A 57671-nucleotide genomic window follows, 5' to 3' on the forward strand; every position below is an offset into this window, starting at 1 on the left:
GCCGAGATCGGCACTGTCGTCGGCAATGCGCGCATGCTGCCAGGCGAAGGAGCCGGTGGCGGTAAGGGTCGAACTCGGCCTTGCGGTCAAAGTCAGCTCGGCGCCGGTGACATGCGCCCCACCGGCGTTGGCGATCACCGAGACGCCGCCTGCCGCCGTGGCGATCTGGATGTCGTTCCAGTCGATGTAGTAGCCGGCAAGGTCGATGCTGAAGCTGCGGTCGGCGGTTTCCGCCTTGAAGCCCGCCTCGAAGCTCTGAAGCGAATCCGACTTGAATGTCGCAGGCGCCAGAGGCTCGCCGGTCAGCGGATCGTCGACGACGTAGTTCGGGCCTCCGGGGCGATAGCCGGTCGCGTAGCGGACGTAGAACGTCGCCTTGTCGCTGAAACGATACCGCGCGTTGGCGAGGTAGGTGACCACGTCGTCGCTGGAACGCGCCTGCGGCTGGGAGCCGATCAGCAGGCCCGATCCGATCTGCTCGAAGCGCTGCGTGTTGCGGGCATAGCGAAGACCGCCGGAAACGTCGAAGCGCTCGGTAATGTGCCAGGTCAGGTTGCCGAACGCGGCGAGTTCGCGGTAGCGGCTGGGAATGGCAATCGTCGCGAGATCGACCGGCGCGATCGAACCATTCGCGTCGTAGGGCACGATGAGCTGCCCGTTCCTGCTGTTCTCGTTGGTGAAGAAGCCTCCCACCAGCCAGTCGATCGTGCCAGTGCCGTTCGAAGCGAGGCGCAGTTCCTGCGTGAACTTCTTAGTGCTGCGCAACTGGCCCACCGCGACGGCGTCGAAGTTCAGGCCGAACTGGCCCAGCATCGGCACGTAGACGGCCGAAGCATCCTGACGGAAGGCGACGCGCGTGGTCTGGTAGCTGGTGATCGAGGTCAGCGTCGCAGGGCCAAGATCGTAATCGATCGTCCCGCTGACCAGGCGAAAGCGCTGTTCGAACCCTTCCGCCAGGAGCCGGCGCTGGTCGAAGCTGCCATCGACCGGCTCGCCCGCCAGCGTATAGTCCGCCGCCGCCGTGCCGCCGCGATGAATGTTCTGGAGATAGCCGCCGATGCGGATCGACAGCGCATCGCTCGGCTTGAGCAGCAGGTCGGCACGCCCGCCGTAGACGCGCGAACGATTCACGTCCTTGCGCCCCAAGGCAAGATTATCGATGAAGCCGCCGTCGCGCGAATAGAAACCGTTGGCGCGCAGGGCGACCTTGTCCGTCACGACCGGCACGTTGAACGCCGCGCCGCCGTTATAGCTGATACCGCCATGCCGGGTATCAGACACGCCCGCCTGCGCCGATCCGCTCACGCCATCCAACTGCGGAGCGGCGGTCACGTACTTGATGAGCCCGCCCATCGTGCTGGCACCGTAAAGCGTGCCCTGCGGTCCGCGCAGTACCTCGATGCGGTCCATGTCGAACAGTCCCGCGTCGAGCGACAGCGACGAGGCGTTGGTGAATGCGGTGCTTGAACCGTAAGGCACGTCGTTGACGTAGACGCCCACGGTCGGCCCGATGTCGTTCCCGGCCGTGACCCCGCGCAGCGTCAGCTGCGTCTGCCCCGGCCCGGCCGTGGTGAACGACAGCGCCGGCACCGAATTGGCGAAGTCGCGGAACTGCATGGCATTGATGCGCGCCAGATCCTCGCCCGAGATCGCGGTGACGGACTGCGGTGTTTCCAGCAGGCGTTCCGCCCGTTTCTGCGCCGTGACCACGATATCGCCGCCTGCGACCTCACTATCGAGCGACTGGGCGAACACAGCTCCCGGCGCCAGCGCCAATGCCGCCACACCCGCAGCCAAGAGCGATTTCATCGATGCCATGCCATTCCCCTTGATCAGCGGTTCTTCCCTCATGGAAACCGAACGTTCATTCTTTTAAAGAGGCTGTCAAGAGGTTGTAACTTCCCGCAAGACGAAATAACGAACGATTGTACTTTTTGAGGATGCCATGCCCAAACGCGACCCTGAGCACATGAACGCGCAGCGCGAGCGAATCCTGCGCGCCACGATCGAGTGCATCGCCCGCAAGGGCGTGGAAGGCATGTCGATGGCGGATATCCGCCAGCAGGCGGGGCTGAGCACCGGCGCGATCTACGTTCATTTCGCGAACAAGGAGGACATCGTCGCCGAAGCGCTGCGTTACGGTATCGTCGATGCCCTCGAATTTCCGGACGACTGGCCTTCATTCAGGGCGTTGATCGCCAACCTCGACGACCAGTTGGGGTTCGATATCGAGACGATCGTCCGCACCCGGCTTCACTTGCGCGCCGAGGCGGCGCGGCCGGGCAACCTGCACGACGTGTTCAAGCCGATACTGGAAGAGGCGCTGGCGATCCTGAGCGATCACCTGCAGGCGATGGCGGATCGTGGCGCAATCGGGCTCAAGATGAGCCCCCGGGAGACGGCCCAAGGCATGAGCGCCTTCGTCGATGGCTCGCTATGGCTGGCGCTGGCGATCGACCGGCCACTGGAAGACCTCAAGCCCGAATTGGCGCTGGGTCTCGATCAATTCGTTGAGGTGCCGGGCATGTAACAATAGGTTCGCCGATATGGCAACGATCTGAGGCAAAGGTCAGTAAACGTCTCGGACATACCGCTTCTCGCTCTGCATCTGGGCCACGTAGTCGACCGCATCTTCGTGGCTCATCCCGCCATGCCTCGCCACCACCTGCTTGAGTGCGGCATCGACATCCTTGGCCATTCGGCTCGCATCTCCGCACACATAGAAGTGCGCGCCGCTGTCCAGCCAGCGCCAGAGTTCCGCGCCTTCCTCCAGCATGCGGTGCTGGACGTAGATCTTGTCCGCTTGATCGCGCGAGAAGGCGAGGCTTAGACGGTCGAGGTGGCCAATACGGCGCCAATCGGCGATCTCTTCACGATAATAGAAGTCGGTTGCTTCGTGCTGCTCTCCAAAAACAGCCAGTTCGGGCCCTTGGCTCCCGTAGCCTGCCGATCATGCAGAAACCCGCGAAACGGTGCGATCCCCGTGCCGGGTCCGACCATGATCATCCCCCGATCCGGCTCCTTGGGGGATGGAAATGTGCGGCAGGCTGAAGAAAGATTCCGACGTCGCCGCTCGCCGCCCGGTCGGCCATGAACGCCGAGCAGACGCCGTGACGACGCCTCCCATCACAAGTATATCTTACGGTCGAGATCGTCAGTTGCACCTCGTCCCTTTGCGCATGCGGGCTCGAGGCGATCGAATAAAAGCGCGGTTGCAGAGGCCGCATCACGGAGCTCAGATCAGCCGGCGTCAGGCGGACCGCACTCTCGTGCAGGACATCGGCGATCTGGCGTCCCCACATCCACCGATCGAGTTCGGGCTTACGATCCGGGTCTATCAGCGGCGCGAACGCCGCGTCAGGCCGCCGTTCCACGATCAGTTCGAGGATGCTGCGGTTGAGGCGCGCAATATCCCAGTGCCGCAATAGAGCTTCGGACAGCGCCGTTTCGCCGACCTGCTTGACGACGACAGGCGTTTCGGGGGCAAGCCCGAGGACGTCCTGGATTTCCGAAGCAAGTGCAGGGCAATTGGCGGGCCACACACCCAGGGCATCCCCTGCACGGTAAGCAAAGTCGCAGCCGGTCAGGTCGAAGCCGATCTGCCGCACTTCTTTCTGCGCACCGACAGCGCTCAACAAGTCGTTTCTGGAAAGCGAGGTGAGCAGCGGCGCCTTTCGGGAGTACGGCGGGCTTCCGGCAGGACTTTGCATTTGGGAAGATCGAGGCGTGTCCAGTTTCCCCTCGGAAGGCGAAGCTGCCGCAGCTGCTACCGGCACTGCTGGCTCGCTGGCTTTCAGCGTGGCGATGACCTGTGACAACCAGGACGATGCCGGCTCCTCGTAATCGGGCTCGCAGTCTGTGCGGGGAGCGAGCCGGGCTGCCCCCAGTTCCTCCAGTCTTGCGTCGAGCTTTCGTCCGAAGCCGCAGAACTGATCGTAGCTGGAATCGCCGAACGCGAGGACCGAATATTGCAGCCCCTCCAGCCGCGGTGCGGCCGCATTGGCAAGAGCGGACCAGAACTGGCCGCCATTGTCGGGTGCGTCACCGTCGCCAAACGTGCTGGCGATCAACAGGACTTCGCTCGCATCCGCCAATTCCGAAAGCGCCAGTGCATCCATCGACAACACCCGGGTGGGATGATTGCTTCCCTTCAGTCGCGCTGCGCATGTCTCGGCGAAGCCTTCGGCGTTGCCTGTCTGAGAGGCCCAGAGCACCAGGATCTCGCGTGCGTCAGACTCTGGCGCCGCAAACACACCCATAGCAGGACCGGCTGCCAGAAGCGGTGTCTCGCCTCCAGGCAACGGAACGCGGGCGAAAAGGCCAGCGAGAAGCCCGTTGACGTAATGTCGCCGCCCCTCGTCAAAGGGGGCACCTGCCGGCACGAAGGGTAATTGCGCTGTTTCCAGTTCGGATGCTCGCAGTCCGGCCGTGAATCCCGAAAGGAATGTCTGTTCCTCATGCGTGAAAGCCGGCGGCGCGCTGACCGGCATGCCTACCAGGCGCTCGAACACGTCCAGTGCAGTGCGCTCGCGCTCGTCACCGCCGGACGGCGCCACGGCCTCTTGGTGCCGCTCGTTTCGAGCTGCCTCACCGGGTTGTACGGTCTCGAGGTCTATCGGGCCAGACACCCGCGACAGCCTTACCGCGGAGAACTTGAACTCGGGCTGCAGCGATATAGGGTCCACCGCATCGCTGGTGACCGTATTGATCGAAAGGTCGTCTCCGAAGACGTCGTTCCAGTGAAACGGCGCGAAGCAATTTCCCGGTCGCACGCGGTCGGTGACGATCGCCGGCAAGACGGCACGCCCGCGACGTGACTGCACTTCGACCTGATCCCGCTCGCCGATCTGCAGCGCTTTCGCATCCTCGGGATTGAGTTCTACGAAAGGACCGGGATTGAGCTTGTTGAGCATCGGCACCTTGGCCGTCTTGGTCAGGGTATGCCACTGATGCTGCAGGCGCCCGGTGTTGAGCACGAGCGGATATTCCTCGTCTGGCATTTCCGCCGGTTCCATGTGGGGACGCGGCAGGAAATGCGCCTTGCCGCTCTCGGTCGGAAAGGCGAGCCGAGGACGGGTTTCGTCCTCCTCGATCCTGAGCGTCTGACTGGTCCCGTCGTTGAGGTAGCGCGTGGGATTGCGGTCCTGCTCGCAATCCGGAGGACAAGGCCACTGCAGGGGAGTGCCACGCAACCGCTCGTGGCTGGCACCGCGAATGTCATAGCCGGTTCGAGGGTTCCAGAACTGGCGGATTTCCTCGAAGACATCCTCGGCGCATGCATAAGTGAACGCATCGCGATATCCCATTTCGCAGGCCACTCGGGCAATGATCTCCCAATCCGCCATCGCCTCGCCCGGAGGATCGACCGCCTTCTGCATGAGCGTCAGGTTACGCTCGGAATTGATCATGACTCCTTCCGCTTCTGCCCATAGCGCCCCCGGAAGGATGATGTGGGCATGGCGATTTGTCTCGGTATCGACATAGACATCCTGGGTGACGACCAGTTCGGCCGCCTCCAGCCCGGCAATGACGGTCTTGCGATTGGAGACGCTGGCGACCGGGTTGGTGCAGATGATCCAGCACGCTTTTATCCGGCCTTTCACCATTTCCTCGAACATCGCCACCGTACCGGCGCCGCTCTCGACCCGCAGAGTGCCATGCGGAACACCCCACGCGTCCTCGACGAAGAGGCGATCGGCCTCGCTGATGGTCGCACGCTGGCCAGGCAGGCCCGGCCCCATGTATCCCATCTCGCGACCACCCATGGCATTGGGCTGGCCCGTAAGCGAGAATGGCCCGCTGCCCGGACGGCAGATGGCCCCGGTCGCGAGGTGCAGGTTGCAGATCGCATTGGTATTCCAGGTGCCATGCGTGCTCTGGTTGAGCCCCATGGTCCAGCAGGTCATCCATTCGCCTGCCTTTGCGATCCATTGCGCGGCCTGCCGCAGATCGGCCTCCGGGATGCCTGTGATCTCGGCAACCCGCGGCGGTGCGTAGTCCGCAAGAAACTGCGGCATCGCATCCCAGCCTTCGGTGAACGCAGATATGAAGTCGCGATCGATGCCGCCCTGCTCGACAAGGAGATGCAGCAGGCCATTGAGCAGTGCGAGGTCCGTGCCCGGTTTTACCTGAAGGAACAGGTCGGCCTTGTCCGCCGTGGTGTTGCGCCGCGGATCGACGACGATCAGCTTTGCGCCCGCCTTCACCCGGTCCATCATTCTGAGAAACAGGATCGGATGGCAGTCCGCCATATTGGCGCCAATCACGAAGAAGAGGTCCGCCTGGTCGAAATCCTGGTAGGATCCCGGAGGGCCATCCGCTCCGATCGAGAGCTTGTAGCCGCTGGCAGCGCTCGCCATGCACAGCCGCGAGTTGCTTTCGATATTGTTGGTGCCGATGAAACCTTTGCATAGCTTGTTGGCAAGGTACTGCGCCTCGAGCGACATCTGCCCCGAGACGTAGAACGAGACCGCGTCCGGCCCGTCACGATCGATAATCGTGCGCAGGCCATTTGCGGTTCGGCTGATCGCCTCGCTCATCGGGATCGCACCCTGGTCGCTGCTGCCGGCGATGCGGGCATAAGCCGCATCTGCGCGCCCCGGAGCCGTCACCGGGACATGGCAACTGCTTCCCTTGGTGCACAGCCTGCCGAAATTCGTCGGATGGTTCTTGTCACCGGTCACCTTGACGATGCGACCGTCCGCAACATCCATGACAATACCGCAGCCAACACCGCAATAGGGGCACACGCTCTTTACCGATTTGCGCTCCACGCCAGCCTTTCCAACACGAAAAAGCGCCATCAGCCGCACCCCGAACCCGGAATGAGCCGATGGCGCCGTTGCCATACAATCATGAAATGAGACGGGCTGCCTGCCGCCACGCTGCGGAAGAAGCCTCAGATGCTCGATATACTGACAGATACAATACGCATCGACAAGCACGATTTTGCAGCGCGGCATTGCCATCAGCAGTCGACTGCTTCCGCTCTAAATTTTGCAACACAATGTGCAAATCATTGCGTTTGATAGAGCAGAGAAGGAGGCGGAAAAGGCGCGGGAAACCTTCAGCGGATGAAAATTCCATGGCTACTGCCGCCGTCATCGCCCCCGTTCGGCCTGCCCTTCCCCTGGGCTGCACTTTCGATCCGGAAGACTGGTACGTCCTCGCCCGTCACTGGTATCCCGTAGCACTCGCTCGCGAAGTGGGCGAGAAGCCGGTCGGCACCAGGCTGCTCGACCAGCCGCTGGTGATCTACAAGTCAGGCGACGAGATTGTCGTCGCGACCAACGTATGCCCGCATCGCGGGGTGCCGCTAAGCCTCGGGACGCAGCAGGGCGATAGCGTGGTGTGCCCCTATCACGGTCTCAGGTTCGGGGGCGGCGGCAAGTGCGTCCACGTCCCTGCGCACCCCGCGCGCGACATTCCGGAGCGGCTGCACCTGCGTACTTTCCCCAGCTTCGAACGCTACGGCCTGATCTGGACCTGCCTCGACGCCGAGGGCGATGCTCCCGCGACGGGCGACATTCCCGACATGCCGCACTGGGAAGAGCCCGAATTCCAGCAGATCACCTGTCCCTGGATCGATATCAACGGTTTCGCTGGACGCCAGTTGGAAGGCTTTCTCGACGTCGCGCACTTCGCCTTCGTGCATACCGAGACTTTCGCCGATCCCGACAATGCCGAAGTCCCGGCCTATGCGCCGAAACGGACCGAATACGGCTTCGAGGCAGAATACTGGAGTTCGGTAGGCAACTATCCGATCGGCGTCTCTCAGCGCGGGGTTCCCGGATTCAACTGGCTGCGCCATTTCCGCTGCCACCTGCCGTTCACGGCGACGCTGGAGATTCATTTCCCGGGCACCGACCGGCTGGTCATCATGAACGCCGCCTCGCCGGTGTCGGCCCGTGTGACGCGCCTGTTTGCGCCGATCGCCCGCAATTTCGACACCGACCTGCCGGTGCAGGACGTCTACGACTTCAACCAGCGCATCTTCGAGGAGGACAAGGCCATCGTCGAGGCGCAGATGCCCGAATGGCTTCCGCTCGATCCTACCGACGAGGCGCATATCCCTGCGGACATGAGTTCGATGACGTATCGCCGCGGCCTCAAGGCCCTCGGGCTCAAGCGCTTCTTCGGGTACTGAAGAAGCGCTTCAGGTCAGAACGTAGGACTGGGAGCCAGGGCAGGCGGCAAGTCCGTCTCGCCCAGCAGCGACAGCATCTCACGCTCGGTCGTCCGGACCATGCCGTCGAGCGGCAGGTCGTTGGGTTCGAGGCCGAAAAAGGTATAGCTCACCAGCAATACCGGCAGGAGCTTCCACCAGCGCAAGGCTCCGGCCAGCACGAAAGTGCAATGTCAGGCACCCTTGATCATGTCGAGCATCTTCGCAGGTTTTCGTGCGGACTCAGGCGCCTTCAACATGACAACGGTCAATCGGGTCTAGGTGGCCATCTCGCCCCCGGGTACTCGAAAGATCGGTATCCAAATAGTATCGAGATCGCGTGCCGAGGATCGACAAAGGGAATTTGGATACAGACAAGCCTTTCCGGACAAGTCCCAAACAGGTGGGTATGCCGCAATCAGTTCAGGGGCGTCTTGCCCTCGTCGGACCGAAGCGCGGCAATCAACTCGCGCATCGTCTCAGTATCGCGAAGGTTGAGATCGCGCTGAGGGAAAGGCACCTTGATGCCGTTCTCGCGCATAAGCCTCCAGAGCCCTTTTAGGACGTCAGAACGCACGTTTCCGGTGCCTTCCTCGGGATCGGTGATCCAGACGTGGATCACGAAGGCGACTCCATTCTCCGCGAAGCTGTCGAGCCAGACGGTCGGCGGCGGGGCCTTGAGGACACGTTTTACGGCACCCGCTGCCTCCAGCATCAGCTTCTCGGCAAGCTCGATATCGGAGGCATAGGGGACCACGACCGGGACTTGGATACGCACATTCTTCGACGAATATGACCAGTTCTCGACCTGATTGATCATCAGGTTCTCGTTCGGGATCAGGTATTCCTTCTGGTCGCGCGTGGTGAGCGAGACGGCGCGGATGCCAATGCGGCGGATCTGGCCGAAGGTGTACTGCCCGCTCTGGTCGGCAATGGCGATGACGTCGCCCGGCTTGATCGACTTGTCCATCAGCAGGATGATACCGGCGATCAGGTTGCCGAAGGTCTTCTGCAGGCCGAAGCCGATGGCGAGGCCGAAGGCGCCGGAGAACACCGTCAGCGCCGTCAGATCGATCCCCAGCACGTCGATGCCGACGAGGATGGCCACGGTCCAGATAAACAGGCTGACCATCTTCTCGGTCAGCAGCCGCTGCGTCATGTCGAGGCGCGTCGCGCGGGCCAGCAGCCGGCTCGACATGCGGCTGGTGATCCAGGCGACCGAGATCACCAGCGCGAGCACAGCGACGATGACGGTCAAGTCCCACAGCGAAATGCGGCTGGAGCCGACCTGCACGGCCAGCTTGTCGAGCGTGTCGACGATGTTGCCGATCGTGTCGCTGCGGGCGGAGACGACGTTCTTGATGCCTTCCGCGCCCGCGACCGGCTCGGCGTGCTTGACCACGACGGCGGTGGCTGTCGCGGTCGGCGTCGGGCTCGCCGTGGCGGCCGCGACAAGGGGCGCGGTCACTGCCCCCGCCATGCTTCCAGTGCCTGCTCGATGTCGGCGATGAGGTCCTCGGGCGCCTCCAGGCCGATGGCAAGGCGTACGCCGTGGCGGTCGCCTTCCGCGGCAGGAGCGGGCGGCCAGGCCATGGTGTTGCGGTAGGCGGAAGGCTCGATGGGGATCGCCAGGCTTTCGAACCCGCCCCACGAATAGCCGATGCCGAACAACGTCAGCGCATCGATGAAGCGGTTGCGCGCGGCTGCATCGCCGCCCCTGAAAGTGAAGCTGAAGAGGCCGCAGCCGCCTGTGAAATCGCGCTTCCACAAGTCATGGCCCGGTGCGCCGGGCAGCATCGGGCAGAGCACTTGCGCCACTTCCGGCCGCTTCGAGAGCCACGTTGCGATTTCCAGCGCGCTCTGCGTCTCGTGGGCAAGGCGCAAGTGCAAGGTACGTAGGCCGCGAAGCGCAAGCGCCGCGTCGTCGGGAGAGACGACATTGCCCAGTTGCTGCGCGCGGCCGCGCAGCTTTGCGTAGAGTTCCGGCCCGGCGCTGGCGCTGCCCATCATCAGGTCCGAGTGGCCGCCGACATGCTTGGTCAGCGCCATCAGCACCACGTCGATCCCGTGGCTCAGCCCCGCGAAGCCGAGCGGGCTGGCCCAGGTGTTGTCGAGCACCGAAACCGCGCCCTTCTCCCGCGCGATGCGGGCCAGCGCGGGCAGGTCGCACATTTCCATCGAGAGGCTGCCCGGTGCTTCCAGCAGCACTGCCCGTGTGCGGTCGCAGAAGGCGGCTTCGTAGGCCTTCAGATCCAGCGGATCGAAGAAGCGCGGCTCGATGCCCATGTCGGTCAGCAGGCCCTTGCCCATCGAACGGGTCGGGTCGTAGGCATTGTCGGTGATCAGCACGACGTCGCCCGGCCGCAGCAGGGTCAGCATGACCCCGGCAATGGCGGCGACGCCGGAAGGATAGAGCACGGTGCCTGCGGCGCCGGGCTCCAGCGCGGTCAGCGCGTCGGCCAGCGCCCACTGCGTCGGCGCGCCCCGGCGGCCGTAGAAGAAACGCCCGTCCTCGTTGGTACGCGGACCCTGCGCCAGCGCGGCGGTGTTCTCGTAGAGGTGGGTGCTCGCGCGCCAGACCGGGGGTTGACGACCGGCCCGGTCCATTCGCTACGCCTCCCCGCGCCGACGATTACCGTGGCGTTGGAGAGGGTTCCGGGGGCATTCGTGCTGCTCAATGTCGTCTCCGCGAGTGGGGAGCGCTGACCCTAGAGCACTATGACATTTGATTAAACCGACCTTTCGTCATTGCGAGCGCAGCGAAGCAATCCAGAGCGGCGCGAAACTGCCCTGGATTGCTTCGCTGCGCTCGCAATGACGATGCAAGGCAAAGTCATCGATCTCGATCAGTGAAGTCCGACCCGTTAGCCTAACCGGCCGCGCGGCGGCGGTCGTCCGGCAGCACCGGATAGGCGCGCGCCTCCGCCACCTCGCGCGCGCCGAGATCGCGGTGCTCCATCGGGCCGGTGTCGAGCCGTAGCGGCGCCAGCGCGGGGCCTCCGGCGATGCCCAGCGTGAAGACGCGGCGTACGGGCGCGACGGTCTCGGCGAAGACTGCGCCCACACGCAGCAGCGGCACGAAGAACGACGCATTCGTGCGCTGCAGCGGCCTAATGGCGCTGAGCGGCAGTTGCACTTCGCCGGTGAGGGTAACGCTCTCCCCCGCCGCAAGCGCAGGCACCGGCTTGAGCGGCGTCAGCGTCTCCAGCGGCGGGGCAAGCTGCTGCTCGGAGGTCAGCGAGCCATGTGCGCCGATCATGTCGCCGATCAGGTGCCCGGCCGGGAGGTCGGTGCCCGCCGTCAGCGTCACCCGGTACTGCAGCGTCGCGAAGACCAGCGAGAGGCGCAGGCCGACCGGCTCGAAGGCGATATCGACAGCTTCCGGCGCAGCGGCTGGCGGCGGGGTCGGAGCGGGACGCGGCGACACCTGCGGGCTGGCGAATTCCGGCTGCGGAACGGGGGCAGGCTTCGGAACAGGAGGCGCGACGGGTTCGGCGACCTCCTGCACTTCGGGCCAATCTTCCGCTTCCTCGGCCGGGCGCTTGCGCCGCAGAAAGAACGCAAGGGCGCCCAGGACGACCAGCACTGCCGGGATTGCCCATACCCATATGGGCAAGCCCTGCTGCGCAACCGGAACGAGAGGCGCAGGCGCAGGTGCTGTCGTGGGCTTTTCGACCGCCGAGGGCGCAGGGATCGGCGTCGGTAACGGTTCGGGCGCGACCGGCGCGGAAGCCGAGGGAGTGCCCTGCGGCTCGGGCGTCGCCGAAGCGCGCGGTTCGGGCGCGCTGGGGCTGGCTGCCGGGTTCGGCGTTCTCGTCGGCGTGGAGCGCGGGGTCACGGAGGGTTGCGCGGTGGGCTGGACGCGCGGAGGCTGAGCGGATGGCTGGACCTGCGGCGGGGGTGCGGCAATGGTCGGCACCGGTTCGGGCGCGGCATTGCGCGGCCGCAGGATAGGGTTCTGCGCGTCGACCGGACCTTGTGCCCGCGAACTCGGGGTCGCGGTCGGCTCGGGAAGGCTCCAGGTGGTGCCGCTCGACTGGGCACCGACAGGCCCCGCGAGAATTGCGGCCAGCGCGGTCGAGATCGCCGCGCGCGCTATGATTGAATTCGTGCCCCTCATGGTATCTTCGGTCTTCGCCAAACTTCGTGTGAACCCTCAGTTAATGCCTCCTGTCCGCACGACAAGACGTGGCCTGCCATCGTCCATCGCCGGTGTGACATATGGGCCACCTGCGACATACTTGCGTTCGCGCGTCCTTGGCGGCATTGCCGGGTCATGACTGACACCTCTTTCCCCCTCCACCTCGGCCAGCAGAGCGGACTTCCTGCTTCGCCCGAGGAAGCCCAGCTCGATTACGTCCCGAACCCGCGCGTCGGCAGCCTCTATCTCGCCCGCTTCGCCGCGCCGGAATTCACCTCGCTCTGCCCGGTGACCGGACAGCCCGACTTCGCGCATCTCGTGATCGACTACGCGCCCGGCGAAACCATCGTCGAATCGAAGAGCCTCAAGCTGTTCCTGGGCTCATTCCGCAATCACGGCGCCTTCCACGAGGACGTGACCGTCGGCATCGGCCAACGCCTGTTCGACGAAATGAAGCCGCTGTGGCTGCGCATCGGCGGCTACTGGTATCCGCGCGGTGGCATTCCGATCGACGTGTTCTGGCAATCGGACGCACCGCCCACCGGGCTCTGGGTGCCCGATCAGGGTGTACCGGGTTATCGCGGCCGGGGGTGATCCTCAGTTTCGTCATTGCGAGCGAAGCGAAGCAATCCAGGGCGGTCTACGCGGCCCTGGATTGCTTCGCTTCGCTCGCAATGACGAGTTGGGAAAAGAACCGGCCTTAGAACCCTGCGCTGGCAAATCGCGCGCCATTAACCCGCGTGAGGTCGATGGTGCCTTTGCCGATCGAAGCCATCTGCCGGCTCGTCAGGCACTGCGCGTAGACGGTCGGCGCCTCGGCCTTGCGGGCGGCCTCCGTATCCAGCGCACTGTCGATACCGGCATCGCAGGAACCGCGCGTCTCGTAAGTCCGCACCGGCGTCTCCAGCCGCTGGCAGGCGGTGCCGTCGTCCGAACAGGCGAACAGGGCGAGAGCGTAAAGGGTTGCACTCATGGGGGCAGTCTCCTTTCAGGGAAGACAACGGCCCGGGCGCCCCATGTATCCCGCGTCGCCTGAGAAAAAATGAATCCGCTCAAGAGGATTACGGACTGGAACCTTCCGCGCCGCAATGCGTAGAACAGCGCTCATGGACCAGACCAAAGCCAAGCTCATCATCCGCGAAGCGACCGTCGCGGACGCCGCCGCGATCGCCCGTCTCTCCGTCAAGGTCTACGGCAAGGCCGATGCCTTCACCCGCGCCGAGATACGCGGGCAGGTCATCAATTTCCCCGAAGGCCAGTTCGTGGCCGAGTACGAAGGCAAGGTCGTCGGCCACTGCGCGACGATGATCGTCACCTCCGACCTCGCCTTCAAGCCGCACACCTGGGAAGAGATCAGCAACGGCGGCTACGGCCGTCCGCCTGCGCCCGAAGGCGACGTGCTCTACGGCTTCGAGGTCTGCGTCGATCCCGACTACCGCCGCCTGCGCATCGGCCAGCGCCTCTACCGCAAGCGCCGCGAGGTCTGCCAGTATTTCGAGCTGAAGGGCATCGCCTTCGCGGGCCGCATGCCCGGCTACTACCGCCGCAAGCGCGCCTATCCCGATCCGGCCGACTACGTGCAGGCGGTGCGCGACAAGAAGATCCGCGACCAGGTCATCAACTTCCAGATGAACGAGGGCTACGAGCCGCGCGGCATTCTGCCCGACTACATCCCCACCGACCGCGAGAGCGGCGGCAACGCGGTGCTGATGTACTGGACCAACCCGCTCGCCCCGCTGGACACCGGCAAGGCGATTCCCGGCCTCAAGGAGCGCGTGCCCTCCAGCGTGCGCGTCGCCACCGTGCAGTTCCAGATGCGCAAGATCGACACGATCGACGAGTTCGAGGCCCAGGTCGAATACTGGATCGACGTCGCCGCCGACTACGAAAGCGACTTCGTGGCCTTCCCCGAGCTGTTCACGCTCGAACTGCTCTCGATCGAGGAGAAGAAGCTGCAGCCGGTCGAGGCGATCGAGAAGATCGCCGAATACACCGAGCGCTTCGTCGAGTTCATGGCGCGCATGGCGGTCAGCTACAACATCAACATCATCGGCGGCTCGCACCCCACCCGCGTGAAGCTGAAGGGCGGCAAGAGCGAGATCCGCAACATCGCCTATACCTTCCTGCGCGACGGCGCGGTGCACGAGACACAGAAGCTGCACCCGACGCCGTCGGAACGGCGCTGGTGGAACATCAAGGGCGGCTACGGCGCCAACGTCATCCCCACCGACTGCGGGCCGATCGGGGTGATGATCTGCTACGACAGCGAGTTCCCCGAACTGGCCCGCCATCTCGTCAACCAGGGCGCGCTGATGCTGTTCGTGCCGTTCTGCACCGACGAGCGGCGCGGCTACCTGCGCGTGCGCTACTGCGCGCAGGCCCGCGCGGTGGAGAACCAATGCTACGTCGTCACCTCGGGCGTCGTCGGCAACCTGCCGAACGTCGAGAACATGGACGTCCACTACGCCGAAAGCGCGATCCTGACGCCCAGCGACTTTCCCTTCGCCCGCGACGGCGTGGCGGCGGACACCGCGCCCAATACCGAGACGATCGCGATCTCAGACCTCAGCCTCGACGCGCTGCTGACCGCGCGCCAGTCGGGCGCGGTGCAGAACCTCAAGGACCGCCGCTTCGACCTCTACCGCGTGGAGTGGGCACAACACTGAGGGCACTTCGACAGGGCGGAGAACGCATTCACGTATGCCCCCGCCCTTTCGTTCATCAGTCCAGCATCGTCTTGCGCAGCTTCGCGAAGTCCGCATCGGTGAAGCCGAGCGTGCGCAGGTAGGCTTCCGAACCGCCGTACTGCTTGTCGAGGTAGGTGAAGAACTGCGCCAGGTGCGAGGCACCGGAGGGCGTATAGAGCAGCTCCGCCTTGCGCGGCTTGCCGTCCTCGCCCGCGACGTAATACTTCAGGATCGGGTTGTTCGGATAGTCCTTGGGGTCCACCTTGGGCATCTCGAACTGCGTGCGACGCAGCTCGGTGGAGAGGTGGTAGTCCTTCAGGATCGTCTCGCGATCGACGCCGAGCACATCGTAGAGCAGCGCCGTCGCCATGCCGGTGCGGTCCTGCCCGGCCGAGCAATGGTAGACCACCGCGCCCTCGTCCGCGATCAGGCGGCGGAACAGCGAGCGGAACTGCGGCGCCAGCATCTTCTCCATGCCCGCATACATGTTCTCGCCGCCGCCCTGGCCCATCTTCGCCATCAGCGGCTTGAGGGAATAGTCGTTGGCGATGAACAGCGCGCCCACCTTGTCGTCGAGCAGGTCGGGCGCAACCTCGCGCTCCTCGATCGAGCGCAAGTCGACGATGTTGCCGATGCCCAGCTGGCCGAGCAGCGCATAGTCCGCGTCGGTCAGCAGCGGCATCGCGCCCGAGCGGAACGCCTTGTCCCACTTCACCGTATGCCCGTCCTTCGTGACGTAGCCGCCGACATCGCGGAAGTTGCTGCCCTGCTCCAACGGCAGCACGCGCTCGGCGACGACGGTGCGGCCCTTGCCGCCTTTCCCTTCGAGGATCACATAGCGCCGGTCCGACGCCGCGATCGGCAGCTTTAGCACGCCGTCCTTGCTGGCTGCGGCAAAGCGCTGGTCGCCCTTGTCCAGCACGGTGTCGGCGCTGATCCACACCGCTACGGGAGCGGTATCGTCGCGCTTCAGTTCCACGCTCGAGGCATCGAGGCGGGTCAGCGTCGCCAATTCCCGCGCCATCACGGGCGATCCCGCCAGCACCAGCGCGGTCACCAAAGTGGTCGTAGCGATCTTTCGCATCATCATTCTCCCTGTCAGTAGCTGAAGCGGACGCCGAACAGGTAGCGCGCGCCGATCTGCTCAACCTCGGTCGGCATTGCGGTCGTGCCCTGGTAGGCGATGTACTTTTCGTTGGTGAGGTTCGCGAGGTCGGCGAACAGCGTGAAGTTGTCGGTCAGGGCATAGCGCAGCGAGACGTCGAGGTTCTCGTAGCCCTTGCGGTATTCGCCGCTGCCGAAGCCGCCGAGCGAGATCCAGCCAGTCCGACCGCCACTGGTAGCTGACGCGCGCCGAAAGCCCGTACTTCTCGTAGAACAGCGAGGCGTTGGCGATCTTGTCCGACATGCCCTGGAAGGCGATGTTCTTCTCGGTCGGCGTGTCGAAATCGCCGTCGAGCAGCGTCAGGTTGCCCTGGAAGCCGAACCCGTCGAGCGCGCCCGGCAGGAAGTCGAACTGCTTGAGGACGTTGAACTCGACGCCGTAGAGCTTGCCCTTGTCGCCGTTGTAGGTGCCGGTCAGCAGGTAGCCCGAACGGTCGACCCCGCCGAAGTTGTAGAAGTCCGAACCCACCGGATTCTGCGCCTGATACAGCACGTTGTCTACCGAGCGGTAGAAGCCCGCGATCGAGATCATGCCGTTGCCGGGCAGGTAGTATTCGATGCTGGCGTCCGCGCCCCAGGTGTACTCGGGCTTCAGCGCCGGGTTGCCGCCGCCGATGGTGCCGGGGCTGTTGGTGTCGTTGATCGACGCGCCGACCCGGATCGCGCCATAGGCCGGGCGCGACACGCCGCGCTGGCCGGCAAGGCGCAGCACGAGGTTGTCGGTCGCCGCATACTTGATGTTGAGGCTGGGGAAGAAGTCGGTCTTGCTCGTGTGACGCGTCAGCGGCGTATAGACGCCGCCCGCCAGCACCGAGCCGCCGTTGTCGAGGACGTAGTTCTCCACGCGCACGCCGCCCACGGCGGTCAGCGGGCCGCTTTCGACCTTGGCCATCACATAGCCCGCCAGCGTCTGCTCGCGCTGGGCGTACTTGTCGGTGGTTGGCACGTCGAGCGAGGGATCGTAGAGCCCCGCCGCCTCCAGCCGCCCGAGCAGGCTGTCGATGTCACGGCGCATCGCCACGTTATCGACGTAGTTGAACGTGACGCCGAGCGGGAAGCCGGTGTCCCAGGCCTTGTCGGTGACATAACTGTTGACGTCGAACGGCTCGCCCGTCGCCGCGCTCAGCGCGCCGATATAGACGATGTTGGACGAGGAGAAGTTGTTACCCGCCACGTCGCGGTCGATGTAGAGGCCGCCCGCCGAGAGCTTCAGGTCGCCCATCTGCTTCGACAGGTCGAGCTTGGCGGTATAGCTGTCCGACACCGTCTTCTGGCGCGCGGTGATCATGTAGGTGCTTGAAGTGCTCAGGCTCTTCTGGTCGAAGTCGCCGATGATCGAGACGATCGGGAAGCGCGGATCGGAATTGTCATAAGTCAGGTCGAGGTTGTTCGCGCCGCTGGTCGAGGACTGGACGAGGGGCAGGTAGCTGGTGTTCTCGGTGCGCGCGTAGTTGAACTTGAACGAGGCGTTGAAACCGTCGTCGCCTTCATAATCGCCGCCAAAAGTGCCGATGTAATTGCGGTTGCGATACTCGCCGAAGTTGAAGCTGCCGCGCAGCGGCACGCCGGTCAGGTTGCCCGATTCCAGCGTGCGGGTGCCGCCGGTCGCGCGGTCGAGGCGAAATTCGTACTGGTTGCGCTGTTCGTTGTCGTTGAATTCGGAGAAGATGGCCTTGGCGTAGATGCGCTTGCCTTCCTCGGGCTGGTATTCGACGCCCGCGAAGAGGCCGTTGTTCCACCGCTCGATCTGGTACTGGCGCACGTCGAACTCGGTCGGCCCGTTGGCATCGTAGGCGCCGACTTCGCGGTTGTCGGTCAATTGCTTGCGGCGATAGTGCGATCCGCCGATGACGAAACCGAACGTGTCGTTCGACCACGACAGGCGCAGCGATCCCTGCCGCTGCTCGCCCTTGCCCAGCCCCATGAAACCGTAGCCCGCGTCGCCGGAGACGTGCAGGCCCTTCTGCTCCATCGGCGAATAGGTCTTGAGGTCGATCGTGGCGACGACGGCGTCGGCCTGCAGGTCCGAGGTCAGAGACTTGTTGACCACCATCTGCGAAAGCAGCACGGCGGGGATCGCGTCGAAGCGGAAGGCGCGGGTGTCGCCGCCCTCGTCCACGCCTGCCATCGGGATTCCGTCGATGCTTACCGAGGTCCAGCGGTTCGGCGCGCCGCGCACCTGGATGTAACGCTCCTGCCCCTGATCGCGCTGCACCGCGACGGCGGGCAGGCGCGAGAGCGCGGCGGCGGCGTTCTGGTCGGGGAAGCGGCCGACCGCATCCGATGCGGCGACGTCGGCAAGGTTGTCCATCACCCGCTTGGCCTCGATCGAGTCCTGCTGCGCCGAGACGATCGAGCCGGTGACGACGATGTCTTCTCCGATAGCGGCATCATCGGCGGCAACGTCCGGGGCCTCCTCGGCATGAGCGACGGCAGCGCCGGCGAAGGCGCAGGCAAGAACGCCGACGATCGCCGTCGAGCGCAGGAATAGACAAGTGTTCAGTTTCACGACGAGCCCCCGAGAAGATTGGATCGACGCGGCAGCTAGAACGACTGTATGTATGTTGGATGACACTTTTCCGGCACTCCCGCAACGACGTGCGTGCGCGGGTATCACTCGATCGCAGGCGCGGTGTCTGCTAGGAGGGTGAAATTGCCAGTCGGACTTCCAATGTCATGAGCGCCATGAGAACCGCAGAATCATCGTCATACGACCGGTTTATCGCCGTGGTTACAGGGCAATGGGAACAGGTCGGGGCAGCAGGAATGTCGGCCCGCCAGATCAGTGGATTGACCGATGCACCGGTTTCCTCAATCTACCATCACTTCGGATCTCTGGAACACTTGTTTCTGGCTTCCCAGCAACAATGCATCGTCGAGGCGAGCCTCTGGTGCGACCGCCAGTGGCAGCAGTTCGATGGACTGCGTGCTTCGCCCGTCGCCTTCGCGGGGTTCTTCGCACAGATCGTCGATGCATGGTGCGAGGAGCAACGCGGGCTGGCCTTCGCCTGGCGCGAATGCCAGCTGCTTGCCCATGAATCGGCGCAATTCGTCGATGCCACGCGGCAGTGGGCCGCGCTGTGGGCGCATTTCTGGAGCGAGGCGGGCCAGCGCTTCGGCCTCGGCGCGGGCAGCATCGTCGCGCAGCGCGTGTTCGAGAACGAGAGCTTCTTCCATATGATCCGCTGGCGGCGTCTGGTCGATCGCGCCGCGCTCGACGAAACCGCCCGCGTGCTCGGCGCATGGCTGACCGGCGGCGCGATACCCCCGCTCCCTGGCGCGAATTCGCGCGCGAAGAGGCGCTGCGCTCGATGCCCACCCTGCCCGACCGGGACGAGACGGCCGCGCGCATCGTCGAGACCGCCGCGCGGATCATCGACGAGGACGGACTCGCCCGCCTCACGCATCGCGCCGTCGCCGAACGCGCCGGACTGACGCTCGGCACGGTGTCGCACAAGTTCCGCACGAAGCCCGCCCTTCTCGAAGCCGCGTTCGAGGGCCTCTACCGCGCCAACGTCGAGCGCCTGCAGGCGGAAGCCCCCGCACGCGACGCGCTTCGCCCCGCCGACCTCGCGGACGACCTTGCCGCGATGGTGCTGCGCGGCGGCAACGCGCGGGGCAGCGACGAACTTTTCGTCGCCACCGCGCGCGATGCTTCTCTGCGCCAGTTCGGCGCCCAGCTGCGCTACTTGCGCGGCCGCACTTCGCGCAGTGCGCTGCAGGATCTTGTCGGCACAGGGCGGGAGGTCGGCGTTACCGAGGCCGCCCTGTTCTCCGGCTTCCTGACCTCGCAGCTGCGCGCCCATGCCGGATTTCCGGACGAGGTCGCACCGCGCATCCGCGACGAGCTGGAAGTCATGGTGGCATTGGCGTGCGGAGTGCCGGGAGATCGCGCCTGAAGGCACGGTATGGGCACGCTAGGGTATCGCTAGGTGCCGTTAAGGCACCGTTGGGTGCCGTATCCGGTCAGGCCGCAATCGCCAGATCGGCGCCGCTTGAGAAGCGATTCCGGTACTCTCCGGGCGACAGGCCCATGACGCGGTTGAACACCCTGCGGAACGCCGTCGCGTCCTCGTAACCCACGGCCCAGGCGATCTGGTCCACCGATCGGCGGGTGAATTCCAGTAGCTCGCGCGCCTTGCCGACCCGCAGATTCTGGACGTATTCCACGGGCTTGAGCCCTGTCGCCGCCTTGAACCGGCGCAGGAATGTGCGCTCCTCCAGCCCCGCCTGCCCGGCCATGTCAGGCACCGCGACCGCCCGCTCCGCCCGCCCCTGAAGCCAGTGCTGGACCTTGAGGATCGCCTCGTCCCCATGCGTCAGGCGCGGCGCGAAACTGCTGTAATGCCGCTGCTCGCGCCCCGAGGGATCGACGAGCAGGAACTTGCCCGTCTCGATCATCACCGTCGGCCCCAGCAGCCGATCGACGATCCGCATCCCAAGGTCGGTCCAGGCCATCAGCCCGCCTGCGGTGATGATGTCGCCATCCTCGATCACCATCTTGTCCGGGTCCAGCCTAACATCCGGAAATCGCGTGCGAAAAGGTTCGGCGAAAAGCCAGTGCGTCGTCGCCGGACGGCCTGACAGCAGCCCCGTCGCGGCCAGCATGAACGTCCCGCCGCACGTGGATGCCAGCGTCGCGCCCGCCGCGTGCCGATCAAGCAGCCAGCGGGCATAAGGCACGGCTTCCTCGGCGCCGACGGGGCCGGTCAGGCGCCCCGGAACGATCAGGATCGCAGGGTCGCCACGCTCGCCGGGATGGGTGTCCGATCCGCGCACGAATCCGCCACCATCTCCTATATTCCAATGACTTACCCGAATCGCAAGCCCCCGCGCTCCGCCGAGAAGTGCGAGGCGATCGCGAACAGGTCGGTAATCCCGTGGACCATTGCCGCCTGACAGCCCGGATAGAGGACGAGGCCGATCTCGGCCTTGATACGCGCGTCTACGGCCATGCCCGAAGCCCCCTTTGTCAGTTTTGGCCTGCCTTATGTCGGAACCGCCGATCCTGCAGGCCGGCGGCGCAGTCTATCCCTCTCCTCACAGGGCGCAACGGCCCGATCGAGAAAGGAGCAAGCGACATGACCACGATCACCACCCGCGACGGAACCCGCATCTTCTACAAGGACTGGGGCGCGAAGGATGCCCAGCCCATCGTCTTCTCCCACGGCTGGCCGCTTTCCGCCGATGCCTGGGACACGCAGATGGTCTTCTTCACGAACGAGGGCTTCCGCACTGTGGCCCACGATCGCCGCAGCCACGGCCGCTCGGACCAGGTCTGGAACGCCAACACCATGGACCAGTACGCCGATGACCTGGCCGAACTGATCGAGGCGCTTAACCTGCGCGACGTGATCCTCGTCGGCCACTCGACCGGCGGTGGCGAAGTCACCCGCTATATCGGCCGCCACGGCACCGACCGCGTCGCCAAAGTGGCGCTGATCGGCGCGGTTCCGCCTCTTATGCTGAAAACCGAGGCCAATCCCGGCGGCCTGCCGATCGAGGCCTTCGACGCCATCCGCAAGGGCACGTACGACAACCGCAGCCAGTTTTTCCGCGACCTCACCAACCCCTTTTACGGCTACAACCGCGAGGGTGCGGCGATCTCGGAAGGCATCCGTGAGGAATTCTGGAGGCAGGGCATGATGGGCGGCCTCAAGGGCCAGCTCGACTCCATCCGCGCCTTTTCCGAAAGCGACTTCCACGCCGATCTCGCCCGTTTCGACGTGCCCACGCTCGTCCTGCATGGCGACGACGACCAGATCGTGCCGATCGGCGCTTCCGCGCTGGAAACGGTGAAGATCGTGTCGGGTGCGGTGCTCAAGGTGTACCATGGCGCGGACCACGGCCTGACCCAGACGCATCAGGACCGCTTCAACGCCGACCTCCTCGACTTCATCCGCGACTGAAGCCTCCCACAGACCGTATCCACGAAAGGACATCCACATGACCAAGGGCACTTTCCTCATCACCGGCGCGTCGGACGGCATCGGCGCGGTCTACGCCGACCGCCTCGCTCGCCGGGGCCACGACCTGATCCTCGTCGCCCGCCGGGCTGACAAACTGGAAGCGCTGGCGACGACGCTCGCCGCCGAAACCGGCGTCAGGGTCGAGACCCTGAGCGCCGATCTCGCCAAGGCCGAAGACCTCGCCCGCATCGAACGGCGGCTGCGCGAAGATGCGGCGATCACCGGCCTCGTCAACAATGCCGGGATCGCCGGGGAGACCACCTTCGTCGGCTCCGACCCCGCCTACCTCACCGGGATGATCGACCTCAACGTGCTGGCCGTCACCCGCCTCGCCGCCGCGATCGCGCCGCGCCTTGCGGACCTCGGCAGCGGGACGATCATCAACATGACTTCGGTGACCGCGCTCATGCCGGACGGGTTCACGGCGGTCTATCCCGCGACGAAAGCCTATGTCCTCGCCTTCACCGAGGCGCTGAACGTCGAGCTTGGTGAGAAAGGCGTGCGCGTGCAGGCGGTGCTGCCGGGGATCACCCGCACACCGATCTGAACCGAGGAGCAACTTGCCGGACTGCCCGCCGAAATGGTGATGGACGTCTATGACATGGTCGATGCCGCGCTCACGGGCCTCGACCTCGGCGAGACGATCACCATCCCGGCGCTGCCCGACAACGCCGACCTCGACGCTTACCTCGACGCCCGCCGCGCGCTGCGCCCCAACCTGTCCCGCAACCGCCCCGCCGACCGCTACGGTGCCTGACGCCGACCCAAGGAGACAAGCCATGAGCAAGACCATCGTTCTCATCCACGGCGCCTGGCTCAATTCCCGCAGCTGGGAGCACGTGAAAGCCCGTTACGAGGCACGCGGCTATACCGTCCTCGCCCCCGATTGGCCCCTCGACGAAGGCGAGCCTGCGGCCTTGCGCGCACGCCCCCACCCGAAGCTCGAAGCGCTGGGACAACGCCAGATCGTCGATCACTACGAGGCGATCATCCGCGCCCTGCCCGAAGCCCCGGTCCTGATCGGGCATTCGCTCGGCGGGGTGGTGGTCCAGCACCTGCTCGACCGGGGACTGGGCGTGGCGGGCGTCGCCATCGACCCCGCCCCCACGCCCGGCGTGCCGATTTTTCCCCATGCGCTCGTCTCGGCTCTACCGGTGTTCCTCGACCCGTTCAGCCGGAGCAAGGTGAAGCACATGTCGCGCCGCTTCTTCGCCAGGCGGTTCGCCCAGACGCTTGGGGCTGCGCAGGCCGAAACGGCCTACGACCGCTACATCGTGCCGACGCCGGGCCGGGTCTACTGGGACGGGATCGTCAAGCCGATGAAGATCGACTGGACCAATCCCAAGCGCCCGCCATTGCTGCTGATCGGCGGCGGCAAGGACCTCATCGCCGATGCTGCGATGACCCGCGCGATCCATGCCCGGCAAAGCCGCGCGCCGTCCCGTACGGACTATGTCGAATTCGCCGAGCGGTCGCACTGGACCATGCTCGACACCGGCTGGGAGCAGGTGGCCGACGCCGCCATCGAATGGGCCGAAAAGCTCTGACCCGGTGGTCCTGCGGGCGATCCGGACATCGACGGCGCAGCGCGCCTGTCGATGTCCGGAGGTTCAATCAGGTCTTGGGCGTGACCCACACTTCGACAGGCGCGATGAACTTGCCCGGCGCCGGCTTGCCGACGTGGACGCGATCGGCAGTGACCTGCTCCCCGTTCGCCAGATGCAGCGTAACCCAGGGCTTGGGCATGCGCTCGAACGTCAATTTCTGGATCGGCTGGCCCGTGGTCGAATTCATGATGGTAGCGATGATACTCATCGCCCGCCGTTAATCGCCCTGGTTCGCAAGCGTCTATGGGTCCGGAGACGTTATACCCGCTTCAGGTGGCGAGCCCGAACCTTGCCCGCAAGGCGTCCTCGGATACGATGACGACCGGCCGACCAGCATCGCGCAATTCCTGCGCGCGGCGATGCAAGGGGCTAGCCTCCACCCACCTCCCGTAAGGCTGCGCTCTGGCAATCACCAGCAAAGTGGTGGTCATACCCACCGATCGGACGACCCGGCCACCCGCCGCCGCGATGACGGTCGCAAGCTTGCCGTCAAGCGGCTCGCCCAGGATCACGACCCGCTCCCCGCTCAGCGGCCCGTCCGGGGCGGGAACTGGCGGCTTGGGCTTGGCGCGCGTCGGTTTGGCCATCCAGCCCTGCAGGTCGATGCCGGTATGTTCGATGGCCTTGATGATCACCATCCCCGCAGCGCGGGCATCGCTCAGGGCATCGTGATGCCGGTGCTCGATGCCGAGAAACCGTGCGAGCACATTGAGACGATGGCTCGCCAGTTGCGGCCAGGCCTGTTTGGCGACCCTGACGCTATCCAGCCATTCCGTTTCGATCAGCGGAAGGGTGCCCAGCCGGCATGCCGCAGCCAGAGCGCCCTTGTCGAAAGCCGAGTGGGCCACCGTGATTCGGCCGCTCAAATGGCGGTCAAGCGCGGCATGGATATCCCCGAAGGTCGGTTGCCCGACGACATCGCACTGCGTGATTCCATGGATGCCGACGTTAAACGTGGAGAACTCGTCCCGAGGGTCCACCAGGGTCTCGTAAGCCAGCACCTCACGCCCATCGCGAAAACCCACGATGCCGACCTGGCAGATGCTGCTGACGCGGGCACAGGCCGTCTCCACGTCGATGACGACGAAGTCCGGCGCGTCGATGGAGGTGGTCAGCTGCGAGGGGATCGGCAAAGTCATGTCGACCCTCTAGCAAGCGACCGCCACCTGCGCGAGATGCCGGCAAGGTTGAGGAAGCTGGCGAGGGATAGAGCGGTTTTGTAGTGACGGGTGGCCATACGCTGAACTGCTTGAGGTGGCCGAACATGCGCGCGAAATCAGCGCCGATCGGGCATCCACTTTGTCAACGCGACCTAGGTTCAAGGAGAAGCAACGGGACACGCCAACTTCAACTGGGAGTCCTTCTCGAAGAAGTCGGCACAGATCAGCACAGCTGGCGCGCTCCGGATTTGCTTGGTGACGCCAGCGTCGACATCGACTGGTACGGGCGATCCATCAGGTTTTCAGCAGGTCCGGCACGATCAGGCTCGCCACGTCAACCCTTTTCGGCAACACGTGGTACATCGCATGGAAGCGATCGGCAGCCCGCTGCAGCGCCGCGACGAATGCCCCGTCGGGAACGGAAAGCCCGGGCTTCTCGCGCGCGGCGATCACTTTGGCGATGGCCGGGTCCATGCCGGTCTGCCGGGCATAAAGCTGCGCGTATTCGCCCGGATGCTCGATACACCAGCGATTCGCATCGCGCGCGCGGGAAAGGAAATCGGCGATGGCGGCGCGCTTGGCCGGGTCCGCCAGCGCCGCGTCGGAAACGGTTATGGCGGAATAGCCCGGGCCGATCCCGGTGCCGTCCCTGATGATCCGCGCACCGTCGGCCTCCGCGCGCGCCTGATAAGTGCCGAACGTCGCCCAAGCCTCGATCTGGCCGGTCGTGAAAGCGGCTGCGGCGTCGTTTGGCAGCATATAGCCGATCTTCACCGCCGAGGGCGGCAGTCCCTTTTCGCGAAGAGCCTCCAGGAGAAGATAGTGCGATATGCTTCCCCGCGCGCTGGAGACGATCACGGTCCTGCCTGCAAGGTCGGCCACCGATCGCACCGGAGAACCGCGCGGCACGATGATCGCCATCGATCGCCCTGCCCCCTTGTTCACCGCCGCGATCTTCAGCTTGCAGCCCGCCGCTGCGGCGAGGATGATGGGCAGGTCTCCCGCCGGAGCCGTATCGACCGCCCCGGCGTTGAGAGCCTCAAGCAACGGCGCGGCGCCCGGGAAGTTGCCCCAGCTGATCGCATAAGGTGTACCGTCGAGACGGCCGGCCGCCGCCAGCTTGGTCTGTAGCAGGTGGACCTGGTCTCCCAGCACCACCTGCGTACGGTCGTCTTTCGCGTTACCGCAGCCGGACAGCAGGGCGATGCCCCCTGCCGCACCCGCCAGGAACCCGCGCCGATCAGAAGCTGACTGCAAGACGGCCATAGTAGTACCCCCGTTGGGATTGTAAGGTGACGGACCGTAATAGCCCTGCCCGGTCTGCGGACTCCCCGGGCCGTTGGTTTCCGGCCTGACGTTGAACACGTTGGTTGCACCGATCTGGAGCGTGGCGAACTCGGTCACTTGCGCGGAAACCGATATGTCGGTGATCCACTTGGCGCCAAAGTACCGATCGTCGCCGGCGGCGGTGCGCTGGGTGTACTTGCCATAGCGCGTGGATGTCAGCGCCAGGCCGATGATGCCCTTCGTCCAGTTGCCGTTGAGCACAATCTTGGTACGCGGATTGATCACCTCCAGTTCGCCGATGCGATCTCCGCCGAAGAACGCGGATCCCGTGGCCAGCAGCGAAGCCCCGTTGGCGCCGAACAGCTGCGAGGGCACGGTCGGCAGCTTGTCCACCTTCGTCTTGTTGTAGTTGAAGGCGGCATTGAGGTTCAGCTTGCCGAAGCCGCCGGGCGAGACAGTCCAGTCGGCGACCACGTCGAGCCCGCGGGTCGAGCTATCGACGGCATTGAAGAAGTACTCGATCTGCTCGATCCCGCTAAGACCATTGGCGTTCAGCAGCGCCGTTATTCCGGTGCCGTAAAGGCGCCCCGTTCTCTCGATCCGGTTCTTGATCTTTATGTAATAGCCGTCCGCCGTGATGCTGAGGTTGGCGGCGGGCGTCAGCACGACGCCTGCTCCCGCATTCCAGCTGCGTTCGGACTTCAGCGGTTTTGCGCCGAACAGCGCGCCTATCGCGGAGTCCGGTGTCACCAGCTTGGCGACGGTCGGGGTCAGCTCGGTCTGGCCGCTCACGGGGTTGAAGACCAGCGCCGTACGCCCGTCAGTCTGCGCATAGGCGGCCTGCGTCAGGGATGGCGCCCGGAATCCGGTGCCGACGGTGCCACGGATCGCCACCACCGGACTGAATTCGTAGCGCGTGTTGAGCTTGACGCCAACCGGACTGCCCGAACCGTCGCTGTAGTGTTCTCCGCGAACCGCCGCGCCGATGTACCAGGCATCCAGCGGATAGATGCCCAGATCGACATAGCCTGCATAGACGCGGCGCGTGGCATCCGCCTCGTCTGCGGGGAGAGCACGATTGCGCCCTGCACCACAGGGGATGCGGCGACACCCACGTTCCAGTCGTACTGCTGGTCTCCCGGCTTGAACACGTAAGTAGCCGGTGTGTAGGCCAACGGGTCACCCGCGAAAGTGCGGAAGCGATCGAGGCGATATTCCGCGCCGAACGAGACCTGCAGCGGCCGTGCCAGGCCGATCTCGAACTCACGCGTCGCGTCAAGGTTGTGCGTCCACTGGCGGAACTCGAAATTGGCGAGGTTGGGCCATTCGGTCGGCCCGGTCGGGCCGAGCGAGGGCTTGATGGAACGCTTGGAGTATTGCCGGCTGTGATTGCGGCCGAAGCTGCTCGACAAATCGACATTCCATCCGGCCAATTCCCCCTTCGCGCCGGCGACGAACTGGAAGTCCGTCTCGTCGATGTTGTTGAGCGGATAGTAGCCGTCGGGAAACAGCGCGGTGAAATTGGCATTGCCGTTGGGTCGGCGGAAGTTGTTGCCGATCTGGACGTCACGCTGGCCATACGTGCCGAAAGAGTAGAGCGTGAAGTCCCCTACCGGCAGTTCACCGTTGTAGGACAGGTTGAACGCCCTGATCTGCGGATCACCGTTATGTGCGCCGTCCTGGTCCCACTGCGCATTGCGCGCGGCCGCTTCGGCGCTGTTAGCCGCGACCTGCTCGGCCGTCAGCCCCGAACTGGCGATCACTTGCTCAACCGTGCGACTGCTCGGCCGACCGTAAAGATTGGTATCGGTGGCCTTCAGGTTCCACCAGTTTCCACCGCGCTTGCGGTAGTCTCCGCTCACGCGAAGGAAGCCGCCGTCACCGATGGCGGTGCCAAAGCCGACCTGGCCCTGCCAACTGTCGCGATCGCCCCGTCCAATGTACTGGCTACCATAGCGGAAGCTGGCGTCCAGGCCTTCCTTGCGGTTGAGCTGGATGTTGACCACACCGGCGATGGCGTCAGTGCCGTACTGCGCCGCCGCCAGATCCTTCAGCACCTCGATTCGCGAAATGGCGCTGCCCGGGATCAGGTCGAGGTCCACCGCGTTGACGCCGCTGGTATCCTGAGTCGTGTTGGTCATGAAACCGCTGTTGTGACGCCGCTTTCCGTTCACCAGCACCAGCGTATAGGCCGGGCTCAGGCCACGGTTGGTAACGGGCCGCACTACTGAATAGACCCCCGCGTGCGTCGCCGAGAAATTCAGCGACGGCAGTATCTTGGTCAACGCCTCTCCGAATTCGGCGGCGCCCGTTCCAGCGAGCTTCTCGCCCCCGACCACGTCGATCGGCGCCGGGCTCTCCGCGACCGTACGCGGGGCACCGCGCACGCCGGTCACGACGATATCGCTGGCAGGTGTCTTGGCCCCCGCATCGCTCGCCGGTGCTGCGTCCGCTTCCCCGGCATGCGCGATGCCACCGAAAGACAAAGCGATCGCTGCACTGCCTGCCGACAGGACGATTTTCGAACTCATGAATTTCACTGATGCACCCCCGATTTAAAATCGGGTTCGGCTTACGTCTCATAAATTGCGCCGACCAATGATCTTTATCGAAGATTGTATTTAATGATATCGACGATGAAACTCATCTTTATGGATATAAATTTCAGCTTTTCCCGTGAAAATATTTTATATTAACATAATAACAATTGTAAAAATGATCGCTTTCCACCGGATTATCGTAACGCAGCGGACAACATGCAAGATCTTTACTTTAAATCAGGCGTCGAAACCAGGAAGCTCTCGCGTTACGCGGCGCAGTACCGCTTCCCACGCAAGCTGGTCATGCGGCTTGACGCCTTCCTTCGCCGCCGCTGAGATCGGGCGTGCGGCAAGCTGGCGACGCGCTTCTTCCTGCGCCGCTTCGGGAGCGATCAGAGCGTGGTCCCGCCCCCAGCCAGCGCCGCGACCTGAGCCGAACAGGCGGCCTCCAGTTGATAGATCCGGCTCCACGTTTCCCCGGGAGTGCTGCCGAGCGCCAGCGTCCCATGGTTGCGCAGCAGCATCTGGCTGGTATCGCCCAGATCGTGCACCAACCGTTCCCGCTCATCGAGATTGAGCGCCACGCCTTCATAGTCGTGGTAAGACAGCCCCGGGATGATCATCAGGGCACGCTGGCTCAGAGGGAGCAGTCCTTCAGCATGAGCCGAAGCTCCCATCCCGTCACGCGTATGGAAATGCGCGATGTAGTGCGCATCGTCGCGCGCGCCATGAATGGCCGAATGGATCACGTAACCGGCATAGTTGATGCCGTATTCGCTATCGCCGATGATGTTGCCGTCGATGTCCACCTTGACCAGGCTAGACGCCGTGATCTCGTCGAACGTCAAGCCGAACGGATTGATCAGGAAGTGATGGTCAGGCCCCGGCACACGTGCCGAAATGTGCGTGTAGAGAAAGTCGTCGAACCGATAGAGCGCGGCGATCCGATAGAATGCGGCAAGATCGACGCGCACTTTCCATTCGGCGTCAGGAATGCCTCTGGGGGCGATTTCCGACCGGCCGATCCGGTCTTCTGCAAAGGCGGTGGCCATGATGCTAATCCTCCGTACTGCGCCGGGATGGGCGCAAATATTTGCAATCACTTCCAGCTTTCGGGGGCAGGCCCTCATCGCTGGAGAAGAGACGGACAACTGCAGGCTTCCCGGGAGCAAGGGTAAGTCGGCTGCTCATTCAGGCCTCCTGCGCGATGATGCTGTTAAAACGATCCGTCCAGAGTGGGCGAACGTCGACATGCCGGGGGATTAACCCGGTGTCCGTGAACACATCGGCAACTTCCTGCTGCGAACGGACGGCCGCCGCGGTGACCGGTCGCAATTCATACGTCGCACTCTGGTGCTGGAACTGGTCGCGCACGTACTCGGCGGGAACCCCGATCTCGTTGGCGATGATCGCTGTCCAGCGGTCCCGGTTCTGTGCGGCCCAGTCGTACCCTTTGCGCAGCAGTTGCAGGTAAACCTCGATCTGCCTGGACTTTTCGGCGTCAGCCAAGGCCTGTTCGCTTGCGCAGACCACGTAGTTTCCTGAGAGAAAGCCCAAAGCCGTCCTGAGAACGCGCGCCCCTTCGGTGGCGAGAGCGCGCTGGATCGGAAACCCGTAGATCGCCCAGGCATCCAGCGACCCGCGTGAGAAGGCAGCCGCCCCGTCAGATACGCTCATCGCGACCGGCTCGATATCGCTCCACTTCAGCCCCACAGCACCCAGCATGCGGATCAGGAAATATTGCGAAGTCGTCGCGCGAACATAGCCCACCTGCTTGCCTTTTAAACCAGCGAGATCGCGGATTTGCGAGCCTGCAGGAACGAGCACTGCCTGGTTGTTCACATCCCCATGATTCACGGCGACTTGGCGAAAGCTCTGCATCGTCGATGCCGCCGCGAAGACTGGGGGTATCTCGCTCATCCCGCCGAAATCGAGCGATCCGGAATTGAACGCTTCGACCACAAGATGACCCGACTGAAATTCCGAATACGAGACCGGAAAGTCAGGCCTCAGGCCGGCGTGTCGAAACAGCAGGCGCGTATCAGCCTCACCTTTTCCAGTTATCGATACCCGCAGTCCGCCGGCATTCCGTACGCCGCCCGAGCATCCCGTCAGACCAGCGGTGAAAGCGCCCGCGCTTCCCCAAAGCACGGCGCGACGATCCAGTTTAAAGTCGTTCGTGAGCATCGCCGGAAAAGATGTCCTCGCCACCTGGCTATGAACCGATTCATGAACGGCCGGCCATGCGACGACAAACGAGTTCTGTCCGAGGCTTGTTGAGCATCGCCAATCGCTTCACGCGGTAGAGACGCTTGCCCCTGTCCTGCCCCCATCTGATCAGAAGTCCTTGCGCAGCATGATTCCGCCATAGCGCTTGTCGTCGCGCGGGACGAACCGGACGGTGCCCGCGAGCGCGCCGTTGGCGAGCAGGGTCGCATAGTTCTGGTTCGTGATGTTCTTCACGAAGCCGCGCACCTGCCAGCTCTCGTCCGCGCCGAGCAGGGCCACGCTGGCGTTCCAGATCACGTAGTCCGGCTGAACCGTGCTCGGGGTCTGGGTCAGCGAGTACTGCGTCCTGCTCTTGAGCGAGACGTCGCTCTGGATTTCCAGGTTCAGCGAGATCCGTCAGCGCGAAGCGGTACGAGGCGTTGCTGTAGAGCTTCCACTTCGGTGCGAAGGGCAGTGGCTCACCGTCGATGTCGCAGCTGGTGGGCGCGCCGACCGGGCAATTGAAGTGCACCACCTTGGCATCGGTATAGGCCAGCGAGGTATCGAGCGAGAGGCCCGGGATCGGGTGCAGGCCGAACTCCAGTTCCACGCCCTTGCTCTCCACGGTGCCCGCGTTGATCAGGCGGGTGACCTGCGCGCCGCCGACGACGTCATTGTAGTTGGCCTGGTAGTTGTGGAACTTGGTCTGGTAGACCGCCAGCGCATACGTGATCTTGCGGTCAAGCGCGGTGCCCTTGATGCCGGCCTCGAACAGAATCCGAGGTTTCCGGCTTCAGCACGATCTCGTCCAGCGGGGTCGTCGCGTTGAGCGAGCGCATGTTGAAATAGACGTTGTAGGCCGGCCCCTTGTACCCGCGCGCGTAAGTGAAATAGGCGTGGGTGGTGGGCGTCACATCCGCCTGGATACCGCCGCGGTAGGCGTCGCCGCGCTGCGAGGTCGAACCCTGCGCCTGATGGTAGGCCCGGATCGAGGTGATATCGAGCGACGACGCCCCGGAATTGGTCGGATCGTTGGTCGAAGTACGCTCGTGGTAGAAGCTCAGGTCGTCCCAGATCGAGCGGTAACCCGCGAAGGCCCGCAGCCACGACGTGAAGTTGAAGTTCGCCTCGCCGAACACCGCGTAGTTCTTGCTCAGGATGCCGTAGTCGGCGACGCCCGTGACAGGAACCGCACTGCCGGAGATCAGGCGGGTGACGGTACGTTCGTAGGTCTCGTCGGTCTTGGCGCGCATGTAGTAGGCGCCCACGACGTAATCGATGAAGTTGCCCTTGGGCGAGGTCAGGCGCAGTTCCTGCGAGAGCTGGCTGGAGGCCAGCTTGCCCTCGTCATGGATCTGCGGGAACGTCGCGGTCAGCGCCGAGAGGCCGTCGTTGTCCTGGAACTGGTGGTTCTTCCATTCGCGATAGGCGGTGATCGAGGTGACGGTGTAGTCGCCCAGTTCCAGTTCGCCGGTCAGCGAGCCGCCGTAGTTCTTGTCGGTGACGTGCGTGTCGAAGCTGGTGCTGGCCTGTCGGTTGGACGCGCTCGGCGTGATGCCCACGCCCGACAGGAACGTGCCGAGCGGAGCCGAGGTGGTGACGGTGCCGGTGGGGTACGCGGTCTGCGAAGTACTCGTGTAGACGCTGGTGGCATCGTCGTAGGAGTGGAGGTAATCGCCCGCGAGGGTGATCTTGAGCGTCTCGGTCGGACGTGCCTCGATCTTGCCGCGCGCGCCGTAGCGCTCGTAGCCGTTGACCTTGCTGCCGGTGTTGAGGTTGCGCACGTTACCGGCGTAATTGGCGTAGAGACCGTCGATGCGGGCGGTCACGTTGGAGGCGATGGCGCCGGTTACGCCGGCTTTGAGGCGGTATTCCTCATCCGTGGTGGCGGTGCCTTCCGTATAGGCATGGAAGGTGTCCGAGGGCGCGGCGGTGACGACGCTGATGACGCCCGCCGAGGAGTTCTTGCCGAACAGCGTGCCTTGCGGGCCGCGCAGCACCTCGATCCGCGACACTTCGCCCACATCCAGCGTGGCCTGTCCCGGACGCGAAAGGACGACGCCATCGACCACCGTGGAGACTGACGATTCCACGCCCGGTGAAGTGCTGATCGTGCCGACGCCGCGCACGAAGACCGAGCGGTCCTTGTTGGAAGCGCTGGTGCGGAAGTCGACCGAGGGGACGGTGGCCGAGAGGTCCTGCAGGTTGTGGATGCCGCGATCGTTCAGCGACTGGCCGCTGACGGCGGTGATCGCGATCGGCACCTGCTGGATGGATTCGTCACGGTAGCGGGCGGTCACGACGATCTCGCCGGAAGCGGGCTCAGCGGCTTCCTCGGCCTGCGCAACCATCGGAAAAACGGCCGCAGACGCCAGCAATGCATAACGGACGAAGCGGTACGAGATATCGGTCATCGGAAACTCCCTGGAATGGGAGCGTTGATAGTCAACCAATTAAGTTGAGAAAGATAGTTTTCCTTTAGTGCCCTATGAAACTTCCCCTAAGCCGCCGACCGAACGCCCTCACCGCTGCCCGTCGGTTGGATCGTCAGGCCGCCCGAGGCCCATCGATAGCCACGATCACAGGCATGGTCAGCTGTATCCAGCCGAGCGCCAGCAGGTAGGAACACGCCGCGAAACCGAACAACGGCCCGTAGCCGAGCCCGGCCGCCAGCACGAGGCCGGACACTTTGCTGATCGCCGCTCCGCCCATGTTGCCGCAGAAGGCGCCGAAGCCGGTCACCCGCCCCACCTTGGCGCGCGGAGTGACGTCGGCGATAAGCCCGAACAGGTTGGTCGAGAACCCTTGATGGCCCGCCAGCGCCAGAGCCAGCAGCGCCACTGCCGCCCAGTAGGCATCGACATGCAGCGCCAGCGGCACCGGCACCACGCAAAGCGCGGAAACCAGCATGAGCGTCTTGCGCGTCCGGTTGGCGCCGATACCGCGCGCCAGCATCGCGTTGGCGCCATAGCCCGCAAGCAGCGAGCCCGCCGCCGAGCCGCAATAGGCCAGCGCCAGCGGCGGTCCCAGATCGGTGCCGGAAAGACCGAACTGCCGGTGGAAATAGTCCGGCATCCAGAACAGCATCAGCCACCATGTCGCATCGGACAGCACTTTGCCGACGGCGACCGTCCAGGTGCGTCGCTCCAGCAGGAACAGCCGGTCGCCCGAGCGCACGTCGCCCGAAGAGGCGGGCGCACGGTCGCCGAAATCGACCCCGCGCGACGCCAGCAGCCAGGCGAGCACCCAGACCAGCCCGACCGCTCCGGCCGCCACGAAAGCGCCTCGCCAACCCCAGACCAGCGCGACGAGCGGGATCGCCAGCGGCGCAAGGATGGCGCCAAGGCTGTTCATCGCATTGGAAAGGCCGAAGCCCAGCGACCGGGACTCGGGCGGAAACAGCGCGGCAATCGTCTTGACGCCCGAGGGAGTACCCATCGATTCCGTCGCGCCAAGGCCGATGCGGCAGAACACGAACTGGCTGAAGCTCTGCGCCCAGCCATGCGTCATCGCCATGACCGACCACGCCGTCACGCCCGCGACGTTGGCCCACTTGGCGCCAAGCCGGTCGACCAGCCAGCCCGCCGCCAGGAAGCCCACCGCCGCGCCCGCCTGGAACCAGGCCGCCAACGTGCCGTAGTCGTCGTCGCTCCAGCCGAGGTCGGCCGCGATCGTCGGCTTGAGCACCGATATGATCTGCCGGTCCACGAGGTTCAGCACCCCCGCCGTCAGCGCCAGCGCGAAGATCAGCCAGCGGCGGCGGGGGAAAGCAACGCGCCCACGCTCACTTCTCCGAGGCTTTGCCCGAGGTCTGGCCGCCAGCGTCGATCTGCCGCTTCAGCTCGTCGGCCAGCGGCGGGGTGTAGATGAGCGGCTTGCCCTCGGCCTGCGCCTTCAGCTTGGCGGGGGTATCGGGCATGTTCGGGTCGAAGCGATCGACGGGGTTCGGCTTGACGTACCAGTCGGCCGGGAAGTCCGCCGCATGCGGCCCGTTGATCCCGCGCCGCAGCGACCCTTGCGCGGTCCGCTTGCCATAGGGAATGACGTGCCTGCCGGCCGAGTTGGCCAGTTGGTCGTAGAGCGCGAGGCGCAGTTCCTGCTTCTTCGGAGCCCACGCCGGATCGTTGATCAGGTTGTGCATCTCATCCGGGTCGGACTTGAGATCGTAAAGTTCCTCGGTGTCGTAGACGCCGTAGTACTGGATATATTTCAGCCGGTCCCGCTCGATCGCGAAAGTGGTCGGAGTCATCGGGAAGTTGTATTCCCAGTAGTATTCGTAAGTGAAGTCACCCGGCTTCCACGCGGATACCGGCTGCACGCCTTCCCACAGCTTCCAGGCGCTCGTGCCCTCGAACTGCGGCGGGCGCTGCGCCCCGGCGACGTCCAGGAAAGTCGGCGCGAAATCGAGGTTGCGGATGCGGCCTTCGTTGACCTTGCCCGCCGGGACCGTGCCCGGCTCCCACACGACCAGCGGCACCCGGATCGAGGCTTCGTAGGCGTTACGCTTGTCGATCAGGCCATGTTCGCCGATCATATAGCCGTTATCCGAAGTGAACACGACCAGCGTGTCCTTCTCCAGGTGGTTCTTGCGCAAGTAGTCCATCACCCGGCCGAGGCTGTCGTCGATCGCGGACAACGTGCCGTAGTAGTACTTGAGGTACTCGGTCATCGGCACATCGGCGTTGTAGAAGAAGTCGATGCCGTGCCAGGTGTTGCGCTGGTTCTGCACCCACAGCGGCTTGCCCGCGTTGTTCTGGGGCGTGTTCGCCGCGGAGGCAGGCAGCGTGAACTTCGCCTTGTCGTACTGGTGCACGTAGCGCGGCGGCGGCAGCGGATCGGAGTGCACGCCCTTGTGGCTGAGATAGAGGAAGAACGGCTTCTTCGGATCGCGCTCCTTGGTCAGCCAGTCCATCGCATAGTCGGTCAGTTCATCGGTGATGTAGCCCTTCTGGGGCACCGTCTTCCCGTCGACGTTGAGGTTCGGAGAGGACTGCCCGGTATTGACCCTGGACGGCCAGTAGTTGCCCTGACCGATGAAGCTCACCCACTTGTCGAAGCCCGGCCGTGGTGCGTCGGTGCTGGCCCCCATGTGCCACTTGCCGAAGAACGCGGTCTGGTAGCCCGCCTGTCGCAGGTAGCTCGGGAAGTAGGTGAGGCCCGCCTCGGAGCTGTCGTTGTTGTCGACGATGCCGTGGTTGCGCGCGGTCTGCCCGGTCAGGATCGTCGCACGGCTGGGGCTGCACAGCGACGAAGTGACAACCGCATTGGGGAAGTAGGTCCCCTCCTTCGCCATGCGGTCGATATTCGGGGTCTTGAGCAGGCCCGGCTGGAGGAAGCCGAGCCCGTCGTAGCGCAGGTCGTCCACCAGCACGAACACGATGTTGCGAGGGCGCGCATCCGGCCTAGCCGATGCGGCAGCAGGCGCGGCGCGGTCTTTGGCCAGAGCGGCCGGAGCGGAAATCGAGAGCGCGGCGAAACACGCGGCGCCCAGCAGAGCCTGCGCGGCAACGAGGGTCTTCTTCATATAGGTTCCTGAAGAGGTGATCACCTCGGCCGCGTGACCGTCGGTGCAAAGGGACGAACTTTGCCTAGGATCATCGCGGACAGCCACTCTATAAGTTCATACCGCGCGAAAGAAATCCTTGCCTCGAGAAAAGAGGGTTTCGGCCGGCGCCCTCCGCCTGGCGCTAAAATAGCCGAATACGGGCGCCCTTCCCATGCTTTGTCTGACGACGAGCGACACCGGACAACTGATCGCCTGATAAGGCCCCTGCGGTTCACACGCGAAGGCCGCAACGGCCATGGTCGCTATCTTCGCAATCGGTTGCCGGACAGTCGTAAGAACCGGCGAGTAAAGCCGAGCTGCATCGCTGTCATCGCATCGCGCAACCCAAAGCTCTCACGGAACGGAGATACCCAGTGCGTGGGCGACCATACCTGCGGCCAGTTCGTCATTTTAATTGAAGATTGCCGTTGGGGGCGTCTCGATGCCAAGTGGCGGCGGCCGCCGAGGCGCTCCAAATTCATCAACGGTCAATCCGTCCCGCCCCACTGATCAACGAGACCGTCAAACTCGACGATCTCTATCTCTTCCAGACGTACGCGCCTGCTCGTCAAAGCACTGTTAAAAAGCTTCCCGCCGTATTCTGCCGGATGCTACACTTGAATCGTCTGCAATCAATCCGAACCAGCGGTGACCACTCTCCTAGAAATGCTCGGCCACCGCTGCAGTGCCGTCTGCATGATCGGCGTTGATCGAGAAAGAGCGTTGAACCTGTCGCCCCGGAGGATATCCTTACATAACAGTTGCGCGCTTGATTATCCTGCTTGCCGATCGAATACCGCAACCAAGTCGAACGGCAAGCTTGAGTGCATGCCTGTCGTTCGGTTCGACTATGATGAATGGCTCAAAGTGGTCGCGAACTGCCGCAATAGCGGACGGACCGCACCTCGGGACCGACATTGGATCGCTGAGCGTCTCAAAGGGGCCGACTCGCGCATTCCCCGGCCGAGCTTCCCGAGCTAAAATCGTCTGGTCAGCGCCGCCGACAATGCTGCTCGACCTGTGTATCAAGGCGCTCTACCTGCAAGGCCATGCTGCATATCGTCCATCATCCCGGTTACGTGGTCGAAACCGAGCGCATGGGCACTTTCCCGCATGACAAGTATGCGCTGGTCATGCGTGCACTGGGCGAAACGGGTGTGCCGATGACCATACATGCGCCCGAAATCATGCCACGAGAATGGCTCGAGGCAGTCCACGACCCTGCCTATGTCGATGAAGTCATCAGTTGTTCCGTCCCGGCGGCCAAGCAACGCCGGATCGGTTTTGCGATCGATGAGCGGATATCCCGGCGATCGCAGCTTTCCCCGGAGGAACATGGCTCGCGGCGAAACTGGCGCTGCGGCATGGATATGCGGCAAATTCCGCCGGTGGCAGCCACCACGCCCTGGCCGATACCGGCGCGGGCTATTGTGTGTTCAACGATCTGGCGCTTGCCGCCAACAGGCTGATCGAGGACGGTAACGTCTCACGCATCCTGATACTCGATCTCGACGTACATCAGGGGGACGGTACTGCCGCCCTCACCGCAGGACGCAGCGACATCTTCACGCTGTCCATTCATGCCGAGAAGAACTTTCCCACACGCAAGGCGCGCTCGTCGCTGGATATCGGACTACCCGATGCAACGGGCGATGCGGACTATCTGAAAGCGCTGGCCGGAGCGCTGCCCAACGTCCTCGATCATTTCATGCCTGAACTGATCCTGCTGCAGGCAGGCGTCGATGCCCATGCGGAAGACAAGCTTGGCCGGCTGTCCATGACCGACGAGGGCCTAGCGGACCGCGATCGATTTGTGGCGGCAGAGGCGATGCGGCGCGCCATTCCATTGGCGAGCACGCTGGGCGGTGGCTATGGCACAGATCGCGAAGCCGTAGCCATGCGGCACGCCCGCACGATCCTCACCCTGTTCAACACGATCAGCGCGCGAAATGCCGCCTGATTGCGCAGGGCTTACCTTACTAGGCCCGCCTCACTCTCGGCGTCGATGCGCTCGCCCAGCTTTTCGATCTCCTTGGGATTGAGAATTCAGGTGCAGGTCTTACGGCCTTTGCGGAACATCGGCCGCCTAAGCAGGATGCCCGTCTGCCCCTATTTCGATCGCGGGCGGTCGAGCTTAAGCGTTTCAAGTATCTGAAAATACCTGCTTAGATATCGCTAGTAAACACTTGATCTATCAGCATCCCAGAGACCTTACGTTTGATCACACCTCTTCGCTGCCCAGCTAAAAGAACGGGCCAAAATTCCAGATCATTGCAAATCCGTCTACGTGGAGCAGCCGAAGGCCCGTTGCTCCAACACGCCTCGCGCCTCTTCCAGCAACGGCAGCGCTGCTTCCAAGTCCCCCGAATGGCTTGGTTCGATCGCCCGTGAGGCAGAAAGCGCGGCGACGACAGCGCCCTTCGCATCGCGCAGCGGAACCGCGATGCATGCCAGCCCTTCGCTGATCTCTTCACGATCGCAGGCATAGCCCAGCCGGCGCACTGCCACGAACTCCCGCGCAAGCGCACGAGGCTCGGTGATCGTATGCGTAGTCAGTTGGACGAATGGACCGGCCTCCAGATAGCGGGCCTGCTCTCCATCCGGCAGATGCGCCAGCAGGACCTTGCCGATCGCGGAGCAATAGGCCTCCAACTGCATCCCTACTTTCGTGAACAGATCGCCGCCCACCTTGACGCGGTACGTCACCATATCGCCGTCGAGGGTGCCCAGTTGCACGACGCAGCCCAAACGCCTCGCGAAGTCGGGCAACAATTGGCGGCCGATACCGGACAGCACCTCCGGCACGTTGATCCGGCCCGCGAAGGCGAGCATTCGCGGGCCGGCAACATGACGCCCGCCTCCAACCGGCGTCAGCAGCCCTGCGTCACGCAACGTGGCAAGATGCCGGTGTATGGTTGCCACCGGGACATTGAGACTGCCCGCAAGCGATGAGGCGCGGCTGCGCCCGCCATCGGTCAGGACCGCCTCCAACAAGTCCGTCGCCCTCTCGAAAGATGAAAGGCGCGGCATTCCATTTCTCATATTGTGAGAAGTAAACCTGCTAGCCAACTGGCGCAAGTCATGCCGCGCATCTATGCTCGACGGCAAGCGAGAGGGAGACCATCGGTAATGACCGAAACACCGCACGAGAGCCTGGCGAAAAGGCTGCGCGACGCTTACGTCGCGGGCGCCGTACCACCACTGAGGGATGGCCTTGAGCCGGTGGATGCGGCGGGCGCCTATGCCGTGCAGGAGATCAACACCCGTCACTGGCAGGCACAGGGCCGCCGCATCGTCGGCAGGAAGGCGGGCCTAACGGCAAAGGCCGTGCAGGTTCAGCTCGGCGTCGATCAACCGGATTTCGGCGTCCTGTTCGATGACATGCGCATCGCCGACGGCGGACTTCTCGCGGCTTCCCGGACGATCCAGCCGAAGGCCGAAGCCGAGATCGCGCTCGTGCTGGCACGCGACCTGCCGGAAGACACGACCACCGCCGCGCAGGTGGGCGCGGCGACGGGCTCGGTTCACGCCGCGATCGAGATCGTCGATTCCCGCATCGCCGACTGGAAGATCACCTTTGCCGATACCGTGGCGGACAATGGATCGTCCGCCTTCTTCGTGATCGCAGAGGAAGGCGTTCCGATCGCCGGGCGTGACTTGTGGAGTTGCGGCATGGTGATGACGGTGAACGGCGCGATCGCTTCGATCGGCGCTGGCGCAGCCGCCCTCGGCCATCCGCTCGAAGCGGCCGCCTGGCTGGCACGCACGCTGGCGGCACGGGGCGATCCCCTCAAGGCGGGCGACATACTACTTACCGGCGCGCTGGGGCCGATGGTGCCTCTCTCGCCGGGCGATCAGGTGCGCGCCGTGGTCGGCGGGATCGGCGAATGCGCTTTCAGCTTCGGCGGAGAATGACGCCATGAGCAGAACCAAGGTCGCGATCATCGGCTCGGGGAACATCGGCACCGACCTGATGATGAAGATCATGCGGCTCTCGAAGACGCTCGAGGTGGCCGCGATGATCGGCGTCGATCCGTCCTCGGACGGCCTTGCCCGCGCCGAGCGCATGGGCATCGCCACCAGCAGCGCGGGGATCGACGGGCTGCTTGCCCTGCCCGGCTTCGACGAGATCGGCATCGTCTTCGACGCCACGTCCGCAGGCGCGCACGAGCGGCACGACGCCGTCCTGCGCGAGCACGGCAAGCGCGTGGTCGATCTCACCCCCGCCGCGATAGGGCCTTTCGTGGTGCCGCCGGTCAACGGCGCAGCGCATCTCGATGCCGCCAACGTCAACATGGTGACTTGCGGCGGACAGGCGACGATCCCTATCGTCCACGCCATCAACCGCGTAGCGCCTGTGCACTATGCCGAGATCGTTGCCTCCATCGCCTCGAAAAGCGCAGGTCCGGGCACGCGTGCCAACATCGACGAGTTTACCGAGACGACCAGCCGCGCCATCGTCGAGATCGGCGGCGCCAAGCGGGGCAAGGCGATCATCGTGCTCAACCCCGCGGAACCGCCGCTCATCATGCGCGACACAGTGCTGTGCCTGTGCGAGGACGCGGACCGCGAGGCGATCGCCGAAAGCATCGCCGCCATGGTCGCGCAGGTCCAGGAATACGTCCCCGGCTACCGCCTGAAGCAAGCGGTCCAGTTCGAAAGCATCGGCTCCAACCGCCCCTTGCGCATTCCCGAAATGGCATCGACCGGCCGGACCGAATTCACCGGCCTCAAGGTTTCCGTCTTCCTCGAGGTGGAGGGCGCGGCGCATTACCTGCCCGCTTATGCCGGCAACCTCGATATCATGACCTCGGCGGCCCTGCGCACGGCCGAGCGGATCGCCATGAAGGAGGCCGCCCTGTGACCCCCGCCAAGCCAAAGCTCTATATCCAGGACGTCACCCTGCGCGACGGGATGCACGCGATCCGTCACCAGTACGGCCTCGACCACGTCCGGTCGATCGCGCGCGCCCTCGACCGTGCCGGGGTGGATGCGATCGAAGTGGCGCACGGCGACGGGCTCAGCGGGTCCTCGTTCAACTACGGGTTCGGCGCGCATACCGACTGGGAATGGCTGGAAGCGGTGGCAGAAGTGCTGGAAAGCGCGGTGCTGACGACGCTGCTGCTGCCGGGGATCGGCACGGTCCATGACCTCAAACAGGCGCACAGCCTTGGCGTCCGCTCGGTCCGCATCGCGACGCACTGCACCGAGGCGGACGTTTCGCGCCAGCATATCGAGGCGGCACGCGGCCTCGATATGGACGTGTCCGGCTTCCTGATGATGAGCCATATGGCAGAGCCGGAAGTACTGGCCCGGCAGGCGCTCCTGATGGAGCAATACGGCGCCCACTGCGTCTACGTCACCGACAGCGGCGGCGCCATGAACATGGACGACTACGCGGCGCGGCTGCAGGCTTACGACCGGGTGCTCAAGCCGGAAACGCAGCGCGGCGTGCATGCGCACCACAACCTCTCGCTCGGAGTGGCGAACTCCATCGTCGCTGTGCAGAACGGCGCGGTGCGCGTCGATGCCTCGCTGGCGGGGATGGGCGCGGGGGCGGGCAATGCTCCGCTCGAAGTGTTCATCGCCGCTGCGGACCGCAACGGCTGGGACCACGGCTGCGATCTCTACGCGCTGATGGACGCGGCAGAGGATCTGGTTCGCCCTTTGCAGGACCGCCCCGTGCGCGTCGATCGCGAGACGCTGACGCTCGGCTATGCCGGGGTCTACTCCAGCTTCCTGCGCCATGCGGAAAAAGCCAGCGCCGATCACGGCGTCGACACCCGCGCCATTCTTGTCGAGGCCGGGCGTCGCAAGATGGTCGGCGGGCAGGAGGACATGATCGTCGATATCGCGCTCGACCTCGCGCGGGCACCATCGGCGCAGTGAAAAGAAGACCTGGTCCGTTTTCAGTGGACCAGGTCTTTAGAGTCATAGGAGAGAGACCGCCTGAGGCGGTCCGGTCGAACCGGAAGACAGGCATCGCCTGCGGAGGCGATGCGCATCCCGTGGATGTGAGGTCCGACGATTTCAATCTCGCATAAAGTTCACAGGTTTACAATATGCGATTTCATGGGCTAACCCGAAGGGTGACGGGGTGACGCACGATCGCCGCGAAAAAGGGATGATGCCATGTTGGAACGCGATGCCAGCCACCTTTTCGACGAAGACCTCCGGCTGTTTCGCCAGACCGTGCGCCGCTTCGTCGAGCGCGAATTCTCGCCCCGGGTGGAGGAGTTCGAGGACGCCGGAAAGGTCGCCCGCGACTTCTGGCTAAAGATGGGCGAGGCCGGGTTCCTGTGCCCCGGAATTCCGGAGGAGTTCGGCGGTCTTGGGCTCGACTTCCGGTTCAATGCCATCCTCAACGAGGAACTGACTTATGCGATGATGTCGGACAGCGTGACGCTGCAGTCCGACATCACGATGCCCTACCTGCTGCACTACGCATCGGACGAACTCAACGCGCGCTGGCTGCCGGGCATGCTGTCGGGCGAGACAGTGTCCGCAATCGCGATGACCGAACCGGGCGCAGGCTCGGACCTGCAGGGCGTGCGCACCACGGCGCGGCGTGACGGCGACGAATACGTCATCAACGGCTCCAAGACCTTCATCACCAACGGGCAGAATGCCGACGTCATCATCACGGTATGCAAGACCGAGCCGGAACTGGGCGCCAAGGGCACCTCGCTGATCCTGGTCGAAGCGGATCGCGCCGGGTTCGAGCGCGGGCGCAATCTCGACAAGGTCGGGCAGTGGATGGCGGATACCTCCGAACTGTTCTTCAACGACGTGCGCGTGCCCGCCAGCAATCTCATCGGGCAGGAGAACCGGGGGTTCATCTACCTCGTCAGCGAACTGGCGCAGGAGCGTCTGTCGATCTCCATCACCGCGCAGACCGCCGCGCAGCGCGCCTATGACGAGGCGGTGGCCTTCACGCGTGAGCGCAAGGCCTTCGGCAAGGCAATCATCGATTTCCAGAACACCCGCTTCACCCTCGCCGACATCAAGGCCAAGCTGCAGGTCGGCTGGGCTCATCTCGACTGGGCGATCGCGCGCCATGTGCGCGGCGAACTGACGGCCGAGGAAGCGGCGGCGTCGAAGTACTGGCACACCGAGATGCAGTGGCTGGCCTGCGACGCGGCGCTGCAACTGCATGGCGGCGCCGGATACATGAACGAGTACCCGATCGCCCGCATCTGGCGCGATGCGCGCGTGCGCCGGATCTACGGCGGGTCGAGCGAGATCATGCGCGAACTGGTCGGCCGCTCCCTGTGAGCGGCCAAATTCGGAGCGCGATGACTTGACCTCAAATCGTCATTGCGAGCGCATCGAAGCAATGACGAAGGGTGGTTCAATCCCGGCAGTAATGCGCCGCTTCGGCAAGGAAGCGCGTCTCGTGCGTGGGATCGGCGAAGTAGGAATCGTGCCCCGCGAGGCGCGAATAGCGATAGAGCGCCGCCAGCTTGAAGTTCACCATGGCCTGATACCAGCGGATATCGATCGCCTCGCCCCCGGTCTGCGCAAAGTAGCGCGCGATCACCGTTTGCGGCTCGGGGCAACCGGCTTCCAGCAGCGCAGCCGCCAGATCCTGCACCGGCGTATGGCACGCCCCTTCCCGTGGGAGCGAGCAGGCGAGATAGGCAAGGTCCAGCAGCGGATCGCCGACGGTCGCCAGTTCCCAGTCGAGGATGGCGACGAGCCGGGGCACCCCTCGCCGCTCCACATGACATTGCCGAGGCGCATGTCGTTGTGGATGATCGCCGCGCCGGAAGGCTCGGGCGCCCTGCCCTCCAGCCATGCCGCGACTTCGCGGAACGCCGGGGACGGCTCCTCGCGCCCGTCATCCAGCATGCGCGCGAATATCCGCAGGTGGCGCGCGTTGAAGGCTTCCGGCCTGGCCTTCCCGGCAAGCGGGGTGGCGCTCCAGTCGATGCCGTGAAGCTGCGCCATCGCCGAGACCAGTTGCCCCGCCATGCCCTCGCCGACACTCTCGCCGGTAAAGGCGGCCGGAAGCGTCTCGGTGACGACCACGCCGTCCACCATGTCCATGATGTAGAACGGCACGTCGAAGACCGCGCCCGCCTCGGCCGTTGCCAGTACGCCTGGGACGGGGACGCCGTGCGGCCCGACGATGCGCAGGAAGCCCGCCTCGCGCAGCACGTCGTTGCTGCCCGGTGGGAACGGCGGCGGCGGCGGGCGGCGCAGCACCATGCCCCGCCCGCCCGTGTCGAGGCGGAACGTCAGGTTGCTGTGCCCGTCGCCGATCGGCGCGATGCGGGGTTCTTCGTCGGCAAGGTCATGCTCGCGCAGGAAGGCATGCAGGCGCTCGCGCGTGGGCGCATCGAAACTCCAGCTCAACGGGTCGCTCCGCTTTCCACCAGATGGTCGAGATAGGCCTGCTGCCAATGCGTCTCGTACTGCCCCGCCGCTACCGCGCCGTCGATCGACCCGGTACAGGCGGCTTCCTGGATGAGCGTGCCGAACTTGTCCTTGGTCGGCAGCTTGACGAGGCCGAAGCGCTGCAGTTCGAGCAGGCAGGTTTCCCCGGAGGTATCGACAATCTCGGCACGCAGGGTGTCCTGGCTCATGTCGTCACGATAGGTGCCGTGCTGGCGGATCGTGGCGATCGGCGTCAGCGCCCCGTCGCGCACGACATAGCCCGCGCAGCCCAGCTCGCCGCGCGCGATCCAGATCCAGCCGTTTATCATGCGGCTGCCATCGGGCGTATAGGCGCACAGCCACTTCCAGTGCTGCGGCACGCCCCAGTTGCGGTTGCCCCAGCTGTGATCGCGGTGCGCCATGCCCGAAAGGTCGATCGTGCGCCCGCCCGTGCGGATGCTGCCCTCGATCCGCCCGGTCTGCTCGTAGCGGTTGAGCGCGAACCATGCGGGCAACCCATCGGGATTGTCATGATAGCTGAAGGGCGGATGGCTGCCGGTGAAGGTGAAATCCAGTTCCACGCGCTCGCTGCGATAGCTGACCCTGGCCGGCTCTCCGAAGCCGGTCTTGCGCAGTTCCAGCCCCTCGAACGACAGCGCGTCGAGGTCCATCCCCGCAGGTATCTCGCCATTGACGAGTTCGAGCAGCAACGGCCGCTTCTCCTCCCCCAGAGCACCACGTTGAAGCCCGCCTTCCCGGCGCTGGTCAAGTAGAGATAGGCCTGAAAACCGAGCTTCTGCTCGGGCAGGATCGTCTGCCAGAACAGGGAATCCCGCATGCGGCCGCTGTCGTCGGCGGGGTGGCGCAGATGATCGCGGGGGAAAAGCGCGACATGAAATCTCCTTCGTGGGCTCGCTCAGGCGTCCGGCTTCGCTGCGCAGTTTACGCGGGAAAGGACATAGCGGGTGGTCTGCGCATAATGCGCCGTGAGGATACGCGCGGCCTCGGCCGCGTCGCGCGCCCGCAGCGCGGCGACGACGGCCCGCCGCGGGGCGACCAGTTCGATCTCGCTGGTCAGGCGGTAGACGCGCAGCACGTCGGCGACGATCTCGGCTACGGAATCGATCAGCATCGACAGCACGAGATTGTGCGAGGCCCGGCCCAGCACCTGGTTGAACTCCACCAGCGGATCGATCGTCGCCAGCGGATCGCCCACTTCCAGGCAGCGCACGGTTTCGGCGATATTGGCGTCGAAGGCGGCGAAATCCTCGTCATCGGCGCGCTGCGCGGCCAGTTCGGCAGCCTGCATCAGCAGATTGACGCGCACTGCCATCAGGTCTTCCAGCGGCATGCGGCCCAGCACGATCATGTCGCGGATCGACTGGCCGACCCCCTCGCCGCTACGCTCGCGCACGAAAGCGCCGCCGTTAACGCCTTTGGCGAAGCGCAGCACGCCGGACATTTCCAGCGTCCGCAACGCCTCGCGCACCGCATGGCGGCCGACATGAAAGGCTTCGGCCAGGGCGCGTTCGCTGGGTAGCCGGTCACCCGGATTGAGGCGCTGGGCGCCGATCTCGTCCAGGATGGCGTCGCGGACCCGTTCGAATATCCGTCGCCCGCCCGCGGCGCTCCCTTCGGCATGCATCGTCATGGGACTGCCCGCCTTGCTTCGCAGGTGCCGCGTTCGTTGGACGGTCGCCCGGCAGGCCGGGACCGGGCGCGAGGGTTCGATCCCTGCGCCACAGTCTCCACCCCATGCCTGCCGGGCCGCCCCCATGCTACATCGCCCAGCCCAGCGTCAGGCCGTAAGTGCGCGGCTGGCCGTAGATGCTGATGACCTGCCCCGGCAGCGCCAGCACCGTGCGGCGATAGTTCACGTCGAAGGCGTTCTGCACCCATGCGCTCAGGCGCCACTGGCCGGTGCGGAAGGTCACCCGCGCGTTGCTCAGCACATAGCCGTCTTCCGAGGTGAACGGGATCGTCGTGCCATAGGCAAGTTCGCCCTGTCCCGGTTCGTGGAAGAAGTCGCTGAGCATCGCCACGTCGCCGTGCAGCGTCAGGTCGCTGTCGCCGCCGGTGTGGATGGTGTAGTCCGAGCTGACGTTGACCGAATGCTTGGGCGCACGCACCATCGTGGTGCCCGAGAAGTCCAGCGCCCCGGTCGAGTAATCGAGGTACTTGGCGTCGGTATAGGCATAAGCCACCGCCACGCGGAAATCGCGGATCGGCTCCATCGTCACATCCAGTTCGGCGCCCTTGATCCGGCTCTTGCCCGCGTTGGTGATGAGCGACGGGGTCGATCCGTCCGGCAACTGCGTGACGCGCGAGACCTGCAGGTTCGAATAGTCGTAGCGGAAGACCGCCGCATTCGCCTGCAGCGCGCCGTTCAGCCACGTGCTCTTCACACCGATCTCGTACGCCTTGATCTTCTCGGGATCGAAGACTTCGGCCGCCTGCGCCGCCGTAAGCGGGGTGTACTGGTAGCCGCCCGACTTGAAGCCCTTGCTGAAGCTGGCATAGAAGTTGAGATCGCGGTTGGGCTGGTAGGCCAGCACGAACTTGGGATCGAACGAGGTGAACTTCTTGGTCGGGTTCACCTGATCGAAGTCGGCGCGAACCAGCGGCAGCGTGTCCGTGGTACGGCCGCCCAGCGTCGCCTTCTTGCGATCCTCGGTATAGCGCGCACCGGCGGTGAACTTGAGTTCGTTGCTGATGTTGAAGGTCGCCTGACCGAACCCGGCGATGCTCTTGGTGTCATAATGGCCGAAGGTCTGGTCGACCGATCCGGCCCCCGCGACGCTGTCCGCGCCGTAGCGGAAGAAGTCCTCGTGGTAGCTCTTGTCCTTGTAGAAGTAGACGCCGACGATCCAGTCTACCAGCCCGCCCAGCGACAGTGCGCCGTCATTGGCCGAGACGAAGCGCAGTTCCTGCGAGAACTGCTTGGAGTCCTCGTTGCTGATCTGGCGGATCACATCGAGGCTGGTGTTGTCGAAATCGCGGTCGTCGGTGTAGGTCATCTTGCGATAGGACGTGACCGAGACGAAATCGCCAACGTCGGTCGCCCAGTTGATCTTGCCGGTGAAGGCATCGATCTTGCGATCATAGAGCGGATCGGTGGTGTAGTACTGCTTGTAGGGATCGTCCGAAAGCTGCGGCACCAGACCGGCGCGGCCCAGCAGGATGCCGTAGGGATTGGTGGTGCTGCCGATGCTTTCGCCCTGGAACGAGCGGCCGGTATCGCGCGCGATCTCGCCGATCAGGTCGATCTTGATGGTCGAGGTCGGCTCGATCGCCAGACGCAGGCGGCCGCCCCAGTTGTTGACGCCCTGCGGGTGATTGCCGGTCGTCAGGTTGGTGATGTAGCCCTGCTGCTTGGTACGCCACGCCGCAATGCGGCCCTTGATGGCATCGCCTGCGATCGGGCCGGAGACGGCGCCGAACAGGTTGTAGCTGTCATAGTTGCCGACGCCTGCCTCGGCCTCGGCCTGGAAGTCGTCGGTCGGCCCCTTGGTGATGACGTTGACGGCGCCCGCGATCGTGTTGCGACCGTAAAGCGTGCCCTGCGGCCCCTTCAGCACCTCGACCCGCTCGATGTCCTTGAGCGCGCCGAGCACGCCGCCGGTGCGGCCCAGATAACTCTCGTCCACGAACACGCCGACCGAGGATTCCGAACCCGGATCGAACTGGCGCGTGCCGATGCCGCGAATGTAGAGCTGCGGGCGCGCAGAGCCGAAGCCGCCGGCGTAAAAGCCCGGCACGCGCGGCGCGATGTTGCTGATGTCCATGACGCCGGCGGCGACCAGCGCCTTGCTGTCGAGCGCGGAAATCGTGGCCGGAACGTCCTGCAGGCGTTCGGCACGGCGCTGCGCGGTGACGACGATGTCGCGCGAAGGGTCCGCCGCCGTATCCTGCGCCGCCTGATCCTGAGCAAACGCAACTTGCGGCATGGCGCATGCGGCAAGCAGAATCGTCCTGTACTTCAAGTTCATCCTCTTCCTCCCTCTGTTTGAGGTCCGCCCGGCCACCGTCTGTCGCGGCATCCCGGATTTGGTTGGACCATTTATCAAGCCCGATTCAAAATCGTCAAGCTGTTTATCAATTGCGAAATATTTCCAGCAATGTGTGATCGAAAAACAAGGAATTTTGCAAATGTTATGACCTTTTCCGAGGCCTACATTGAAATTAGCCAGTTCCACATTCTTTCGACGACTCCGCCTGACCAGACCTGCCGTGCGGCCGTTTCCTCGGCATTCAGACGGCCGCTTTCGGGGGCAAAGCCCATCATGCGCACGTCGCGCTCGATGCGGGCGGCGTCCTCGAGAAACCAGTTCAACACCGCCGCCTGCTCCAGCGTCTCCCCCGCAACGACGACGCCATTGCCGCGCAGGACGATGGCATTCCCCTCGCCCAGCGCCTCGGCGACGCGCGCCGCCGCCGCATCGTCGCGCAGCAGGCGGGGATCGCCCCACAAGGCGGGGCCCGGCGCGAAGTATGCACCGATGCCGTGGCGCGCGGCCGGGACGATCCCTTGCGTGGATAGCGCCATGAGCGCAGGCGGCATCGTCCGGCAGATCCCGCCAACGTCGGCGCGCCGCGCATAGATCGCCTGATGCACGCGCACTTCGCCCAGCACGCCTTCCGGCAAAGGCCCCGATATCGGCACGACGACGCCCGGCTCGTCCGAAACCAGCCCCATCGGCATCGCCGCGCAGACAAGGAAACTGTCTCCATCGAGCCGCGCCGAGCAATGCCCATAGGCATGCGCCAGCCCGCTGCGCCCCAGCGCCCGCGCGGCCTTGCGCACCAGATCCTGCCGCGCATTCGCCTCCATCGATCTCTCCCGCGTTGCCGGGTGTTGACCCCGGGTTCATCGCTTCTTACAAACCAAGTGCTCGGTTTGTTGATTCGTCTTGTAGCCGGGCCAATACGGGAGTCAACACGACATGGAGAGGATAACGACCGGGATCATCGATGATCCGGCGTCCAACAGGTTTCTCGTGCCGCGCCGGGTCTTCACCGACCGGGCGGTGTTCGAACGGGAATATGCCGCGATATTCGATACTTGCTGGCTGTACCTCGGCCACGCATCCGAACTGCCCGCGCCCGGCAGCTTCGTGACGCGCAAGGTGGCGCGGCGCCCGATCCTGTTCACCCGCGACCGCGACGGCGAATTCCACGCGCTGTTCAACGCCTGCCCCCATCGCGGCGCCACCGTATGCCGCGAGCGCAGCGGCAAGTCGCCGGCGTTCATGTGCCTCTACCACGGCTGGACTTTCGGTTCGGACGGGCACCTCAAGACGCTGCCCGGCTCCTCGGGCTATCCCGAGGGCTTCAAGACCGACCCGCAGAAGCAGATGGTCCACGTGCCGCGCATGGAGCGCTTCGGCGACTTCTTCTTCATCAGCTTCGCCCGCGACGGCGAGGATCTGGCGACGTACCTCGCCGGCGCGGGCGACTACCTCAAGCTGGTCTCCGAGCATTCCGCCAGCGGCATGCAGATCGTCGGCGGCACGCAGGAGTACGCCATTCGCGGCAACTGGAAGCTGCTCTCGGAAAACAGCTTCGACGGCTACCACGCCGCCTGCAACCACTCGACCTACCTCGAATACCTCAAGAGCGCGAACGGCGCCCTCTCCGCTACGCCGCTTGCGGGCGAGGCGTTCGACCTTGGCAACGGCCACGCCGTCGTCGAATATTCCGCGCCCTGGGGCCGCCCGATCGCCAGCTGGGTGCCGCTGTGGGGCGAGGAAGGAAAGGCCGAGATCGACGGCGTCTACGCCGAACTCGTCAGCCGTGTGGGCGCCCCGCGCGCCGACCGTATTGCGCGCAAGAACCGCAACATGGTGATCTTCCCCAACCTGGTGGTGAACGACATCATGGCGATCACCGTGCGCACCTATTTCCCCACCGCGCCCGATTACATGGAAATCAACGCCTGGGCCCTCGCCCCGCGCGAGGAAAGCGAGTGGCGGCGCAAGTACCGGCTCTACAACTTCACCGAGTTCCTCGGCCCCGGCGGCTTCGCGACGCCCGACGACGTGGAAGCGATCGAGAAGTGCCAGCAGGGCTACGCCACCGCCGGCGACGCGCTCTACAACGACATCTCCAAGGGCATGATCCGCTCCGACGCCCCCTCGTTCGACGACGAGGCGCAGATGCGCTGCTTCTGGCGCGAATGGGACCGCCGGGTCACGGCGGCGAAAGTGATGGCCGATGCCTGAGATGATCGACGACACCCTGATGCTGCGCCTGCGCGTGGAAGACCTGCTGTTCGAGGAGGCCGACCTGCTCGACAGCTGGCGGCTCAAGGAGTGGCTGGCGCTCTATACCGAGGACGCCTGGTATCATGTGCCGCCCAGCGACGTGGACGGCGATACCGCCGATCCTGACACCTCGCTGTTCTACATCATCGACGACGCCGTGCGCATGCGCGAGCGGGTTTCGCGCCTCTCCAAGATCGGCGCGCATTCCGAGCACCCGCGATCGAAAGTGCGCCACATCGTCTCGAACGTGCGCGTCCGCCGCGACGGCGCGGTGATCCGGGCGCGGTCCTCGTTCATCATCTACCGCAGCAAGGACATTACCAGCGACGCCTTCGTCGGCCACTACATCCACGAGATCGTCGAGCGGGACGGCGCCTTGCGCATCGCGGGCAAGAAGTGCGTCCTCGACATGGAAGCGCTGCGTCCACACGCGCGCATCAGCATCATCCTCTGACCGGCGGGAGAGACGCCATGGACCATCCCCTTCGCTTCGCCCGGCTGGGCTACTGCCGCCTGCACGCGCCCGATCTGGAGCGCAGCATCGGCTTCTACCGCGACGTCGTCGGCCTGACGCTGGCGCGTCGCGACGATACCGAGGCATGGCTGCGCTGCGGCGACAAGCCTTACGACATCGTGCTGGGCCAGGGCCCGGCGGGCCTCGCCGCCGTGGGCTTCGAGGTGGAAAGCGAGTCCGATCTCGACCGCGCCCACGCCATCGCCGAAACCCTCGATCTCTCGCCCCACTGGGCCGACGAGGCAACATGCGCGCGCATGCAGGTGCGCCGTTCGCTGCGCTTCACCGATCCGATCACCGGGATGGAGATCGACTTCTTCGCCGGGCTGGCGGTGACGGACGAACCGCTCGCCTCGCAGCTCACCAAGATCGTGCGGATGGGGCATGTCGTCATCAACGTTCATGACCTGAATGCTGCGCACAATTTCTGGGTGGAGACGCTCGGCTTCGCGGTGTCGGACCGGGTGGAGGGCATGGCCGAATGGCTGCGCTGCTGGCCCAATCCGCTGCATCACAGCCTGGCCCTGCTGCAGAGCCCGACCGGTGCCAACACGCTGCACCACGTCAACTTCATGGTGACGGACATCGACGATATCGGCCAGGCCATGAACCGCCTCAAGCGCGCCGAAGTACCGATCGTGTTCGGACCGGGCCGCCACCTGCCCTCGACCAGCGTGTTCCTCTATTTCCTCGACCCGGACGGCAACAGCGCCGAGTTCAGCTTCGGCATGGAACTGTTCGAGGAACAGGGCGCGCGGGGCCCCCGCGAACTGGAGCACAAGGCCGAAGTCATGGACACCTGGGGCGGCCGCCCCGACCCACGCTTCGGCAAGGGCAGTCCGGTGCTCGCCCGCCATGGCTGACGCACCGCTGGCGGGTCAGGTCGCCGTGGTCACCGGCGCCGGGCGCGGGATCGGCCGGGCCATCGCGCAGCGGCTGCGGGCGGACGGCGCGCGGCTGGTGGTGGCCGATCTCTCGCCCGATGTGGCCGAAGCGCTGGCCGGGGAACTCGGCGGGATCGGCTGCGGCGGCAATCTGGCGCAGGAGGCGGTCGCCCGCGCCCTCGTCGATACCGCGCTGGACACGCACGGCCGGATCGACATTCTGGTGAACAACGCGGGCGGCGGCATCATCGCGCCGTTCCTTGCGCACACGCCCGAAACCTTGCGCGAGACGTTAGACCGCAACTTGTGGTCGGCGCTGTGGATGTGCTGGCTGGCGCTGCCACACATGAAGCAGGCCAGGTACGGGCGCATCGTCAACATCGGCGCGGATTCGGTACGCAACGGCCTTGTCGACCATGCAGCATACAATGCAGCAAAAGGCGGCGTGCATGGCCTGACGACCGGCCTTGCCCGCGAATTCGCGCAAGGTGGGATCACCGTCAACACCGTCGCCCCCTGCGCCGTGCGCACCGAACAGTACGACGAGATCGAGGCGGTGAACCCCGATCTCATCCGCAAGGTCGTCGAGGTCATCCCGATGGGCCGCCCCGGCACCGTGGCGGAAGTCGCCTCGATGGTCGCCCACCTTGCCAGCCCCGCCGCGGCGTTCGTGACCGGACAGGTCATCAGCGTCAACGGCGGCACCACCATGCTATAAGCCTTCTGGGAGAACGATGATGAGCACGGATTCCGCAACCTTGAGCAACCCCGAGATCGGCGAGCGCGTCGACGTGGGCGGCATCGGCACCAACTATATCGTGGCGGGTGAAGGTGATCCGCTGATCCTCATCCACGGCTCCGGTCCCGGCGTTACCGCCTATGCCAACTGGCGCGGAGTGATCCCCGATCTGGCGCAGCATTTCCGCTGCTACGCGCCCGACACGCTGGGGTTCGGCTACACCGATTTCCCCGAGGACATCGCCGGGTTCGACATGGACCGCTGGATCGCGCACCTGACCGGCTTCATGGACGCGCTGGGCATCGAGCGCGCGCATTTCATCGGCAACAGCTATGGCGGCGCGCTGGCGCTGGCGCTGGCGACGCGGCACCCCGAGCGGGTCGGCCGCCTGGTGCTGATGGGCGCGGCGGGCGTGCACTTCGAGGTGACGGAGGGCCTGCGCAAGGTCTGGGGTTACGAACCCTCGGTCGAGGCAATGCGCGACCTCATGACCACTTTCGCCTTCGACCCCGCGCTGGTGAAGGACGAGATCGTGCGATCCCGCTTCGAGGCCAGCGTGCGCCCCGGCGCGCAGGAGGCGTTCTCCAGCCTGTTCCCCGAGCCGCGCCAGCGCTGGCTGGAAGCCCTCGCCACCGACGAGGCCAAGCTGGCCGCCCTGCCGCATGAAGTGCTGATCGTCCATGGCCGCGAGGACGTGATCGTCCCGCATGCCGTGTCGGAGCGCTTCCACCAGCTCATCCCCAACAGCGAACTGCACCTGTTCGGCCAGTGCGGCCACTGGACGCAGATCGAGAAGCGCGAACGTTTCGTGGCGCTGGTGACACCCTTCCTGAAAGGCCCGCAATGACCATACCCGGCTCGATGCAGGCGCGCCCGCTCGCCATCATCGACATATTGCGCTTTGCCGCAAGCGCGCACGCCACGCGCGAGATCGTCTCGCGCAACGTGGACGAGCCGCTGTGGCGTTACGACTATGCCGCCTGCCTGCGCCGCGCCGCGCAGGCGGCGGGGATGCTGGCCGCTGGGGGCGTCGCCTCGGGGGACCGAGTGACGTCGCTGGCGTGGAACACGCACCGGCATTTCGAGCTGTTCTTCGCGGTCCCCGGCATGGGCGCAGTGCTGCACACCGCCAACCCGCGCCTGCCCGACGAGCATCTGGTCTACACCATCAACCACGCGGGCAGCCGCGTGCTGCTGCTGGACCGCAACATGGCGGCGACAGTCGCGCGCATCCGCGACCGGCTGGAGCATGTCGAACGCCTGATCGTGCTGTCCGACCGGACCTGCGAGGGCATCGAAAGCTACGAAGACCTGATCGCCCCTCACCCGGACGCGCTGGACTGGCCCGGCTTCGATGAAAATGCTGCGGCCTTCCTGTGCTACACTTCAGGCACCACGGGCGATCCCAAGGGCGTGCTCTATTCGCACCGCTCGACCGTGCTGCATGCGCTGGCCGGCGGACTGTCGGGCAGCATGGGGTTCAGCGCCTTCGACGTGGTGATGCCGTGCCAGTCGCTCTACCATGCGACGGCGTGGGGCCTGCCATTCGCAGGGGCCATCAACGGGGCCAAGTTCGTGCTCCCCGCCGACCGCATGGACGGCGCCTCGCTCGACGAACTGGTCCGCAGCGAAGGCGTCACCTTCTCCGGCGGGGTGCCGACGATCTGGACGATGTACCTCGACCACCTCGACCGCACCGGGGGAGACACCGGCACGCTGGAGCGCGTGTTCATCGCCGGATCGGCGGTGCCGCGCGACATGGCGGTGGCCTTCGACCGGCGCGGCGTCGCGGTGCGCCAGATGTGGGGCATGACCGAGACGAGCCCGCTAGGCGTCGTCTCCGCGCTCACCCCGCCCTCGCCGAGCTTGGCGAGGAGGACGCGCGCGAACGGATCTGGACGCGGCAGGGACGCATGCTGTTCGGGATCGAGATCGAGATCGTCGATGCGGAAGGCGCGCCGCTGCCCCACGATGGCGAGACCTCCGGCGCGCTGATGGTGCGCGGACCGTGGGTGCTGGACCACTACTACCGCACCGAGGAAAGCGCCTGCGACGCGCAGGGCTGGTTCGATACTGGCGATATCGCCACGATCGACCGCTTCGGCTTCATGCGCATCACCGACCGCACCAAGGACGTCATCAAGTCCGGCGGCGAGTGGATCAGTTCGATCGACCTGGAGAACACCGCCGCAGGCTGCCCCGGCGTGAAGGTCGCCGCCGTCGCCGGGGTGCCGCATCCCAAGTGGGAGGAACGCCCGATCCTGCTGGTCGAGGCGCACGAGGGCGTCGCGCTGTCCGAGGCGCAAGTGCTCGATCATCTGTCCGCACGGGTGGCGAAATGGTGGATGCCCGACCGCGTGATCTTCGCAAGCGTGCCGCTGACCGCTACGGGCAAGATCGACAAGAAGGTGATCCGCGACACCTATCGCGATATCCTTGTCTGTTGAGGAGGACCCGCGATTGCCGACAGCCCCTAAACCGCGCCGCACTCAGGCGGAACGCAGCGAGGCGATGCGCGCCCGCCTCGCCGCTGCGGCTTACGAGACGATCGCGCAAGGCGGCTTCAATGCCCTGCGCATGCGCAACGTGGCGCAGGCGGCGGGCGTCTCGCAAGGCGCGCTGATGCACCACTTCCCGGACAAGAACGCGCTGGTTCTCGCCGCCGTGGAGCAGGCGCTGGCGCTGGCCGAGCAGGACAGCGGCGTCGGCGACCTCGCGCCCGATGCATCGCCCGAAGCGGTGCTGCGCGCGCTGCTGGACGACCTGCACGGGTTCTTCTTCAGCGACCGCTTCTGGGTGGCCATCGGCATGACCATGGAAGCGGCCAAGGACGCGGAATTCTACCCCGTCCTGCGCGGCAGCGTCAGCGGGCTGCGCACGCCGGTCTATGAAGGCTGGAAAAAGCGCCTCGCCGCCGCAGGCTGGAGCGAGGAGGAAGCGCAAGGGGCGGTGCGCTCGGCGGCGGCGATGATCTCGGGCTTCTCGATCCGCCGCTTCTGGGCGGAACCCGATGCGCTGGAGGAAACCCTGACGCAGCAGTGGATCGCCGAGCGACTGGCGCGGCGCTGAACCCACCGTCGTCATTGCGAGCGCAGCGAAGCAATCCAGGGCGGCCTTGAACTGCCCTGGATTGCTTCGCTGCGCTCGCAATGACGAAAGACGGGGACGACGAAAGACGGGGACGACAAAGAGGTTCAGCCCTTCGCGCGAGGCGCGCGGGGCAGCTTCTTCACCTTGATCCCGGCGCCATCGCGGGTGCGCTCGCCGATCATGCGCAGGAACGCGCGCTGGCGCAGGATGCCGAAGAAATCGAGCATCGAGGGCAGCGCCACTTCCAGCATCGCCGCAGCCTCATCCTCGCCCATCTGGCCTTCGACCTGTTCGAGGAACAGCTTCGCCTCGTTCGCCGCGACGAATTCGGACGCCTTGACGTAGTAGTCGAGGATGTCGGGCGGGAAGCCGTGCTCCTCGTCGAAGCCGACGCTGCGCATGCGGCTCCAGATGTTAAGCAGTTCGGCATCGGTGATGCTGATCATCGGGCCGTCCTCGCCCTCGGCCAGTTCGATGATCTCCAGCTTCGCCAGCGCGCGGGCATCGCCCGGCGCCTTGGGGTTCTGTTCCGCGAGCGTCGCCAGCGACAGGTAGCCCTTGCGCACGCCGACGCGGCCGGACACCAGTTCCTCCAGATGGCCGAGCGCGTTGGCACCGATCTGCGTCGACCCGTTCTGCCCGCTGAGCGCCGCCTTGATCTGCGGCAGGGTCATGCGCAGATCCTGCTGCAGCTTGCGCACCGCGAGAATCGCGCGGACGTGCTCCTCGCCGTAATCGGCCACGTTGCGCGCCGGACGGTGCGGATCGGGGAGCAGCCCGGCACGGAACAGCACGCGGATGGTTTCGCGGTTCACACCGGTACGGGCTTCCAGATCACGCATTTTCATGGGCCTTCCATACGCATTCCAAGCGGGAATGTCTTGGCCGACCGAGATGCAATTTCACGGATTGCCATAACGCATTTTTTGCGTATAAATATAACGCAATTATTGAGCATTCCTGTGGAGAGGAACATGGACTACTCGCGCTACTATCTGGGCGTGCTGTTGCAGGTGGCGGTGATCGCCAGTTTCATCGTCGGCGGGCCGTGGGTCTGGGTCGGCATCGCCAGCCTGCCCGCGTTCGGCCTTGTCGACAGCGTGCTGCCCAACGACTTTCGCGCCCGCCGCATCCGGCATGAAGGGCTGGTCGAGATCCCCGTGTGGCTCTGCGCGCTGCTGGGTCCGGTGATCTACCTTGCCGCCGCTTACTGGGCCGCACGCAATCCCGGCGCGAGCGGGTGGGAATATGCGGGCGTCATCGCCTCGTGCGCGTGGCTTAGCGTGATCCCGCTGGTCCCCGCAACGCACGAACTGTACCACCAGCGCGG

42 protein-coding genes and 10 pseudogenes (2 of these 52 only partly in view) are annotated in these 57671 nt (G+C 64.8%); 21 read left to right on the forward strand and 31 right to left on the reverse strand.

The features are described from left to right. Window positions 1-1818 carry the 5' portion of a TonB-dependent receptor gene (locus KZO24_RS20935; RefSeq protein WP_486487642.1) on the reverse strand. Its footprint begins 369 nt before the window's first position, so the window shows 1818 of its 2187 coding nt (coding positions 1-1818); it begins with the start codon at window positions 1816-1818; the stop codon falls past the left edge of the window. 127 nt (window positions 1819-1945) lie between these two features. Here KZO24_RS20935 and KZO24_RS20940 point away from each other — a divergent pair, with 127 nt between their 5' ends. Then, window positions 1946-2530 (forward strand): TetR/AcrR family transcriptional regulator, encoded by a 585-nt coding sequence (locus tag KZO24_RS20940; protein WP_486487643.1) that lies wholly within the window; start codon window positions 1946-1948, stop codon window positions 2528-2530. 39 nt (window positions 2531-2569) lie between these two features. Here the strand turns inward: KZO24_RS20940 and KZO24_RS20945 are convergent. Next, window positions 2570-6803: pseudogene (locus tag KZO24_RS20945) on the reverse strand (bifunctional nitrate reductase/sulfite reductase flavoprotein subunit alpha). Window positions 6804-7084: 281 nt separating this feature from the next. Here KZO24_RS20945 and KZO24_RS20950 point away from each other — a divergent pair. After that, window positions 7085-8146, forward strand: coding sequence for a Rieske 2Fe-2S domain-containing protein (locus KZO24_RS20950; RefSeq protein ID WP_486487644.1), 1062 nt, complete (start codon window positions 7085-7087; stop codon window positions 8144-8146). A gap of 14 nt (window positions 8147-8160) precedes the next feature. Here the strand turns inward: KZO24_RS20950 and KZO24_RS20955 are convergent, their stop codons facing one another. The 4 genes and pseudogenes from KZO24_RS20955 to KZO24_RS20970 form a co-directional block, all read right to left on the reverse strand. Next, window positions 8161-8346, reverse strand: coding sequence for a hypothetical protein (locus KZO24_RS20955; protein WP_271180762.1), 186 nt, complete (start codon window positions 8344-8346; stop codon window positions 8161-8163). A 236-nt stretch (window positions 8347-8582) separates the two neighbouring features. Beyond that, on the reverse strand, window positions 8583-9632 hold the full coding sequence (locus KZO24_RS20960) for a mechanosensitive ion channel family protein (protein ID WP_271180761.1): 1050 nt from the start codon (window positions 9630-9632) through the stop codon (window positions 8583-8585). Beyond that, window positions 9629-10842: pseudogene (gene metC / locus KZO24_RS20965) on the reverse strand (cystathionine beta-lyase). Before metC ends, KZO24_RS20960 begins: the two are co-directional and overlap by 4 nt. Window positions 10843-11033: 191 nt before the next feature. Further along, on the reverse strand, window positions 11034-12284 hold the full coding sequence (locus KZO24_RS20970) for a hypothetical protein (protein ID WP_271180759.1): 1251 nt from the start codon (window positions 12282-12284) through the stop codon (window positions 11034-11036). Between the two features lie 156 nt (window positions 12285-12440). Here KZO24_RS20970 and queF point away from each other — a divergent pair, with 156 nt between their 5' ends. Then, window positions 12441-12899 carry a preQ(1) synthase gene (gene queF, locus KZO24_RS20975; RefSeq protein WP_271180758.1) on the forward strand — a complete coding sequence of 153 codons (459 nt, stop codon included), beginning with the start codon at window positions 12441-12443 and terminating at the stop codon, window positions 12897-12899. A 106-nt stretch (window positions 12900-13005) separates the two neighbouring features. Here queF and KZO24_RS20980 read toward each other — a convergent pair whose 3' ends face one another. Further along, entirely contained in the window at window positions 13006-13278 is a 273-nt protein-coding gene (locus KZO24_RS20980; protein WP_008832353.1) for a hypothetical protein, read from the reverse strand. A gap of 133 nt (window positions 13279-13411) precedes the next feature. Here KZO24_RS20980 and KZO24_RS20985 point away from each other — a divergent pair, with 133 nt between their 5' ends. Continuing rightward, entirely contained in the window at window positions 13412-14971 is a 1560-nt protein-coding gene (locus tag KZO24_RS20985; RefSeq protein WP_271180757.1) for a carbon-nitrogen hydrolase family protein, read from the forward strand. A 55-nt stretch (window positions 14972-15026) separates the two neighbouring features. On the opposite strand, the gene KZO24_RS20990 is transcribed toward KZO24_RS20985, so the two are convergent. The 3 genes from KZO24_RS20990 to KZO24_RS21000 all read right to left on the reverse strand — a co-directional run bounded on the left by KZO24_RS20990 (window position 15027) and on the right by KZO24_RS21000 (window position 19333). After that, window positions 15027-16076: a tyrosine-protein phosphatase gene (locus KZO24_RS20990; protein WP_271180756.1), complete on the reverse strand. Its 1050-nt coding sequence runs from the start codon at window positions 16074-16076 to the stop codon at window positions 15027-15029. A 60-nt stretch (window positions 16077-16136) separates the two neighbouring features. Next, window positions 16137-18665 carry a TonB-dependent receptor gene (locus KZO24_RS20995; protein ID WP_486487645.1) on the reverse strand — a complete coding sequence of 843 codons (2529 nt, stop codon included), beginning with the start codon at window positions 18663-18665 and terminating at the stop codon, window positions 16137-16139. A gap of 302 nt (window positions 18666-18967) precedes the next feature. Further along, complete coding sequence (locus tag KZO24_RS21000; protein WP_486487646.1) at window positions 18968-19333, reverse strand: hypothetical protein; 366 nt, start codon at window positions 19331-19333, stop codon at window positions 18968-18970. 65 nt (window positions 19334-19398) lie between these two features. Between KZO24_RS21000 and KZO24_RS21005 the strand changes: the two genes are divergently transcribed. Further along, window positions 19399-20055, forward strand: coding sequence for a TetR/AcrR family transcriptional regulator (locus KZO24_RS21005; RefSeq protein WP_486487647.1), 657 nt, complete (start codon window positions 19399-19401; stop codon window positions 20053-20055). A gap of 67 nt (window positions 20056-20122) precedes the next feature. Here the strand turns inward: KZO24_RS21005 and KZO24_RS21010 are convergent. Beyond that, window positions 20123-21111, reverse strand: a pseudogene (locus tag KZO24_RS21010) (GlxA family transcriptional regulator). A gap of 126 nt (window positions 21112-21237) precedes the next feature. Between KZO24_RS21010 and KZO24_RS21015 the strand changes: the two are divergent. The 3 genes and pseudogenes from KZO24_RS21015 to KZO24_RS21025 all read left to right on the forward strand — a co-directional run bounded on the left by KZO24_RS21015 (window position 21238) and on the right by KZO24_RS21025 (window position 23672). Further along, on the forward strand, window positions 21238-22065 hold the full coding sequence (locus tag KZO24_RS21015) for an alpha/beta fold hydrolase (protein WP_271180752.1): 828 nt from the start codon (window positions 21238-21240) through the stop codon (window positions 22063-22065). 37 nt (window positions 22066-22102) lie between these two features. Beyond that, window positions 22103-22882: pseudogene (locus tag KZO24_RS21020) on the forward strand (SDR family NAD(P)-dependent oxidoreductase). A 22-nt stretch (window positions 22883-22904) separates the two neighbouring features. Continuing rightward, complete coding sequence (locus KZO24_RS21025) at window positions 22905-23672, forward strand: alpha/beta hydrolase (RefSeq protein ID WP_271180750.1); 768 nt, start codon at window positions 22905-22907, stop codon at window positions 23670-23672. Window positions 23673-23739: 67 nt separating this feature from the next. Here KZO24_RS21025 and KZO24_RS21030 read toward each other — a convergent pair whose 3' ends face one another. From KZO24_RS21030 to KZO24_RS21085, 12 genes and pseudogenes are all read right to left on the reverse strand, one after another. Further along, the gene (locus KZO24_RS21030) at window positions 23740-23940 is read right to left on the reverse strand and encodes a hypothetical protein (protein WP_271180749.1); all 201 of its coding nucleotides are present in this window, start codon (window positions 23938-23940) and stop codon (window positions 23740-23742) included. Between the two features lie 61 nt (window positions 23941-24001). Further along, a complete protein-coding gene (locus KZO24_RS21035; RefSeq protein WP_271180748.1) occupies window positions 24002-24871 on the reverse strand; it encodes an exonuclease domain-containing protein in 870 nt (289 codons plus the stop codon). Window positions 24872-25186: 315 nt separating this feature from the next. Next, window positions 25187-27301, reverse strand: a complete 2115-nt coding sequence (locus KZO24_RS21040) for a TonB-dependent receptor domain-containing protein (RefSeq protein WP_486487741.1) — start codon at window positions 27299-27301, stop codon at window positions 25187-25189. 941 nt (window positions 27302-28242) lie between these two features. Beyond that, a pseudogene (locus KZO24_RS21045) lies at window positions 28243-28710 on the reverse strand (TonB-dependent receptor plug domain-containing protein); the annotation flags it as partial. Window positions 28711-28956: 246 nt separating this feature from the next. Beyond that, window positions 28957-29771 (reverse strand): annotated as a pseudogene (locus KZO24_RS21050) (class II aldolase/adducin family protein). Window positions 29772-29910: 139 nt separating this feature from the next. Then, window positions 29911-30906 carry an ABC transporter substrate-binding protein gene (locus KZO24_RS21055; RefSeq protein ID WP_271180744.1) on the reverse strand — a complete coding sequence of 332 codons (996 nt, stop codon included), beginning with the start codon at window positions 30904-30906 and terminating at the stop codon, window positions 29911-29913. A 150-nt stretch (window positions 30907-31056) separates the two neighbouring features. After that, window positions 31057-31227: a hypothetical protein gene (locus KZO24_RS21060; RefSeq protein ID WP_486487648.1), complete on the reverse strand. Its 171-nt coding sequence runs from the start codon at window positions 31225-31227 to the stop codon at window positions 31057-31059. A gap of 184 nt (window positions 31228-31411) precedes the next feature. Then, window positions 31412-31705 (reverse strand): annotated as a pseudogene (locus tag KZO24_RS21065) (TonB-dependent receptor domain-containing protein); the annotation flags it as partial. After that, a complete protein-coding gene (locus tag KZO24_RS21070) occupies window positions 31668-33341 on the reverse strand; it encodes a TonB-dependent receptor (RefSeq protein ID WP_486487649.1) in 1674 nt (557 codons plus the stop codon). The pseudogene KZO24_RS21065 and the gene KZO24_RS21070, both read right to left, overlap by 38 nt. A 133-nt stretch (window positions 33342-33474) precedes the next feature. Further along, window positions 33475-34647 carry an MFS transporter gene (locus tag KZO24_RS21075; protein ID WP_486487650.1) on the reverse strand — a complete coding sequence of 391 codons (1173 nt, stop codon included), beginning with the start codon at window positions 34645-34647 and terminating at the stop codon, window positions 33475-33477. Between the two features lie 64 nt (window positions 34648-34711). Next, entirely contained in the window at window positions 34712-36451 is a 1740-nt protein-coding gene (locus KZO24_RS21080) for a sulfatase family protein (RefSeq protein WP_271180741.1), read from the reverse strand. Window positions 36452-36547: 96 nt separating this feature from the next. Further along, window positions 36548-36805: pseudogene (locus KZO24_RS21085) on the reverse strand (hypothetical protein); the annotation flags it as partial. A 716-nt stretch (window positions 36806-37521) separates the two neighbouring features. Here KZO24_RS21085 and KZO24_RS21090 point away from each other — a divergent pair. Further along, window positions 37522-38432 (forward strand): annotated as a pseudogene (locus KZO24_RS21090) (histone deacetylase family protein). Window positions 38433-38755: 323 nt separating this feature from the next. On the opposite strand, the gene KZO24_RS21095 reads toward KZO24_RS21090, so the two are convergent. Next, window positions 38756-39514 (reverse strand): IclR family transcriptional regulator, encoded by a 759-nt coding sequence (locus KZO24_RS21095; protein ID WP_486487742.1) that lies wholly within the window; start codon window positions 39512-39514, stop codon window positions 38756-38758. 87 nt (window positions 39515-39601) lie between these two features. Between KZO24_RS21095 and KZO24_RS21100 the strand changes: the two genes are divergently transcribed. From KZO24_RS21100 to KZO24_RS21115, 4 genes are all read left to right on the forward strand, one after another. Further along, complete coding sequence (locus tag KZO24_RS21100) at window positions 39602-40387, forward strand: 2-keto-4-pentenoate hydratase (RefSeq protein WP_271181439.1); 786 nt, start codon at window positions 39602-39604, stop codon at window positions 40385-40387. 4 nt (window positions 40388-40391) lie between these two features. Then, window positions 40392-41336, forward strand: coding sequence for an acetaldehyde dehydrogenase (acetylating) (locus KZO24_RS21105; protein ID WP_271181440.1), 945 nt, complete (start codon window positions 40392-40394; stop codon window positions 41334-41336). Then, window positions 41333-42361, forward strand: coding sequence for a 4-hydroxy-2-oxovalerate aldolase (gene dmpG / locus KZO24_RS21110; RefSeq protein WP_271181441.1), 1029 nt, complete (start codon window positions 41333-41335; stop codon window positions 42359-42361). The genes KZO24_RS21105 and dmpG overlap by 4 nt, the downstream gene beginning before the upstream one ends. A gap of 243 nt (window positions 42362-42604) precedes the next feature. Continuing rightward, window positions 42605-43747, forward strand: coding sequence for an acyl-CoA dehydrogenase family protein (locus KZO24_RS21115; RefSeq protein ID WP_271181442.1), 1143 nt, complete (start codon window positions 42605-42607; stop codon window positions 43745-43747). Window positions 43748-43823: 76 nt separating this feature from the next. Here KZO24_RS21115 and KZO24_RS21120 read toward each other — a convergent pair whose 3' ends face one another. The 6 genes from KZO24_RS21120 to KZO24_RS21145 all read right to left on the reverse strand — a co-directional run bounded on the left by KZO24_RS21120 (window position 43824) and on the right by KZO24_RS21145 (window position 49682). Next, entirely contained in the window at window positions 43824-44126 is a 303-nt protein-coding gene (locus KZO24_RS21120) for a hypothetical protein (protein ID WP_486487743.1), read from the reverse strand. Next, complete coding sequence (locus KZO24_RS21125; protein ID WP_486487651.1) at window positions 44009-44830, reverse strand: phosphotransferase family protein; 822 nt, start codon at window positions 44828-44830, stop codon at window positions 44009-44011. The genes KZO24_RS21120 and KZO24_RS21125 overlap by 118 nt, the downstream gene beginning before the upstream one ends. Then, window positions 44827-45561 (reverse strand): DUF7064 domain-containing protein, encoded by a 735-nt coding sequence (locus KZO24_RS21130; protein ID WP_486487652.1) that lies wholly within the window; start codon window positions 45559-45561, stop codon window positions 44827-44829. Before KZO24_RS21130 ends, KZO24_RS21125 begins: the two co-directional genes overlap by 4 nt. A 206-nt stretch (window positions 45562-45767) precedes the next feature. After that, window positions 45768-46502 carry a FadR/GntR family transcriptional regulator gene (locus KZO24_RS21135; RefSeq protein ID WP_271181445.1) on the reverse strand — a complete coding sequence of 245 codons (735 nt, stop codon included), beginning with the start codon at window positions 46500-46502 and terminating at the stop codon, window positions 45768-45770. A 127-nt stretch (window positions 46503-46629) separates the two neighbouring features. Then, window positions 46630-48840: a TonB-dependent receptor gene (locus tag KZO24_RS21140; RefSeq protein ID WP_430099016.1), complete on the reverse strand. Its 2211-nt coding sequence runs from the start codon at window positions 48838-48840 to the stop codon at window positions 46630-46632. Between the two features lie 182 nt (window positions 48841-49022). Further along, the gene (locus KZO24_RS21145; RefSeq protein WP_271181448.1) at window positions 49023-49682 is read right to left on the reverse strand and encodes a class II aldolase/adducin family protein; all 660 of its coding nucleotides are present in this window, start codon (window positions 49680-49682) and stop codon (window positions 49023-49025) included. A 112-nt stretch (window positions 49683-49794) separates the two neighbouring features. Between KZO24_RS21145 and KZO24_RS21150 the strand changes: the two genes are divergently transcribed. From KZO24_RS21150 to KZO24_RS21180, 7 genes and pseudogenes are all read left to right on the forward strand, one after another. Beyond that, window positions 49795-51072, forward strand: a complete 1278-nt coding sequence (locus KZO24_RS21150) for an aromatic ring-hydroxylating oxygenase subunit alpha (protein ID WP_271181449.1) — start codon at window positions 49795-49797, stop codon at window positions 51070-51072. Beyond that, window positions 51065-51568 (forward strand): aromatic-ring-hydroxylating dioxygenase subunit beta, encoded by a 504-nt coding sequence (locus KZO24_RS21155; protein ID WP_271181450.1) that lies wholly within the window; start codon window positions 51065-51067, stop codon window positions 51566-51568. The genes KZO24_RS21150 and KZO24_RS21155 overlap by 8 nt, the downstream gene beginning before the upstream one ends. Before the next feature lie 17 nt (window positions 51569-51585). Further along, window positions 51586-52491 carry a VOC family protein gene (locus KZO24_RS21160; RefSeq protein ID WP_271181451.1) on the forward strand — a complete coding sequence of 302 codons (906 nt, stop codon included), beginning with the start codon at window positions 51586-51588 and terminating at the stop codon, window positions 52489-52491. Further along, window positions 52484-53230 carry an SDR family NAD(P)-dependent oxidoreductase gene (locus tag KZO24_RS21165; RefSeq protein ID WP_271181452.1) on the forward strand — a complete coding sequence of 249 codons (747 nt, stop codon included), beginning with the start codon at window positions 52484-52486 and terminating at the stop codon, window positions 53228-53230. The genes KZO24_RS21160 and KZO24_RS21165 overlap by 8 nt, the downstream gene beginning before the upstream one ends. Window positions 53231-53249: 19 nt before the next feature. Next, window positions 53250-54098: an alpha/beta fold hydrolase gene (locus KZO24_RS21170; protein ID WP_271181453.1), complete on the forward strand. Its 849-nt coding sequence runs from the start codon at window positions 53250-53252 to the stop codon at window positions 54096-54098. 14 nt (window positions 54099-54112) lie between these two features. Further along, window positions 54113-55698 (forward strand): annotated as a pseudogene (locus KZO24_RS21175) (long-chain fatty acid--CoA ligase). A 13-nt stretch (window positions 55699-55711) separates the two neighbouring features. Beyond that, window positions 55712-56320: a TetR/AcrR family transcriptional regulator gene (locus KZO24_RS21180; RefSeq protein ID WP_271181455.1), complete on the forward strand. Its 609-nt coding sequence runs from the start codon at window positions 55712-55714 to the stop codon at window positions 56318-56320. A gap of 125 nt (window positions 56321-56445) precedes the next feature. On the opposite strand, the gene KZO24_RS21185 is transcribed toward KZO24_RS21180, so the two are convergent. Then, complete coding sequence (locus KZO24_RS21185) at window positions 56446-57189, reverse strand: MerR family transcriptional regulator (protein ID WP_486487653.1); 744 nt, start codon at window positions 57187-57189, stop codon at window positions 56446-56448. 126 nt (window positions 57190-57315) lie between these two features. Here KZO24_RS21185 and KZO24_RS21190 point away from each other — a divergent pair, with 126 nt between their 5' ends. Beyond that, a protein-coding gene (locus tag KZO24_RS21190; RefSeq protein ID WP_271181457.1) for an alkane 1-monooxygenase crosses the window boundary here: on the forward strand, window positions 57316-57671 show its 5' end (the start). The gene runs 760 nt beyond the window's last position; the window shows 356 of its 1116 coding nt (coding positions 1-356); the start codon lies at window positions 57316-57318; its stop codon lies beyond the right edge, outside the window.

It is taken from the genome of Novosphingobium sp. NFX11, assembly GCF_057376415.1.

Bases quoted from the DNA above. Each gene is read 5' to 3' on its own strand.
- KZO24_RS21055 (WP_271180744.1), bottom strand. From the start codon at position 30,906: ATGCTCACGAACGACTTTAAACTGGATCGTCGCGCCGTGCTTTGGGGA.
- KZO24_RS21095 (WP_486487742.1), bottom strand. From the start codon at position 39,514: ATGAGAAATGGAATGCCGCGCCTTTCATCTTTCGAGAGGGCGACGGAC.
- KZO24_RS21165 (WP_271181452.1), top strand. From the start codon at position 52,484: ATGGCTGACGCACCGCTGGCGGGTCAGGTCGCCGTGGTCACCGGCGCC.
- KZO24_RS21000 (WP_486487646.1), bottom strand. From the start codon at position 19,333: ATGGAAGAAGCTCTCGTTCTCGAACACGCGCTGCGCGACGATGCTGCC.
- KZO24_RS21170 (WP_271181453.1), top strand. From the start codon at position 53,250: ATGAGCACGGATTCCGCAACCTTGAGCAACCCCGAGATCGGCGAGCGC.
- KZO24_RS21145 (WP_271181448.1), bottom strand. From the start codon at position 49,682: ATGGAGGCGAATGCGCGGCAGGATCTGGTGCGCAAGGCCGCGCGGGCG.
- KZO24_RS21150 (WP_271181449.1), top strand. From the start codon at position 49,795: ATGGAGAGGATAACGACCGGGATCATCGATGATCCGGCGTCCAACAGG.
- KZO24_RS20990 (WP_271180756.1), bottom strand. From the start codon at position 16,076: ATGCGAAAGATCGCTACGACCACTTTGGTGACCGCGCTGGTGCTGGCG.
- KZO24_RS20985 (WP_271180757.1), top strand. From the start codon at position 13,412: ATGGACCAGACCAAAGCCAAGCTCATCATCCGCGAAGCGACCGTCGCG.
- KZO24_RS21030 (WP_271180749.1), bottom strand. From the start codon at position 23,940: ATGAGTATCATCGCTACCATCATGAATTCGACCACGGGCCAGCCGATC.
- KZO24_RS21100 (WP_271181439.1), top strand. From the start codon at position 39,602: ATGACCGAAACACCGCACGAGAGCCTGGCGAAAAGGCTGCGCGACGCT.
- KZO24_RS21025 (WP_271180750.1), top strand. From the start codon at position 22,905: ATGAGCAAGACCATCGTTCTCATCCACGGCGCCTGGCTCAATTCCCGC.
- KZO24_RS21035 (WP_271180748.1), bottom strand. From the start codon at position 24,871: ATGACTTTGCCGATCCCCTCGCAGCTGACCACCTCCATCGACGCGCCG.
- KZO24_RS21135 (WP_271181445.1), bottom strand. From the start codon at position 46,502: ATGACGATGCATGCCGAAGGGAGCGCCGCGGGCGGGCGACGGATATTC.
- KZO24_RS20980 (WP_008832353.1), bottom strand. From the start codon at position 13,278: ATGAGTGCAACCCTTTACGCTCTCGCCCTGTTCGCCTGTTCGGACGAC.
- KZO24_RS21070 (WP_486487649.1), bottom strand. From the start codon at position 33,341: ATGACCGATATCTCGTACCGCTTCGTCCGTTATGCATTGCTGGCGTCT.
- KZO24_RS21005 (WP_486487647.1), top strand. From the start codon at position 19,399: ATGGCTGACCGGCGGCGCGATACCCCCGCTCCCTGGCGCGAATTCGCG.
- KZO24_RS20940 (WP_486487643.1), top strand. From the start codon at position 1,946: ATGCCCAAACGCGACCCTGAGCACATGAACGCGCAGCGCGAGCGAATC.
- KZO24_RS21140 (WP_430099016.1), bottom strand. From the start codon at position 48,840: ATGAACTTGAAGTACAGGACGATTCTGCTTGCCGCATGCGCCATGCCG.
- queF (WP_271180758.1), top strand. From the start codon at position 12,441: ATGACTGACACCTCTTTCCCCCTCCACCTCGGCCAGCAGAGCGGACTT.
- KZO24_RS20970 (WP_271180759.1), bottom strand. From the start codon at position 12,284: ATGAGGGGCACGAATTCAATCATAGCGCGCGCGGCGATCTCGACCGCG.
- KZO24_RS21015 (WP_271180752.1), top strand. From the start codon at position 21,238: ATGACCACGATCACCACCCGCGACGGAACCCGCATCTTCTACAAGGAC.
- KZO24_RS21105 (WP_271181440.1), top strand. From the start codon at position 40,392: ATGAGCAGAACCAAGGTCGCGATCATCGGCTCGGGGAACATCGGCACC.
- KZO24_RS21155 (WP_271181450.1), top strand. From the start codon at position 51,065: ATGCCTGAGATGATCGACGACACCCTGATGCTGCGCCTGCGCGTGGAA.
- KZO24_RS21115 (WP_271181442.1), top strand. From the start codon at position 42,605: ATGTTGGAACGCGATGCCAGCCACCTTTTCGACGAAGACCTCCGGCTG.
- KZO24_RS20950 (WP_486487644.1), top strand. From the start codon at position 7,085: ATGGCTACTGCCGCCGTCATCGCCCCCGTTCGGCCTGCCCTTCCCCTG.
- KZO24_RS21185 (WP_486487653.1), bottom strand. From the start codon at position 57,189: ATGAAAATGCGTGATCTGGAAGCCCGTACCGGTGTGAACCGCGAAACC.
- KZO24_RS21160 (WP_271181451.1), top strand. From the start codon at position 51,586: ATGGACCATCCCCTTCGCTTCGCCCGGCTGGGCTACTGCCGCCTGCAC.
- KZO24_RS21080 (WP_271180741.1), bottom strand. From the start codon at position 36,451: ATGAAGAAGACCCTCGTTGCCGCGCAGGCTCTGCTGGGCGCCGCGTGT.